Source organism: Planococcus sp. RAB007_Raresut (genome assembly GCF_057369535.1).
Genome location: NZ_JBXYIF010000001.1, coordinates 633,268 through 690,938 on the forward strand (window position 1 = coordinate 633,268; position 57,671 = coordinate 690,938).

Consider the following 57,671-nt stretch of genomic DNA (forward strand, 5'->3'; position numbering starts at 1 on the left):
GGAGTCACAAATTTAATTGGCACTAACTAGCGCATCCCGTCACAAGCCTACATAAAAACGCCTTTTTCAATTTTCAATTGAGAAAGGCGTTTTGCTGTTTCCTCTTCTTAATCTCTCACATAAATACTAAATTCGTTACATGGCCTTTTAATTGCAAGCCCTGTCGCTTCAAAATATAATAAGTTAATGAAAGAGGCGATATCCCTATGAAAAAATTAAGCGTTCTGCTGTTTCTCCTGATATTAACGGGTTGCGGTCTTTCCGATTCCATCGATACCGGCGGAAGCAGCAGCCAAATACCGGTAGAAGTCCTTTCCATCATTGACGGTGACACGATCCGAATACTTTACGATGGTAAAGAAACTACAGTGCGATATTTACTTATCGATACCCCTGAAACCAATCATCCCCGCCTCGGTGAACAGCCTCTCGGAAAAGAAGCGACTGAAGAAAACCGAAGGCTAATTGAGTCGGGGGATGTCAGTCTTGAATTTGATGTCGGTGACCGCTTTGATGATTATGGCCGGTTGCTTGCGTATTTGTATGTCGATGGTGAAAGTGTGCAGCAACAGCTCCTTGAAACAGGTCATGCCCGGGTAGCATATGCATTCCCTCCGAACACGCGTTATCTCGAAGATTTTGAAGAAGCGGAACAATCGGCTAAAGAGAAGGAAATCGGGATCTGGGAGTACGATAATTATGCAACAGAGCGCGGCTTCGACAGCGACTCAATATCAGAAAATGAAACCCCCGATTTGAAACCCAACTCTGGTGATTGCGATATCAAAGGAAACATAAACAGGAAAGGCGCTAAGATTTATCATATGCCCGGCAGTTCTTCTTATGAACAGACAAATCCAGAAGAATGGTTCTGTTCAGAACAAGAAGCCCGCGAAAATGGTTTTCGAAGCAGCGGCCAGTAGAAAGGAAGAATTTCCATGCAAACAATTGTACTTCGCATTGACTATCAATCCTCCAATAGAATCGAAGAACTGCAGAAACAAGCCAATGCTGGCAGTGTGAAGAAGAATGTCTCTTTACCCCCTCACATCACCTTGCAATCTTTTACACAAACCACTTCCGCCGATTTGATAAAGGCCATTCAGCCAGTTGCAGAAAACACTGCCCAACTGAAAATCAACTTTGCTTCAATCGGTTTTTTCAAACAAAAAGGCACATTCTTCCTTGCACCGGTTCACACAGCGGCCTTAAATAATATTCACCAATCCATTCAGCTGGCAACGGTTGAGTTCACCGATACAGATGCTTTATATCAACCGGATCGCTGGGTTCCCCATACAACTGTCGCAAACGGTATAGCTCCTCAATTTTGGGGACCCCTTTTTTCCCGCCTGTCAATGGAGTTCCAGCCTTTAACTGCCACTGTAACTGCAATCGAATGCTGGAGTATCCATGACGGACAAACTGAAAATGAATGGAGCCTTTTCTTCGAATAAGATTAATGTTCCTGGATATTTTTTCAAAAGTTATTTAAACAGTTTTTTCACTCGACATATTGACTTTTTCTTTAGGCAAGCTATAATTATAAATGTCCTTGAAATTGCGATTCCTTAGCTCAGCTGGGAGAGCGCTACCTTGACAGGGTAGAGGTCGCTGGTTCGAGCCCAGTAGGAATCATTGGGTGCCAAACCCGCAGCAGATTTTAGGAACAGAATCTGCTTGAAAAAAACCGTTCACCTTCGGGTGGCGGTTTTTTTATTGCGATTTTTCCAGAGAAAAACCCCCGAAACACTCCATGAGAGAGCGTTTCGGGGGTTCTTTTATGCTTCAGTTGTTTTTGGTTCTTTTTTATCACGTGCCAGCCATTGAATCGCAAATAATACGACAAAGACAGCAGCACCGATTGTATCGGATAAACCTTCAGGGTAAATCAACGCGATACCGGTTACAAATGTGATAATCCTTTCAAACCAGTAAAGCTTGCGGTACCAATAGCCAATTAATCCGGCACCGATTGCAATCATTCCGGAAATGGCTGTTATCAGTACCCATATCAATTCCGGCCAAGTCGTATCGATCATCAGCAAGGATGGCGACAAAACGAACATATAAGGAATGATAAACGCGGCAATGGCCAATTTGGCGGCATTGAAACCGGTTTTAATCGGTTCTCCACCTGATATGCCTGCAGCAGCAAAGGCGGCCAGGGCAACCGGTGGGGTGATATCCGCGATTATACCGAAATAGAACACGAATAAATGGGCGGATAAAGCGACGACTAATGGTGTCGCTGCACCTTCGGGATATTCAAGCATCAGCAATGTGATAATTGCCGGAGCTGCGATTGTAGATGTGATAACATAGTTTGCCGTTGTCGGCGAACCCATACCCAGTACAATTGCAGCAAGCATCGTGAAGAATAATGTCAGCAGGACGTTACCGCCTGATGCGGAGACCAGACCATTGGCAAGACTCAGTCCAAGGCCGGTCTTAACTACAACTCCGACAATAATACCGGCTGCTGCGGTTGCCGCTGCTACAGCAAGCGCAGTTCGCGCGCCATCAACCAAGGCATGTATCATATCTTTAAAATTCAAGCGAGTTTCTTTATCAAATGAACTAACAACGATTGTCAGAACAATCCCCCACAATGCAGCCTGCATTGTCGGAATACCGATCAACAGGAAAATGATGATGGCAAAGATCGGCGTCAGCAAATAGATTTTCTTCAAAACTTCTTTGCGGTCCGGCATCTCTTCTTTTGATAAACCTTTCAAACCGATCCGCTTCGCTTCGAAATGCGTCATGATCCAAACACCGGTGAAATAAAGAAGTGCTGGTATAGCTGCTGCTTTGGCAATTTCCCAGTACGTGACGCCTCCGATAAATTCAACCATCAGGAACGCTGCCGCACCCATGATCGGCGGCATCAATTGCCCGCCTGTCGAAGCTGCTGCTTCAACTCCGCCGGCAAATTCCTTTTTATACCCCAATTTTTTCATCATCGGGATTGTATAAGAACCGGAAGTAACAACGTTGGCTACCGAGCTTCCTGAAATCGTTCCCTGTAATGCACTGGAGAAGATGGCCACTTTTGCGGGTCCACCTGTTAAATTACCCGCGAGGGATACAGCCAGGTCATTAAAGTATTGCCCTACTCCTGTTTTAACAAGGAAGGAACCGAAGAGCAGGAATGTAAAGATAAAGGTAGCGGAAACCCCAATCGGTGTTCCCAGAATTCCGTCAGTCGTATAAAACATCAACTGGATCAGCGAATCCATATCCTGCCCTCTGTGCCGAAGGAATCCAGGGAAATAAGGACCAAAAAACGCATATGTCAGGAATAACGCGGAAATGACAGTAATGGGCATTCCAACTGCTCTTCGTGTGGCCTCAAGAACCAGCAGGACAGCCAGGACACCAACGATGAAATCGAGTTCCGTAACCCGTCCGATGCGGTATACTAAATCTTCGTACATAATCGGCCAATAAGCGCCGACTCCTATGGATAATAACGCAAGAATGTAATCATACCAGGCGACTTTATGGCGGATCCCTTTGCGTTTACGGGCTGGAAACAAGATGAAGATCAGGGATAGCGCGAATCCCAAGTGAATGGAACGCTGGATATAAGCTGTGTATTGGCCGAAAATTGCTGTATACAATTGGAACAGCGCAAAAGCCAATAAGCCATAGAATACAACATGCTTCATCATGCCTGATAAGTCACGTGTATTTGATTCCGGATCGTACTTCTGCAGAATCTCTTTCTGCTTTTCTTCTGAAATATATGTATCATCTTCCGGCGGCAATTTTTGCTCTTCTCTTTCTTCCGGCGGTAATTTATTGGTCATCAATATTCACTCCTTTTAATTGCTGGAAAAATGACAGCCGCTGAATACGGAACGTATACGTCTTTCCTCTGACGAGTGTCTTTTTCATATCGTATTCTTTTCCGTCTTTGATCAAAGACAAACCGGCATCGACGTCTCCGATCAGTATGCTGAATTCGGGAATTCGCCTATCCATATTTTTAATAAAATACTTACCGTCTTTTTCGACAAATACTTCCCCTTCTCCTGCATTAGAAGGCATTCCAATATTAAAATCCTCATATTCCAGTTCAGTCATTTTCAAGGTGTTATCAGGAAGAACCTCGAAACTTTCATAAACCTCGGATAAATGGATGGAATGTGTATATTTTATCTGAAAACGGGGCTGAGTCAATAGCGAATAAGCGACGAGGCTATCTGTCTCGTTATTGATGAATGTAATGCTTCTTTTTAGTGGGATGAATATGGATGCGGAGCTGATTAAGATGAGGACTATCAGAATCAGAAGAAAACGCTGCTTTGAATCTATTCGCATAGTTCATTCTCCTCCGTTGTTAAAAACAAATAACGACGATAAAGCTTGCGCTTTATCGTCAATTATTTTGCATTAGCTTATTAATTTACTTCATCAAAGTACTTTTGTGCGCCTGGGTGGATATCGATTCCGATACCGTCAAGAGCAGTTTCAGATTTGATGAAATCAGCTTTAGCGTGCTGGATTTGATCTGTATTTTCATAGATCGCTTTTGTAATGTTATAAACAGTATCTTCAGACAGGTCATTTTGAACGACAAGCATAGCCAATACCGAAACTGTTGGCACTTCTTCCGTCAGGCCATAAACACCTGATGGTACAGTGTCATGCGCATAGTACGGATATTTTTCGATCAATTCGTTCGCTTTGTCTTCAGCAACCGGTACGATTACTACATCAGATGTTGCGCTCAAGCTTTCAACAGCTCCAGTAGGTGTACCTGCTGTGATGAAAGCAGCGTCGATCTGCCCTGATTGAAGGCTTTCCTGTGATTCACCGAAGTCAAGGTTCTGAGCATCGATGTCATCCATTGTCATGCCATGGATTTCGAGCAATTGCTCAGCGTTGATGTAAGTACCCGATCCAGGTGCCCCGACAGAAATTGATTTCCCTGCAAGATCCTCGAAAGAAGAAATTCCTGAATTCGCAGTTGTTACCAACTGGATAGTCTCAGGATACAAAGCGCCGATTGCAGAAACTGAATCGATCACTTCGCCGTCGAACATATTCGTACCTTCAGAAGCATAGAAAGCTGTATCCGTTTGAACGAATGCAATTTCTCCCGTGCCATCTTTCAGTGAAGTCATGTTCGCTGCAGATGCCTGTGAAACTTCAGCAGTTGTATCAATGCCTGTTTCGTCTTCAATAATCTGAGCCATTGCTCCGCCAAGCGGGTAGTAAGTTCCCGTTGTTCCGCCAGTTAGGATACTGATGAATTCAGGATCCGATGAACCGCCGCTTTCTCCGCCGTTTTCTGTATTTGTGTCTGCAGAATCATCTCCGCATCCAGCAAGAAATACAGATCCAGCCAAAGCAATTCCCGCGAATAAACCAAACTTCTTGTTTACCATAATTTGACCTCCCCTTAATATGTTTTTACATGTTTCTATCATCATAATACCATGACTTTATATCCAAATGTCAATGAAATTGAGAATTCGCAACCGCTTTCATATGAATGCTGGTAAAGCCTTTAGGTCTCTGCGCCATCCACATGCATCTCAGGAGCAGTTTCCTCCGGCGAAATATCTTTGAAACCTTTTCCTTTTTCTTCGAGATCACGTTGCCGGTGAGCAATTCTGGCACTGGCACATGCCGCGATGCTTGAAACCAGATCATCCAGGAAAGTATGGACTTGTCCGCCCACTTTTGTATCCAGCTCACGTATGACGCCGATTTTATTGCGGTCGAGATGTCCGAATGTAGTAACCGCAATGCTGCCGTATGTCAAAACGGCTCCAAGCCCGATCATTTCATCGACGCCAAACAGCCCTTCATCCGTATCGACAATCTGCTGCAGAGGACGGGATAGTTTTCCTTGCTCCGCCAGCTCATCCAATTCCACGCCAACAAGAAGTGCATGCTGCATTTCTCTTTTCAGCAAAACGCTTTCCACCGATTCAATACAATGTGATAACTGAAGGCCTTCATTGTAAGGTTCCTGCATTTCAAATACGATTTTAGCAATTTCTTCAATTGAGACCCCGCGTCTTTCCAACGCTTCGTGTGCCGCTTTCGTCACTTCGTCCGAATGTACACGGAATTTACCGCCATCCATTCCTTCCATATCAAAAACCCCACTCTCTGTATTTGTCGCTTGCCCCCTCATTATACCTTGCAGTCCGAATATGATACAATTTTTATACAAATCCCACCAAGGAGGCTTCTTCATGAATACAGGAAAAGTTGAAGATATCACCATTTACAGCGAAGAATTAAAGGAAGATATGCAATTATTGGTTTATCTCCCTTATAATTATTCACCTTTATACAAATACAGCCTTGTAATCGCGTCAGATGGCAAGGATTATTTCCAGTTGGGCAGAGTGCCGCGTATAGTGGATGAACTGCTGGAAAAACGTGAAATCGAAAATATAATTTTTGTAGGCATTCCATATAAGAGCGTCGATGACCGCAATAAAAAATACGAGCCTTCCGGCGAACAGCATGCTGCCTATTTACGTTTCCTGGCGCATGAACTTGTGCCTTTCCTGGATGAAAAGTACCCGACTTACCAAGTTGGCATGGGCCGGACATTAATCGGAGATTCCCTGGCCGCCACTGTCAGTATGATGGCCGCATTGAAGTACCCGAATATTTTCGGACGTGTTATTCTTCAGTCTCCTAAAGTTGGCCCAGAATTGCTCGATGCCGTTTTCAACTTTAATTCTGCTCATGCCTTTACCGTTTATCACGTAATCGGCAAGGGAGAAACCGATGTTAAATTGACTAACGGGGAGACAGCCGATTTCCTTAAACCCAACCAGGAACTTCACCAATTATTGAAAGAAAAATCTTTCCCTCTATTCTATGAAGAATTTGATGGAGAACATACATGGAAATATTGGCAGCCGGACCTTAAACGCGCCTTAGTTCAAAATTTCGGTGTATAAGATGGATTCGCAATTTTTGAGATTCTTTTGTTATACTGTAATAAGATAAGATCTTTAATATACGAGGAGGGCTATTTATGAAATATGGTGTTGCAGCATTTCCATCAAAACAGTTACAGGACATCGCCAATTCTTACCGCAAACGTTATGATCCTCATTATGAGTTGATCACCCCTCATATCACTTTGAAGGAACCGTTTGAAGCGGACGGCGCAGAAATTAAAAAAATTGCAGAAGAAATGGCAAAAATCGCTAAACGCCAAAAGCCTTTCAAATTGCACGCAACTCGCGTAAGTTCTTTTTCGCCTGTTACAAATACTCTTTATTTCAAAGTTGACCCAAATGAAGAATTGCTGGCACTGCATGGGGATCTGCATTCCGATTTCTTTGGCGGGATGCCGCATTATTCTTTCGTGCCGCACATTACGATTGCCCAAAAATTGTCTGACTCTGAACACTCGGATATTTTCGGACAACTGAAAATGGCAGGAATCGATCATGAAGAAACAATCGACCGCTTCCATCTCCTATATAAACTGGAAGATGGATCGTGGACAGTGTATGATACGTTCCGTTTGACTGGAGATGAAGAGTAATTGCAGAAAGTCAAAATAGCTGAAAGTGAACTCGAAAAAGAGCAGGCTTTTGAAATCCGGCGTAAAGTTTTTGTAGATGAGCAGCAGGTGCCGCTACATATTGAAATGGACGAGTATGACGATGAGGCAACCCACTTTGTCGGTTACAACCTCCAGCAGCCGATTGCTGCGGGGCGCATCCGTGAAATTGAAAGCGGTATTGGAAAAGTCGAGAGGGTATCAGTGCTGCAGGAATTCCGGGGACAGCATGTCGGTGTCCTTATGATGGAAGCAATGGAAAAATACGCCCGCTCCGCGGGGATGTCGAGCCTGAAACTCAACTCACAATCCTATGCCATCCCCTTTTATGAAAAATTGAATTACACCGTGACTTCTCCGGAATTCCTCGATGCAGGAATCCCGCACAGAACGATGGAAAAGAATTTGCATGCATAAAAAATCCAGCCCTGCTAAAGGGCTGGATTTTTTCATACTGTCGAGATACATCAACTTCTACAATCATTTCGCTGCAAAACTTTCAATGTCTCGAAGCTAGCGATGCGACTAGCGATGCGATGCAGATACAGGGGAACTCATTCTGCATTGAAGACATTGGCCGAAGCTTCTTTGCGACGAAGAAGCGCAGCGATACAGGAGCACATCTTGGCACTTCGCCGCCTGCTGCTACATTTTATATCTGTAAAAACGTGTGAATATCTTTCTCAGAAAACAAAAAGAGTTAGACTGCTTCTTTGTAGAAAGCGATTCTGAGATATGGAGCAAACCAGCGAGACTCCCAAGGGAGCAGAAACGGAGTTGGTTTTCCAACTCCGTTTCGAGCGAAGTGCTGAGATCCACTCGGGCGAAGTGGACCGAGACCGAGTTAGCTCAGTGCGAGCCAAGCGTGGCCGAAGTCCTTCCGGCCGGCGCTTTGCGACGAAGCTAGCGCAGCGATGCAGGAGCACGGGTTTCAGGAAAGCGAAGCTGTTTTGCGCAATATCGATTGTTTACATTTATCTTTCTGTACTGAAAAAAATCATTTTATTAAAGCACATGATACCCACTATCGACGTGGATGGTTTCACCGGTAATGCCGCGAGACATCTCGCTGAAAAGGAAAACGGCTGTATCGCCTACTTCTTCCGGCGTTGTATTGCGGTGAAGCGGCGCTTTTTCTTCGATTTCATGAAGAATCGAATTGAAATCGCTGACTCCTTTGGATGACAATGTACGGATCGGGCCCGATGAAATAGCATTTACACGGATTCCCTGTTTGCCAAGGTCTGCAGCCAGGTAGCGGACCGACATTTCAAGCGCAGCTTTGGCAACGCCCATGACATTGTAGTTCGGCAATACCCGCTCCCCGCCAATATAAGTCAAAGCAACAATGCTGCCGCCATCGGTCATCAATGGTTTAGCGTATTTGGAGATGATCGTAAGTGAATAAGAACTGATATTTTGGGCAAGTAAATAGCCTTCCCTGGATGTATCTGAAAAATCTCCCGACAGTTCTTCTGTTTTAGCGAAAGCGATGCAATGAGCTAGCCCATCAATTTTGCCGGCTTGCTCTTTAATAGTACCGAAACATTTCTCAACATCTTCATCACTTGTTACATCGCATGGCAGAATGATTTCATGCTGGCCGTCGAGTGTTGCAACCAAATCGCGGACTGATTTTTCAAAACGCTCCCCTGCATATGTAAAAATCAAATTAGCACCCGATTGATCAAGCGAGCGGGCAATTCCCCAAGCGATACTGCGTTTATTTGCCACTCCCATAATGACGAAAGTTTTGCCTTTTAACGAAATTGACATTGTCATACCTCCTGATTTCTGTTTATTACCTGGTACTAATATTACATCATAAAAAAGAAAAGTGCAATTTACACTTTTCTAAAGGTTGCTCAGGAATGTGGTCGCCAGTCCCAAATAAATTAAAATGGAGATAATATCATTCAAAGTAGTTATAAAAGGCCCTGATGCGACAGCGGGGTCAATATTCAACCGGTGGATTAATAAGGGAATAAACGAGCCTGCGAGTGTAGCGACAAAAATGGAGCCTGCCACTGCTGTTCCGACCAGCAGTCCGATTAACAGCTCGCCTTTCCAGAAATAGACTAACCCTACAACCACTACCCCACAGACAAGTCCTGTGATTAAACCCGTCCCCGCTTCACGAAACAGCAGTTTCATTTTGCTTTCTTCTTCTATATCGCCTGTCGCGATGCCTCGAACGGCTACAGCAAGCGCTTGCGTGCCGCTGTTCCCCGCCATTCCGGCGATCAGTGGAATAAATACTGCCAGAAGCGCCACTTGATCCAGAGTTGACTCGAACATGCCCATCAAATTTGCGGTCAGCATTCCCAGGAATGTTAAAAGAATCAGCCAAGGCAACCGCTTTTTCGCTGCGCTGAAAGGTCCTTTATCGAAATTATCCATATCCGAGACAGCAGCCAGTTTGGAGTAATCGTCTGATGCTTCTTCATCGAGAACATCGATAATGTCATCGACAGTGATAATGCCGAGCAGGTGGTCCTGAAAATCGACTACCGGCATCGCCAGAAAATCATAGTCTTTGATCATACGGGCAACTTCTTCCTGGTCTTCTCCTACAGAAACACTTACCACGCGGTCGTTCATAATCAATTCAATCAGTGTATCTTCTTCGGCAATGATCAAGTCCCGCAATGTAACAATTCCCGCAAGCCGTTTTCCTTCATCTATAACAAAAACATAATAGATTGTTTCAGCATCCGGTGCGGCGTTGCGCAAAATATTCATCGCGGAACGCACAGTGGAGTTTTTTGGAATGGCAACAAATTCGGTTGTCATGATGGAGCCGGCTGTATACTCTTCATAATGAAGAAGATCTTTTATTTCCCTGGCCGATTCCTTAGGCATGATGGTCAGGTAGCTTGCCACCTGGTTCTTATTGAGATTATTCAATACGTCTACCGCATCATCCCGGTACATAAAGGACAACAGATCCGCGGCATACATGGAATTCATTTCTTTGAAGAGGTTTTCGTATTCATCATCATCCAGTTCAATCGCTTCGAATATGTCCGCCATTTCCTTAGGAGAGAGATACTCGTATAGCTTTTGACGGGTTTCGAGCTCCGCCTTTTCGTAAAATCCTGCCTGGTCGTATGGATGGTGAGACAAAAATTCTTCCCTGAACCTCTCCAAATCTCCCTCTTCTAGCAGCTGCATCAGCATTTCTTCATTTAAGTCTTCGTCACGCACTGTTTTTTCTTCCAGCATCATGGCTCCCTCCTTTCGAATTTGCGGCTCTCCGCTTTAGTAGTCTATACGTTACACTATAAGTATGTATAGTGAAATTTTAAGCAATGAGGTGTTTTTTATGAAGTTTGACATTATTGGTGATATTCACGGCTGTTTTGATGAGCTGATGGATTTACTCGAAAAACTGGGTTACCGGTTTGAAGACGGTATCCATATCCATCCAGACGGCAGAATGCCGGCTTTTGTCGGTGACGCGATGGACAGAGGACCCGAATCACTTCGGGTAATGCAATTACTGTTCGCGAGACAGGACCGCGGCATTCTCCACTATTCCCCTGGCAACCACTGCAATAAACTCTATCGCTTTATGAAAGGCAATCAAGTTCAGCTGGCACATGGCCTGGAAATTACAATTGCCGAATGGCAGTCCCTGCCCAAAGAAGAACAACAGAAATTTCGCAAAAGATATATAAGTTTTTACGAAGAGCTTCCTCAATACCTGGTGTTGCGTGATGATTTGATTGTCGCGCATGCAGGATTGAAACAGGAAATGATCGGTGTGCCCGTAAACAAAAAAGTTGCCGTATTTACTCTTTATGGAGATATAACCGGCAAATTCCATTCCGATGGCCGGCCGGTGCGGCGGGATTGGGCGAAAAACTATAAAGGTGAGCCATGGGTCGTCTATGGCCACACGCCTACAGAAGAGCCTTACCTTATCAACAGAACCGCCAATATCGACACAGGCTGTGTTTTTGGAGGATCATTGACAGCCTTCCGTTTTCCGGAAAGAGAGTTGGTGGCCGTCCCGTCCAAACAGCCTTACCAACCCGACCGCTTTCACCGCTTCATCTAATAAGCGACACCATGTCCTCCCGCTTAGGCGATTTAAACTTGAGCGCCTCACCTGTTACAGGATGTATCATTTCCAACTCGCGGCAATGAAGCGCCTGGCGGCTGATCAGCTCTCTGCTGCCCCCATATAAATCGTCACCTACAAGCGGATGGTCGATATGGGCCAGATGCACTCGTATCTGATGTGTGCGTCCTGTATTTAATTTCAATTGGATGTGGCTAAATTCCGGAAATACTTTCAGCAATTGAACTTCAGTTTCTGCAAATTGCCCGTCTTCCCGCACTTCCCTTTCAATAATACTGGAATTTTTCCGGCCAATTGGTGCTGTAATTGTAAATCGTTCCTGTTCCAATCGTCCGTGAACCAGTGCTTCGTACCGTCTGGACATCTTTTTTTCCTGTTGCTGAATCGACAGCATATGATGGATATGGCGGTTTTTCGCAATGCAGACAAGTCCGCTGGTATCACGGTCCAATCTCGTTGCGATATGCAAAGTCGCCGGAATTTCATTATCTTCAAAATGTTTGGCTACTATATTGGCCAGGCTGCCTGATGGGTGTTCACGGGAAGGAATGGTATTTTGCAAAGGAGGTTTGTCGACTATGAGGAGAGAGTCATCTTCAAAAACGATCTTCAACTCCCCTTCCTCCGCCTGCAAACCTTTTCCAAGCTCCTCTAACGGAAAAACAACGGTCACAGCATCTCCTGGTTCCAGGGGATGCCTGACCGTCACTTCATTGCCATTGACTGTTATTTGTCCGCCGCCATACTTTACCGAAGCAAGAGTCCTCTTCGATATACCCCAATTATGCAAGGCTTCGCGAAGCAGCCCTTTTTCGCCGGCAATATATTTCAATTCGAACGGTTTCATCGAGCTTCCTCACTGTCGATAAAGGAATCATGCACCCTTCTCCAAAACGGGAATGGACGGAACCGGGCGAATCTCACCTTTTGATCGGCTACTTTATATTCAATCGAACGCACATCTTTATGAAGCAATTGCAGGTGGTCGACTGTCACCATGAAATCCGGCGCCTTTACCGGACGGAGTGCGCATCGGTGATGTGCAGGCAGCACGAGTGGTGACCCGACTGTCCGGAAAACACGATTATTGATCGAGGCCATTTCAGTCAATTGCATCGCCTCGAGTGAAGGATGGATGATCGCGCCGCCAAGCGCTTTGTTATAAGCTGTGCTTCCTGATGGCGTTGACATGCAGAGGCCGTCTCCGCGGAACCGCTCAAAATGGCTCTCATTTAAAAGCACATCCATAACCAGCGTTACGTCCGGTGACTTTACAGTCGATTCGTTCATCGCCAGGTATACAGCAGGCTCTTCTTTATTGCGGTAGTGAATACTTGTTTCAAGCAATGGGTATTCGATGACCTCGTATTCTTTTTTCGCAATGGACAGCACCAATTTCTCTATTTCAATTGGTTTCCAGTCAGCATAGAAGCCCAAATGTCCTGTATGTATTCCGACAAAAGCCACTGAGGACAACTGGCTTGAGTATTTATGGAAAGCATGCAGCATAGTGCCGTCTCCGCCAATTGAAAGAACGATGTCTGGCTGTTCTTCATTCCACTCCATACCGAAGTCAGTCAAATAAGCACGTGCTTTGTCCATTAATTCATTTGATAAATCATCACTTCTCGACATTATGAAATACTTCATCTCTTCGTTCTGCCTCCTTCTTGATCATCTGGAAAGTGGGTTCTGGGTGAATCTTTGAATTCGGTGAAATACGCCTGCGCTTCCTGGATTTCGTCCCTAATCTGCGACATTTCTTCATCAAGCTGGAAAGCAGCTTCCGCCGCCCGCTGCAAGCGCAGCTTTATCTCATCCGGAAAGACACCTTTATATTTGTAGTTCAACGAATGCTCGATGGATGCCCAAAAATTCATCGCCAGTGTACGGATTTGAATTTCAGCCAGAATCAGCTGTTCCCCGCTGATTGTCTGTACCGGATATTCGACGATTACATGATACGACCGGTAACCGCTTTGTTTTTCCCGTGAAATATAGTCTTTCTCTTCTACGATTCGAAGATCGTTGCGGCTGCGAAGCAAATCCACGACAGTTTCAATATCGCCGACAAATTGGCACATCATCCGGATGCCCGCAATATCCTGTAATTCCGTCGCGAGTTCTTCTGAAGGCTCAAAAGGTATCCCTTTTTCAAGCGATTTATCATATATGCTCGCTATCGGTTTTACCCGCCCGGTTACAAACTCTATCGGCGAGTTGATATTATCGGTTTCATATTGTCTGCGCATGCCTTTGAACTTTATCTTCAGTTCGTCGACTGCCTGTTTATAAGGCGCTAAAAATCGATCCCATTGTCCCATAACCGGTCCCCCACTTCTGTCTCCATGCACCTTTTGCTAAATCTTTCAGCTTTAAAGCAATTTTCATTATCTAGTGATATTTTAACACAGCACTGTCATTCGTTGCAGTTTGACTGGAATTATCCCATAATAAAATCAAGTGAGGTGCTGAAGATGACGAAAGAACTCGAGATTGAATTCAAGAATTTATTGACTCGGGAAGAGTACATAAAGTTGTTGGAGCTCTTCGGACGTGAATCAGAAGACGCCCGTACACAAATCAATCATTATTTTGATACAGCAGATTATACATTGCGGAGTCAAAAATCCGCTCTTCGAATACGGGAAAAAGACCGGGAGATTGAGTGTACGTTAAAGACGCCTGCAGAAAACGGTTATTATGAAATTACAGATAAAATCGATTCACAGCAAGCTGAAAATATAATTGAAAACCGCAGCTTTCCTGCACTGGAAGTTAACGAGGCATTGTCAGAGATCGGTGTATCACCTGAAAACCTTGTTAAATTGGGAAGCCTGACGACACATCGAATTGAATTCCCTTATCAAAATGGACTTTTAGTGCTGGATCATTCCGAATATTATGGTACTGAAGACTACGAACTTGAATACGAGGTCGAAGATTATCAGGAAGGTAAGAAGCTATTTGAAGCTTTACTCGCTGACACAGGCATCCCTTTCCGTAATACAGATAAGAAAATTGCACGATTTATGGCAGCCGCAAAAAAGCAGTAAAAACACATAAAATTATTTAATTAAAATATTATCCAGACATAATTTGGAAATCGAATAAGCGATTTATTTGAGATATTCCTTAACCGTTGTTAGAATGAATTTACAGCTACAGCAAAGGAGACATAATGATGACTGGAAAACCTATACTTCCGTACGATGAAATCGGCGCGGAACGACTGTCTCAATTAGTGGACGCATTTTATGCACGCGTTGCTAAGCATCCAAAGCTAAAGCCTATTTTTCCTGATGACTTAACAGAAACCGCCAGGAAACAAAAACAGTTTATGACACAATACCTCGGCGGACCCAATATATATTCGGAAGAGCATGGACATCCCAGATTAAAAGCAAGACACAATCCTTTTCCAATAACACCCGAGCGGGCTCAGGCCTGGCTTGAATGCATGAACGAAGCAATGGACGAAATAGGATTGACCGGGAAATTCCGTGAAACCTTCTATAACCGACTGGTCTTGACTGCTCACCACATGGTCAACGAACCCGACAGTGAGGAGGAAATGGTTTGAACAACCTGGACTTGGCAAAAGAGATCTATGACAACCCGAACCCTGTAAAGCCCTTGGAATTATATGTTTTCTTAGATCCCCTTAATGCGGAATGCTGGGAACTTCAATCCGTGATGAGGAAGCTCCAGATCGAATACGGCCATTACTTTTCAATGCGAGTCGTACTCAGTACAAAATTATTCAGCTTGAACAGCCAACAGAAAACGTCTTCGATTGCCACCGATAGCCTTACGCATCCAGTTTTGGCATCAGTAGCAGTCAAAGCGGCCGAATTGCAGGGCAAACGCGCAGGCAATCAATTCCTGCATAAGTTGCAGGAACAGCTCTTTCTGAAGACAAAAGACGTCTCTTCCTATCAGGTGCTGCTGGAAATTGCCGAAGATGCGAATCTCGATCAGGAAGAATTCAAAAAAGATTTTCATTCTGTCCATACTGCAAAAGCTTTCCAATGTGATTTGCAGATTACAAGAGAGATGGAAATCACCGAGGTCCCAAGCATCGTCTTTTTCAATGAATGTATTGAAGATGAAGGCGTCAAAATTTCCGGATTGCATTCATATAATACTTATCTCACTATCCTTCAGGAAATGCTGGGCACTGATACATTGAACAGACAGGCGCCACCGCCGCTTGAACAGTTATTCACCAAATACACAACGATAGCGACAAGAGAAATCGCTTCTATCTATAATATTTCTAATGAGACTGCCGAACGGGAAATGAAAAAACAGATGCTCCAGCAAAAAGTTGAACGCATCTGCCTGCCGGAAGAAACTCTCTGGAAAGTAAAATAAGCACGGCGCCATATTGGCGCCGTGCTTATTTTTTTGAGCAAAAGAAAAACGCCTGCCACGTCCGGCAGGCGTTCTTCAATACACAAAGGGGATGGGAGAAATGTTCACGCTCAAACAAAGGGGTGTATGTTTGTATGTGATTTATTTCACAACCTAACTTTATCACGGAATAATTGTTTATGCAATAATTCACAAGCGAATTCACAAATTTGTCATATAAGTAAGCTTATCGTTAAATATTTAACTATATCAAGATAACTTAAAAACAAGAAGCTCATTGATAATGAGCTTCTTGTTTACAAATTTATTTATTCAATAATAACTTTTCAAGTTCATTCAGTTTTTCCTCAAATACTTTGCAAGCCTCTTCTACCGGAGAAGAAGACGTCATATCGACACCTGCTTTTTTGAGTACTTCGATCGGGTAATCCGAACTTCCAGCTTTAAGGAATTCATTGATGAAACGGTCGACAGCTGGCTGTCCTTCTTCCAGTATGCCTTTGCTTAATGCTGTAGCGGCACTAAAGCCTGTAGCATATTGGAAAACATAATAATTATAGTAGAAATGAGGAATTCTTGCCCATTCCATACCAATCTCTTCATCCACTGCCACATCTTCACCAAAGTATTTTTTATTCAGCTCATAATAGACTTCCGTCAGACGATCAGCTGTCAATGCTTCGCCTTCCTGATCCATTTTGTGGATGGCATGTTCAAATTCCGCAAACATGGTCTGGCGGAATACAGTGCCACGGAAACCGTCAAGCCAGTGGTTAAGCAGATAAATGCGTTCCTGGTCGTCATCAGTAGCTTTCACCATATATTCATTCAGCAAAGCTTCGTTTGTTGTAGAAGCAACTTCAGCGACGAAAATAGAATAATCACCATAGACATAAGGCTGTGACGCGCGTGTATAGTGACTGTGTACGCTGTGGCCGAATTCATGAGCCAAAGTGAAGAGGTTATCGACGTTGTCCTGCCAGTTCATCAGGATATATGGATTTGTTCCATACGCTCCAGAAGAATAAGCTCCGCTCCGCTTCCCTTTGTTCTCCAGAACGTCCACCCATCTGTTCTGTATGCCTTCAGCTACAATGCCTGTATATTCCTCACCAAGTGCAGACAAACCTTTCAGCATGATGTCTGTCGCTTTTTCATAAGGGATCTCCATCTTCACTTCTTTTACCAGCGGTGTATGCATATCCCACATATGAACTTTATCAATGCCAAGTACTTCTTTGCGGAGAGCCGCATAGCGATGCAATAAGTGCAGATTATTATTCACTGTTTCGACCAGATTATCATAGACGCTTTCAGGAATATGGTCGTCCGATAAAGCAGCATGGCGCGCTGAGTCATATTTACGTACCCGTGCGTTGACATTATCACGTTTCACAGTGCCGGCTAATGTCGACGCAAAAGTATTGAGGAATTTGCCGTACGTTGCATATACCGCTTTAAAAGCATCTTCACGGACGCGGCGGTCTTTGCTTTCAAGGAATCGGATATAGTTGCCGTGAGTAATCTGGACCGTTTCTCCGTCTTCATCTTTAATTTCCGGAAATTCCAAATCTGCGTTATTCAACATACCGAATGTTTCGGAAGAAGCGCTGGCGACTTCAGATAATTGGGCAAGCAGGGATTCCTGTTCAGCCGGCAATACATGGGGACGCATGGCATTCAATTCTTCGAGGGCATGTTTGTAAAGTTTGAGCCCCTCGTGTTTTTCCACATAGCCATTTAGAATATCTTCATCAAGCTCCAAAATTTCCGGTGTCAAAAATGACAAGCCTGCAGATATTTTTGCGTATAAAGCCTTGATCCGGCTATCCATAGCCTGATACTTAGAATTGGTGGTGTCCTGATCGTAACGCATATGTGAATATGTATACAACCGTCTTAAACGTTCCGACAATTCATCTTTATAAGTCAGAACTTCAAATAGGGATTCTGCTCCCTCTTTCAATTTCCCTTCGTATGAACTTGCTTTTTCAGCCAGGGCAGCCACTTCTTTAAATTCACTTTCCCACGCTTCATCTGTCGGAAATATATCTTCCAGTTTCCAGGTTAGTTCAACCGGTACTTCTTCACGTTTCAATATTTTATTAGCCATTTCATTTCCTCCTTTGTCCTTCTCTTTCGGGAGTCGAACTACATCTTATTTTCTCAATTTTCGTACGCTTTTGCAATAGATATCATATAATACTTCCCTTTGGTTAACTGATGTCTCTTCAACAGCTTCCATTTGTTTCAGGAACTCCGCATAATCATCTAAAACCTTTAATGCCTGGGCAGTACGATGCTGATTTCGGATTTTTATGATATCGGATGAAAGTATTCCTGCATTTGAGATACCTAGCCTCTGTGCCCTTATCAGCGCCAATTGCCAAATAACAGCATGCTCCATTAAACAGTCAGCACCCATAATCGGTACTCCGACTTTTTTCGGCAGACCACGCATATCCAATCCAAGTTCGTAACAGAGGATCCAGAAATCGTTCTGATAGCGTTTTCTCGCATAAAACTGTGCATTGATGTAATCATTCCGAGATTTTGCAAATACCGTACAAACACTTTCAAATTCTTTTCTCGAAAGCTGTTTGGGAACAGCAAAAGGATAGCTCTGCATTTTCACAGGTAATGAGGCGACTTTTCCCACCCACCTGCTTCCGTTTATATGAAATAAATTAGAAAAATATTGGAATTGTTTAGTTGCAGGATTCAGCAGAAGTAAGTACCTCGAATGATCCTTCTCTAGCAGCATCTCCTTTTGGTATTCTTTAATATTCAGTACCTGTATTTTATTTTCGTGAGATTCTTTGATACCGCCTATCCACGTGAAATGAAGGCCTTGATGTGCATAAGCTGCGGAACGCCTAGAAACCTCTGATGATGCGATGGGGCTGCATTGGAATTCGATTACCGACTTTCGATCAACAAACACATCAGCCCTTTGCCGAATTTCCGGTATATATGTCTCCATGTCAGCCGGTATGTTTTTATCGATGAAGAATTGATGAAGCAAAATTTTACCCTCTAAATGCAACGATGATTCCGGTTCTCCGCTGCCACACGATGATAGCGATTTATGGGCAAAATGGGGAATTTTGATATCGCCAATTTTGAGGAGTACAGTACTTCCACAATCAGGACAATAGAAACGATGCCTTCTCCTCAAATTCATTAACTCAATGCGGCTATGAGGATTAATCAAATAAATTAATTTTCCTTTCTCAGTCCTCGCGGTCAATATCTCTTCCACTCCCCTTTTTCTTAATTATAAAAGCAGCCATTGAATTAAACAATTTAAATTTTCAGTTATTACAGCAAATTTAAATACAATAAATATATCAACACAAAAAACCCCGGAAGATTAAGCTGAGCTTAATCTTCCGGGGCTTATTCACTAGTGCTTAACATTAACCAAAGTAGTGAAGAATATTTGATAATGCGTCTTTTTTAAATATTTCCTTGCCGTATTCTTCGAGACGATGGATCGTAACAGGAGAACTTTGAAGATATTCTGTAAAGACACTCACATGATCTTTGATGTCGTCATCTGAATGCAGGATTTCGTCAAAACTGACATGAAGGAAATATTTCCCTTCAAAATGATAGAGTGCCGTTTCGATTGGAACATACTGCAAACGGCGGGACAATGGAAGCAATTCTTCCACTTCAGATACAACAAAGCTGTATTCCAGGTTTTTAGTATCTGGTTCATTGAAAACAGGCTCAAACTCATCAAATTCAGTAGCAGCTGCTGCTGCTTCATCACTTGAGAACATTTTACGGCGTTCTTCTATATCATCCGGCATATCAAGTTTTTGGCCGTCTTTAGTAAGTTGGGCACGTGTAACCGTTACTTCCAGCCCTTTATCCATTGCCTGGACTTGAATCCAAAGAGGACCTTCCATAACAAAATCAGCTTCTTCATTGACCTCATCCATCATTTCCCAGAAAAGCTCTTCACTTTTATCTCTGTTGAACCATATTTCGTCACGGCTGAACCCACGTTCTTCAACGTCGAGATAGGAAATGTAAAATTTGACTGTGTTATCATTAATGCGTTCTATTTCCATTTTACACCTCTCCTTTCGAATTGGACCAAGAGGATCTTCCTCATAAGCCGTGCGGTGTTGCTTTCCTTATTATAACGCGTTTTAAACTATATGAGAAAGTTATTGCCTATATTCATAAGTCAGGCGACGGATAATTAGTTAAGAGTTTATGCCAAATGCTAATGAATTGCAAGATATAAAACTGAATTAAATATAGAAAAGCTGTCCAAAGATCCATTATGAATTGACATAAAGGCCGGACAGCTTTTAGCTTATTTTCAGTTCACCATTCGTTGAGCTTCAAGCAATTGGTAAGCTCTTACTTTACGAGGTAGGAACCGGCGAATTTCATCTTCGTTATAACCGACTTGCAGTCTTTTTTCGTCCATGATGATCGGCCGGCGCAGTAGCCCAGGATGTTCCTGGATTAACTCGTATAATCTCTGAAGCGGAAGACTTTCCACGTCTACGTTCAGTTTTTGGAATATTTTCGAACGTGTTGAGATAATTTCGTCAGTGCCATCTTCAGTCATGCGTAAAATTTCTTTTATTTCACTGATTGTAAGAGGTTCAGAAAAAATATTGCGTTCTGTATATGGAATATCATGCTCTTCCAACCATGCTTTTGCTTTACGGCAAGATGTGCAACTTGGGGAAGTAAATAGCGTAACCATCATAATTGAACACTTCCTTTCGGATTCGGGGGATTCATTTCTATTATTACTAAATTAGAATGAATATAATTTAAAAGCTTTACATTCATTATACAATATCGGGCTTAAATTGAATATAGAAATCGCATATTAATATAGGAAATGCATAATACTTGTCACAGATTCGCTATATTTAAAGTTTATCTATATCTATACAATATAATTTTACCCGTTTGTTTTAACAGTTAAACCCATAATAAAAATATTTTTATTCTCAATTAGGTTTTTCTTCTTGAAAATAATCCTTACACATAATAGTACGATTTCAACGCTAAAAAGTTTCAAAAAAAAGAAACTGATTTTTAAAATCAGCCCCTTTTTCTTCATTAATTATTTGGTGTGTAATCTACGCCTGGCGAATAAGTGTTGCCGGCATTCCATAATAGAAATTCATCGATGCCGTTGTCGTTTAGTGCCTTGATTTGAGCTTCCACTTCCGCTTTACCATAATTCAGGTAGTTGCCTGCCCCCAAGTATGAAGCTGTAAAATCCTGAAGCCATGGCCGTGAAACAGGCGGGTTCTCAAGTTCGCCAAGTTTCGCATTTTCCACTTTTGAGTATTCCGCCACCAATTTGTAAGGTTCCAAATCGGGTTTCGCAATCCCGAAATATGAAGTCCAATGGCTTGGATAGATCATTGAAGAAATTACATCCACGTTCTCAGAAATCTTCGAGAAGTTTTGGCCGATTCCTGGTGCTTCCGGCAATGTTGCGGAATAGCCGAATATATCAACAGAAACTTCTACATCATAAGGTTCCAATTGTTCGTGGGCATATGCTACAAAATCTGTAACCGCAGCTACACGGCTTTGCACGCCATCGTACTCTTCACTATCGTATTCACCTTTCGAATACTGCAAAGTGTCTGCACGGTTTTCAAATCCTTCAGGAAAACGGACATAATCGAATTGGACTTCCTTGAAGCCTAATTTTGCAGCTTCAATGGCGATGTCAACATTGTAATCCCATACTTCTTTCATATAAGGATTGACGAAAGCTTCCCCTCTCCTATTTTTCCAAACCTGACCGCCCTCTTGGAACGACCACTCCGGCTTACTTTCAGCCAGCGCTGAATCCTTAAATACGACCACACGCGCTATCGGATATATTTCTTCCTGTTCCAAGCGCTCGAGCATAGCACGTGGATCTTTGATATAAGGTTGGCCAATTTCATATTCAGCTAACTTGGAATCTTCTTCAGGTACATAAGTCAGATAACCGAAATCTTCTTTAACATCGATGACCATTGCATTCAAGTCAGTTGAGCCGATCAAGTCAATCAGACTGTCAAAACGGGCTCCCCCAGCAGAATGTCCTGTCACAAATATCCCGCGGACCGCGTCTGGATATTCAAATGTAAGACCGGAATTGTATTTGAACAATTGTGAACTGGATAGAACCTCCGAATTTATTTCAACTGCATTATATGTACGTGTGGTGAAATCCTGTGCATTCTCATCTGCCGCCATTACAGGTACTGTAGCCAGTCCACTAAATAACAAAGCGGTTGCTGCTGCTAACTTCAATTTTTTCATATTCGCCTTAACATCCTCTCAGTTGTCTTTCTTATTTCATTTTATCATCATTTTGACAAATTGAAACAAAAAAATAGCAATACCACGCTGTGGTATTGCTAAATTTTTTATACTTTTAAAGAACCTGCTTTTAAAGCTTCAAACTCACGTTCAGAACAGTCTACGAAATGTCCCGGTGTGATTTCTCTCATGCGGACATCTTCGCCTTCCGCATAATTATGGGAAGCTGGATCATATGATTTACGGACGCGATTGCGCTCGTAATTCGGATCTGGCAGAGGAATTGCCGAGAGCAATGATTGTGTATACGGATGCATCGGATTGTTATAGAGATCTTCAGCTGGTGCAAGTTCCACCATGCGGCCGAAATACATAACAGCGATGCGGTCAGAAATATACTTGACCATTGAAAGGTCATGGGCGATGAATAGGTACGTAAGCCCTTTTTCTTTCTGCAAATCTTTCAACAGGTTAACGACCTGCGCCTGGATCGAAACGTCCAATGCGGAAATCGGCTCATCTGCAATGATGAAATCAGGATCTACTGCCAGTGCGCGGGCAATACCCAAACGCTGTCTTTGTCCACCTGAGAATTCGTGCGGATAACGGTTTGCGTGCTCTTTATTCAATCCAACAGTTTCCAGCAGATCAAAGACCATTCGCTCGCGTTCTTTCGAGTTTTTAGCCAGTCCGTGGATATCGATGCCTTCTGCAATAATATCCATGACTTTCATTCGTTGGTTCAATGAAGCATACGGATCCTGGAAAATCATCTGCATCTTGCGGTTGAATTTCTTCAGGTCTTTTTTGGATTTCTTGCCGTGAACATTTTCACCTTCATACAATACTTCTCCATCAGTTGCATCGTATAAACGGATAATGGAACGTCCGGTTGTGGATTTCCCACAGCCTGATTCTCCAACAAGACCCAAAGTTTCTCCTTTGTAGATGTCAAATGAGATGCCATCGACTGCTTTCACTTCATTGGCTTTACCAACATTGAAATGCTGTTTTAAATTTTTGATTTCTAATAACTTATCAGCCATCAATTTGCGCTCCCTTCATAATAGCGGCTACCAGGGAACTTTTTCATTCTTTCAATAACACTCAACGGCGGCTCAACTTGCGGCGCGTCCGGATGCAATAGCCAAGTCGCAGCCATATGAGTATCAGATATCTTAAAGAATGGAGGATCCATTTCCATATCAATCTTCATCGCATATTCACTGCGCAGAGCAAATGCGTCCCCTTTTGGAGGATCCAAAAGGTCAGGCGGTGTTCCTGGAATAGCATATAGTTTTGCATCTTCAGTATCCAAAGATGGCATTGAACTTAATAGGCCCCATGTGTAAGGATGCTGTGGATTGTAGAATATTTCATCCACTGTTCCAATTTCAACAATTTTGCCTCCATACATTACCGCTACACGATCCGCAACATTCGCTACAACCCCAAGGTCGTGCGTAATGAAGATGATCGAAGTATCGATTTTTTTCTGAAGGTCTTTCATCAGTTCAAGAATTTGAGCCTGAATTGTTACATCTAGAGCTGTTGTAGGCTCATCTGCTATAAGAATCTGCGGATTGCACGCAAGTGAAATCGCGATGACAATACGCTGGCGCTGTCCACCGGAGAATTGGTGCGGATATTGTTTCATCCGCAATTCCGGTTTTGGCATGCCAACAAGACGCAAAAGGTCGATAGCTACTTTACGTGCTTCTGATTTGCTGATTTTTTGGTGCTTCAACAATGGTTCTGTAATTTGGCGGCCGATTGGCATCGTTGGATTCAACGATGTCATCGGATCCTGGAAAATCATCGAAATTTCTTTCCCACGGATTTTCTGCATTTCTTTATCGGACAGTTTTGTCAGGTCTCTTCCTCCGAACAAAATCTCTCCATTTTTAAACTCAGCTGAACTCTCAGGCAATAAACGCATGATGGATTTCGTGGTAACAGATTTACCTGAACCCGACTCACCTACGATTGCCAAAGTCTCACCTTTATATAAATCAAAATTTACACCCCGTATAGCTTTTACTTCCCCGCCAAAAGTGTTAAAGGAAAGTTCGAGGTCTTTAACTTGTAGAATTTTCTCCATCTTCGGCTTTCCTCCTTAATCTTTCATCTTAGGATCGAGGGCATCGCGCAATCCATCACCGATCAAGTTGAATGCGATCATGATTAAACTAAGTACGAATGCCGGGATCGCCAAGATATGCGGCTGATACTGGATTAATTTATAACCGTCGTTAATGAGTGTTCCAAGTGAAGCGTCCGGTGCCTGCAGCCCCAGTCCGATGAAGCTAAGGAATGCTTCAAAGAAAATAGCTCCAGGAATCGTGAACATCGTATTGATGATAATAACACCCAATACGTTAGGCATTAAATGCTTCCAGATAATGCGTCCGTCAGTGGCACCCAATGTGCGGGCAGCCAAAACGAATTCCTGTGTTTTGTATTTAAGCACTTGTCCACGGACAACCCGCGACATACCGGTCCAACCGGTTATGGTCAGTGCTATGATAATGGCCAGAATCCCTGGGTCCATGATCATGATGAATAGGATTACGACAACAAGGTTTGGAATACCTGTCAAAATCTCAACGATACGCTGCATGATATCATCGACTCGTCCGCCGAAGTACCCTGAGATACCGCCGTAAATGACACCGATCAACATATCAATTGCCGCTGCGGCAAATGCGATGAATAACGATACTTGTGTACCTTTCCAAACACGCGAGAACATGTCACGGCCAAGACCATCAGTACCGAACCAATAGTTTTGGTCAACGTTTTTCATTTCATATAAATCCACTTCTTTACCGCCAAGTGTACCAACGCCGTCAAAAATGCCCAGATTTTCAATTACCGGAATTTTAGGCGGAAGGTTTGCGTGTGTAATCGTTTGTGAATTTGGTGAATAAGGGCTGATAACCGGCCCGAGCAATGCCATGATAACAATCAATCCAAACAGGATTAAACTGAAGATAGCACCTTTGTTCTTTTTAAGTCTGCGCCATGCGTCCTGCCAAAAGCTGACACTGGGTTTTGAGATACGTTCTGCCTGCTTAGTGTCTCTTGGTATTCTGTCAAAAGACCCTTGAGGCAATTTATCATAGTTTTGGGTCATTAACTCTTACCTCCTGAAAGACGGATACGAGGATCAATAATACCGTACATAATATCGACAATTAGAATTACTAGGATCAGGAATACTGAGAAGAAGATTGTAGTACCCATGATGATCGAGAAGTCACTAACCATGATTGATTTAACGAACTGTTCGCCGATTCCAGGAATTGCGAAAATTTGCTCTACAACAAGTGACCCCGTCAAAATACCGACAGCCATCGGCCCAAGGACCGTGATCAAAGGAATCAAAGCGTTACGGAATGCGTGCTTGAATGCAATCTCAGAACCGCTCGCACCTTTGGCTTTGGCAAGAGTAATATAATCCGAACCTAATACTTCAATCATTTCAGTTCTGATGAACCTCGCTGCTGTTGCAAGCGGGAACATCGCTAAAGCGATCGATGGAAGGACACTGGACATAAATCCGTCTTTCCACAAAGCAACCGGGAACCAGCCTAATTTCAGGCCCAGGAAGTATTGTAGCATTGACGCAAATACAAAGGATGGAATCGAAATACCGATTATCGCAACAACTGTGCTGGAATAATCAACCCATGTATTTTGCCTCAATGCGGCAATCATTCCTAGTAAAATCCCCAACACCGTACCCAAAAGCATTCCTTGGAAACCAATTTGTGCGGATGGGCCCATACGGCTCAAAATTACATCAGTTACATCTGCGCCTTTAAACTGGTTGATCGAAATACCAAGATCACCTTGTACAAGGCCGAACATATAATTGAAATATTGTACCGGAAGGGGGTCGTCCAGACCGTACCTTGCTTCTACGACTGCCCTTTGTTCTGGAGATAATTTATCTGCGGAAGCGATAGGGGAACCTGGTAGTATCTTCATCAAGAAAAAAGTGAATGTGGCAATCAACGCCAATGTAATCACCATATATATTATCCGTTTGCCAATATATCTTGCCATGTTGCACCTCCGAAATAGAATACTTCTATTATATAAGCTCTGTTTATGTATGAAAACAAAAACTTATTTTTTTCAAATTTAGCAGAAAAGGTGTAATTTTCGGTGAACTTTCCTACATTAGAAAAGAGAGTATATCGAGCTAAAGTAGCGATATACTCTCCATCTATTTGGTTTTAGAACCGTGGCTTCAGATTAAATTATTCTTTACCTGAAATGAATGCCCATTTGTAGCTGTAATCTCCACCGAATGGGTGAGAAATAATGTTTTGTACATATGGTTTTTGAAGAGCCATTGTAGCGCGTTGGTAAATCGGCGCGATAGCAGCGTCTTCTTCAATCAGGATTCTTTCAGCTTCAGCCATAGCTTCCCAGCGAGCTGCAGGATCTTGAGCTAGTTCGCCTTTAGCCTGTTCAACCAAGCTGTCGAATTCTTCGTTAGAATAAGACATCAAGTTGTGTGAAGCTCCAGTTACGAACAAGTCAATGAAAGTCATTGGATCCTGATAGTCAGGGCCCCAACCAGAGTTTTGCATATCATAGTCCTGTGCTTCGTCAAGTTCAAGACGAACGCCAAATGGTACAGCTTTCAAGTTTACAGTCAAACCTTCAAGGTTAGTTTCCATTTGTTCTTTCAAGTAAGCGTCCATTTTACCAGCCAATTCGCTGTCGCCGCCTAATAGTTCAAGAGTTACTTCAGTTTCGCCAATTTCTTCAAGGCCAGTAGCCCAGAATTCTTGTGCTTGTTCTACATCAAAGCCAGTCAAGTCGCCGTTGATTTCACGGAAATCTGCTCCGTCTTCGCCGAATGTGAATTCAGTAGGAACAAGGTAGTTAGCTGGTAGTGAACCGTTAGCCAATACTACTTCAACTAGATCTTGTTTGTTGAAAGCCATAGAAATTGCTTTACGGATGTTTTCGTTTGCAAGTGGTGTTTCTTCACCATTGCGTTCTTGGTTAAATTTCAGGTAGAACAAAGTTGGTTCAAGTTCTTTTACAACTTCTGGATCGTCAGCATATTGCATTGCGAATTCACCAGATAGTCCAGCGCGGTCTTTCTCGCCAGATTGGTAAAGGTTTAGAGCTGTAGATGTTTCTTTAACAACGTCAACGTTGATAGTTTCAAGTTGAACTGCTTCAGCATCCCAGTACTCAGGGTTTTTCTCCATTGACCAAGTCAAGCCAGTGCCATCCCAGTTTGTAAGCATGAATGGACCGTTGTAAAGCAAGTTATCAGAGTTAGAAGCGTAATCGTCGCCAGCTTCAGTAACGAATGCTTCGTTCTGTGGATAGAAAGTTCCGAAAGCCATCAAAGACATGAAGTATGGAGTTGGACGCTCAAGTGTAACCACTAGAGTTTTTTCGTCTTCTGCAACAACACCAAGTTCTGATGGGTCAGCGCCTTCTGATACTTCAGTAGCGCCTGCGATTGTGCCAGCCATCATGTATGGACCATAAGGAGATCCTACTTCAGGGTCTAGCGCGCGTTTCCATGCAAATTCAAAGTCCTGTGCTGTAATCGGTGTACCATCCGACCAATTAGCATCACGCAATTTGAATGTGTAAGTCAAGCCGTCTTCAGATACTTCAGGCTCAGCTTCTGCTAATGCAGGAATTGCAACGTTTTCTTCATTTAAGCGGAATAAACCTTCGTTTACGTTGTTCAAGATGTTGAATGCTACAGAATCTTCAGCGATAGCTGAGTCCATTGATGGAATTTCTGCACCTTCAACTAGGTTAAGTACTTGTTCTGCATCAGGCTCGCCTGCTGGTGCTTCTTCTCCACCTTCATCTGCTGGAGTTTCTTCTGATGGTTCTTCTGGTTCAGTACTTGTATCAGTATCTTCTCCGCCGCCACATGCAGCTAGGAAAATACTAAGAACAAGAACTAGGCCTAGTAGCCAAAATAACTTGCTGTTCTTCACTTAGTTGACCCCCTTAAATTTTCTGAAAAATTGGTACACTGTTAATTATACATATTCTTTTAACCTTGTACAGGCTTTTTTTTATATTTTATCGGTCATTATAATAATAGTGTGACATTTATTACAGAATGAATCGCGTGAATATTACGTTTGTAAGCGTTTTCTTATTAACAAAATTCGTTAATTTTTTTTGATTTTTTTTCCGTTTCCAACTACAATCATCTAGAGGAGAGTGCGAAATTGAAAAAAATACTCATATGGATTTTACTGGTTCAAGCAGTTATTTTCCTGACCATCTTTATACGTCCAGAAGACTTATCTCTTTTGTCCTACATCAATACATCATTTGTCTATGGTGGAATACTAGTTTTCTTCGGTGCTTGGATCTTCGTCGTACAGACAGGCGCTTTCGATATTTTTACGATGAGCATGCGAAAGTTTTATCGCCGTAAAAGTACGCTGGAAGATGATGAAATGCGTCTTCCTTCCGAAGTCATTCCCTTCTCAGCTGCTCCGCTGCTTATAATCGGCATTGTAACGATCCTGATGATGAGCATTTCCTTGCTTGTATACGAATTATAATATTGCAATCCGTTTCTTGCTTATACTATAATAAGAACAATATATCAGGCGTTGAGAAAGAAGAGTAAATGCGTTTCCTTCTATAATAGAGAGTCTGTGGCTGGTGAAAACAGATGTAGGGATGCATTGAATGGGCTTTCGAGCTGAGCGGGTGAAATTGACAGTAGCCCGTTCCGTCATCTTCACGTTATGAAGAAGAGTGGCCGGAAACGGCAACTAGGGTGGTACCACGGAAACACAGCTTCGTCCCTTTGCAGGGATGCTTGCTGTGTTTTTTATTTTGAGGAGGAATTTGGAATGAACAGAATTTTTTCAGGCGTCCAGCCTACCGGAACAGTAACACTCGGAAATTATATCGGAGCGTTTAAACAGTTTACAGAGCTCCAGGAAGAATACGATTGCATTTTTTGCATCGTTGATCAGCACGCAATAACAATGCCGCAGGACCGGCTTGAGCTGCGGAAGAATATCAAAGCTCTTGCTGCGCTATATCTTGCTGTAGGCATTGATCCAGAAAAGGTTACTTTATTTATACAGTCGGAAGTGCCTGCTCACGCTCAGGCCGGTTGGATGCTCCAGTGCATCGCTACGATCGGTGAACTCGAGCGGATGACACAGTATAAAGATAAATCATTGAAGAATGTTTCGGTGTCTGCAGGACTGCTTACCTATCCCCCATTGATGGCTGCGGATATTCTGCTGTATCAAACCAATATCGTCCCAGTCGGCGATGATCAGAAACAGCATATCGAATTGACGCGGGATCTGGCAGAACGTTTCAATAAGAAATACAACGATGTTCTCACCATCCCAGAAATCCGTATTCCGAAGCATGGCGCACGGATCATGTCCTTGCAGGATCCGACTAAGAAAATGAGTAAATCGGATACCAATAAAAAATCCATCATCACATTGCTGGATGATTTGAAAACAATCGAGAAAAAAATCAAAAGTGCCGTAACGGATTCCGAGGGCGTCGTACGTTTCGATCCGGTCAACAAACCTGGTGTTTCAAATCTTCTTACGATAGAAGCAGCGCTGACCGGCTCATCTATAGAAGAATTAACTGCCAAGTACGATGGAGCCGGTTATGGTGACTTTAAAGCTTCTGTAGCCAAAGCCGTCACTGATCACCTGGCGCCTATCCAGGAACGCTACGCACAACTGGTGGAGTCGGATGAACTTGACCGTATTCTGGACGAAGGTGCAGAGAAAGCGGCGCGCCTTGCGAATAAAACGCTTAAGAAAATGGAAAATGCAATGGGTCTTGGCAGAAAATCACGAAAAGCGACTGCGCCCGTTAAGCTCTGAAAGGCATAAGACGATTTGGCGAAGCGGCGTCTTTCAGCCGCATAGCCTCGAAAAGCGGAAGTGCCTTTTCAGCTCTGACAGGTATAAGACGAAGCAGTGAAGTGGCGTCCTTTGCCACGCAGCTGGCTTGTCTTATATCCCGAAGAGCTAGGCACTGGAGACTAGACACAAAGTGGCTTATGACCCGAAGAGCTGGGCTGCTGGAGTCTGGACAAGAAGGCTCCCCTTCCTAAGCACTTTCCATTTTATCAAAGCACAAAAAAAGTTCCGCACATTAAATTGTGCGGAACTTTTAGCTTGTTAAGGAAAAAATGTAAGCAATCGATATTGCACAAAACAGCTTCGCTTTCCTTGGGGCTCGCACTGAGCTAACTCGGTCTCGGTCCCCTTCGCCCGAGTGGATCTCAGCACTTCGCTCGAAACAGAGTTGGACAGCCAACTCTGTTTCTGATCCCTTGGGAGTCTCGCTGTTTTGCTCCATATCTCAGAATCGCTTTCTATAAAGAAGTAGTCTAACTATTTTTGTTTTCCGAGAAATATATTCACATGCTTTTACAGACATAAAATGTAGCAGCAGGCGGCGAAAGACAAAGTTGTGCTCCTGCATCGCTGCGGAATGCGTCCGCCTGTCTCTGCATCGCTTCGCTAGCTTCGAGACATTAAAAGATAAGCAGCGAAATGATTAAAGAAGTTGATGTTTCTCGACAGTGTAAAAGTTCCGCACATTAAATTGTGCGGAACTTTTTTTATCTCAAAGATTTAGGATTCAATGCATCCTTCAATCCTTCACCGATAAAGTTAATGGAAAGAATCGTCAATGTCAGAATTAATGCTGGCGGCATCCAGATCCACGGCTTGCCTTGCAGCACATCCGGTTCATTAGCGGAAGACAGCATGATTCCCCAACTCGGAGTTGCTTGCGGCACTCCGAAGCCGAGATAGCTTAATGCTGATTCAACCACGATCATGCTTGCAAAAATCAATGTTGCCTGAACAATAATCGTCGAAGCTACGTTGGGCAGTAAATGTTTCACAATTACTTTAAACGGTGAACAGCCAATGGACAGAGCGGCCATAATGTATTCATTTTCCTTTTCAGCAAGTACTTTACTGCGTACCAGGCGGGCTACCCCTCCCCAGCTCAACACTCCGATGACTATGATCAACACCCATAAACCATCAACTCTGCCGTAAAGTATCGTGTTCAAGACAATAACAAATACTAAAAAAGGGAACGTCAATACTAAATCAGTGAATCGCATGAGAATATTGTCAACCAGTCCTCCAAAGAATCCTGCGATGGAGCCCACAATAGTTCCCAAAACAATTACCATCAAAGTTGCACTGAACCCGACCAACAGAGAGATTCTGCCACCGTAAAACAGACGAGTCAGGACATCTCTGCCGCTTTTATCCGTCCCAAGGATATGTTCGCCATTGGGCGGTATGTTCATCGATCCGATATTCACTTTTGCAATATCCGGCAGCGGTGATAAATACTGTGCCAGTAAAGGTGCTGCAATGGACAGCAAAGTTACTATAATGATAAACACTGAACTGATCATTGCCAATTTGTTCTTAAAAAACTTTTTTCTAGCAATCTGCCAGGGAGACAAGCTTCGTTCCGGCTTCTTTTGCTGAGTTAAAGTTGTTGATGATGCCATTCTGCTTCCTCCTCAATCCAGGCGGATTCGTGGATCCACGACGCCGTATAATAAATCTGCTATTAAATTTCCGGCTAATGTCAGGAATGACAAAAGCATAGTGAGTGCCATCAATGTCGGATAATCCCGGCTGGTCACCGAATCAAGAAACAGCATACCGATTCCCGGATATGTAAAAATCGATTCAGTAATAATCGCTCCGCCAATCAATGCCGCAAAATCAAATCCTAAAAATGTCACTAAAGGGATGATGGAATTTCTTAAAATATGTACATTATAGATTCTTCTTATTGGCGTTCCCTTGGCGCGAGCTGTACGAACGAAATCTTTCCGTGAATTCTCAATAATATCGTTGCGCAGAAACTGCGTATAAGAAGCTGTCCCCATCGCACCAAGAACAAGTGCTGGTAAGAGAACATGATGTAATTTGCTTATATAATATTCAAAACTGCCTTTTTCAATTAATATATCCACCGATCCGCCAAATGGGAACCAGTTCAAATGGAAAGAAAAGAAATAAATGGCGACTACAGCAGCTACGAATGATGGAATCGCGAGCATGATATAGTTTATCCCCGCAATGGCATTATCCCCTATGGTATAGGGCCTTCTGCCTGAATACATCCCCATTGCAAAAGCCAGGATATACGTGATGACAAGTGACATGACACCCAGTAACAAAGTATTCGGAACTTTTTCCATAATAATATCAAAGACATCTGTTTTATACTTTGTCGATTTACCGAAATCCCCCTGCACAAAGCCAGTAATCCAATTAAAATACTGCACTGGCAGCGGTTCGTTGTAACCCAGTTTTTCTCTCATTTCCTCAATATATTCCGGATTTGTATTCAGTGGATCAATTTCTCCGCTCAGGGAATCCCCCGGCATTAATTTTGCCAATGAAAATACTACGATGGAAATAAGGATGAGCATAGGGATCGTTCCGAGCAATCTTTTAATCGTATATTTAAGCATTTATACTCTCCTTGTCTGTTAAGTTCTCTGTTGCCGCTCTCCGGCACGGTAAGAGTTATTTGCTTTCAAACGTCCCTTACCGTGCATAAGAGCTTCATATAATTTTTCAACGATGGGCAGCTAATGCCAGCCCATCGTTGAAGGTTTCTTACCTGTATTATTCTGTTACAAACCATTCAGCAGGATTGTTTTGACCAGATACGTCATATTCAACTCCGCCTACACGATTGTTCAAAGCAACGATTTCTTCAAGTTCAGCAATATAAAGCATTGGCAAGTCTTCGTTTACAATCTTCTGCCATTCAATGTACAATTCAGCACGTTTTGCTTGGTCTGTTCCAACGACTTCAATGTCAAGAGCGTCGTCAAGCAATTTATCGGCTTCAGGATTGTTGTAACGTGGGTAGTTCCAAAGCTGATCGGCTTTCCATAAACCTGAAGGATCCGGATCTGCTCCAGTTCCCCAGCCGCCAAAGAATGTTTCGATTGCTGGATCATCTTTTTCAATCATGTCATAGTACAAGTTAACTTCTACCATTTCAAGTTCTGACTGAAGTCCTACTTCCTCGAAATATTGAGTGATTGCTTGTGCGCGTGATTCGAATGTAGGGTTTCCAGTAGCATAATGTGAGAATTTAACGATAAACTCATCACCATTTGGATCTTCACGGAAACCATCTCCGTTTTGGTCTACATAACCTGCTTCATCAAGCAAAGTTTTTGCTTTTTCAGGATCGTATTCGTAAGTGTTCAATTCGCTGTTATCAGCAGCATTCCAGTGAGAGCTTGGTACTGGAGCGTTTACTACGTTTGCGTAGCCGAAGAAGAATGCATCAACCCACTCTTGGCGGTTCAGTGCATACATCATCGCCTGACGAAGCTGCTTGTCCTGATATTTAGGGTTTTCTTCTACAATTGTTTGTGAATCGTTGTCAAATTTACCTAGTTTGAATCCTACATAATAGTAAGACAGTCCAGGGTAAGTGATGATTTCAACATTTTCCAAAGGTTCTACTTCTGGACCAGAAACCGGCTGAAGGGAAAGCATGTCAACATCGCCATTTTGCAATGCGCCAACAACAGAAGAGTTGTCGATAACACGGACTACGATTTTGTCTAAGTTGACGTCGCCATTCCAGTAATCTTCATTTTTAGAAAGTTCTACAGATTCTCCGGCTACAATGTTTTCAATTTTGAATGGCCCAATTCCAATTGGAGTAGAACGAACCCATTCAGATCCTGACATTTCAGCAACTGGCACATCGCCCATTACTGATTCAGGAAGTGCATATACCCAAAGGTTTGTTAAGTTGTTTACACGCGCCTCATCGAAAGTGATTTTGATTTCATAATCACTTACAACTTCAATCCCTGAAATAGTGTCAGCTTCACCGTTACGGAAAGCTTCTGCTCCTTCAATAGTTTGAACATTCGTGTAACGTGGACCATCATAATCTTTGTTTGCAATTGTTTCTAGTGCGAATACCCAGTCATTAACTGTCAGTTCTTCGCCGTTATGCCATTTAACACCTTCTTGGAATGTGAAAGTAAAGGCTTTATTGTCTTCAGTTTCCCACGAAGCTACGTTAGGAATTGGTTCCAGGTTTTCGTTATAAGTAATTAATGGCTCATCGTAAAGATCAATTACTTCGGCATCCGTTGCGATACCGTAAAAAGCAGATGAGAATAATCCTTCTGGTGGAGCGTCAATACCGTACACCAAAGTTCCGCCTGCTTGAGGCTCTCCTTCAGCAGTGCCTTCTGATTCTGTTTCTGTTTCTGTTTCTTCTTTTTTGTCTGCATCATCCGAGGACGACCCGCTATCATCTCCGCCGCATGCTGCAAGGAACGCAGACAGGACAAGAATCAAAGCGAAAAGCCATAATAACGATTTGTTCTTTTTCATGATTTTCCCCCTACTGTTTTTTTTTGATCAATACAAGACGCAAGCAACGTGATGGCCAGGCCGCACTTCTTTCAATGGAGGCTTCTCTTTCGAACAGACTTCCATTGCCATCGGACAGCGCGTATGGAACGGGCAGCCGGTTGGCGGATTTTGCGGACTTGGAACATCTCCTTCAAGCACAATCCGTTCTTTCTTGATCGCCGTATTTGGTTCAGGGATCGCAGAAATCAGGGCTTGTGTATAAGGATGCAGCGGCTCCTTGTATAAATCTCTATTTGAAGCAACCTCGACAAGATTGCCCAAATACATAACACCAATTCGATCGCTCATATGTTTTACGACGCTGAGATCATGCGCGATAAACAAGTAAGTGAGATCGAATTCAATCTGCAATTCCTTAAGCAGATTCAAAACTTGTGACTGAACAGAAACATCCAGTGCCGAAACCGGCTCATCTGCCACAATCAATTTTGGATTCAACGCGAGTGCACGGGCTATCCCAATGCGTTGACGCTGGCCGCCTGAGAATTCATGGGCGTATTTATAATATGCCGCTTCCGGCAGTCCAACCTTGGATAATAAAGATTTAATTTCCTGCTCCAACTCTTTCTTATTGCGCTTCTCATAATTGAGAATCGGTTCAGCGATTATGTCGCCGACCATCTGCGTCGGATTGAGAGAAGCATATGGATCCTGGAAAACCATCTGGAAATCACGGCGGGCCTTTTGAAGCTTCGACCCCGAAATTTTCGTGATTTCTTTTCCTTCAAAAAGGATTTGGCCGTCTGTCGGTTTCAACAATCGGAGAATGGTTCTTCCCGTTGTCGACTTGCCGCATCCGGATTCACCAACAAGACCGAGTGTCTCGCCTTTACGAATGGTGAATGAAACATCATCTACGGCTTTAACATGTCCAATGGTCCTTTTGAAAAAACCGCCTCTTACTGGATAATAGGTTTTAAGATTCTGGACTTCGAGAAGCACGTCCCGATTCTCGAGGCTGTCGATTCTATCTTGTATAAAGTCTCTAGTTGTCATGCCATGGACGCTCCTTCTCTATGAGGTTTTGTGCCTTCTGGCCAGCTCTCGTCATAGAGCAGACATGCCGCTTCATGATGTGAAGCTACTTCTCCGAGTTTAGGAGTCACTGTCAAGCATTCGGGCATTGCCGATGGGCAGCGGTTCGCGAAACGGCAGCCAACTTCAGGCATGTTCATTACTGAAGGCACCAGGCCGTCAATTGTTGCCAGAACTTCAACATCTTCATCCATTCTCGGTATTGCCTTCATCAGCAGGTCAGTATAAGGGTGTTTCGGGTTATTAAACAGCTCATCCACTGTAGCTTTTTCCACGATTTTCCCTGCATACATGACCAGAACCTCATCACAAATTTCGGCTACAACACCCAAATCGTGAGTGATTAAAATTATCGCCATATCGTTCGCTTCCTGTATGCCTTTCAGCAAATCAAGAATCTGAGCCTGTACCGTTACATCAAGTGCGGTAGTCGGTTCATCCGCAATCAGAAGTTTGGGCTGGCAGGCAATGGCCATTGCGATCATAACGCGCTGTCTCATTCCGCCGGATAATTGGTGGGGATATTCATCCACAATTTTATCCGCACGGGGTATGCCTACACTTTTCAGCAATGACACTGAACGGAGACGGGCTTCTTTTTTCGATATTTTTTCATGATTCAAAATGACTTCTTCTATTTGATAGCCGATAGTGAAAACTGGGTTCAAGGAAGTCATCGGTTCCTGAAAGATCATCGATATATCTTTTCCTCGTATATTGTTCATTTTTTTATCAGATAGTTTGGAAATGTTCTCTCCTTCAAATTTCACTTCGCCACCGCGGATTTTTCCGATTCCAGTAGGCAATAGCTGCATAATTGACAGTGACATTACACTCTTTCCGCAACCCGACTCTCCCACAACTCCGACTATTTGCTTGCGTTTAACTTCAAACGACACTCCTTCAACAGCGTTAAAGAAGTCGCCGTCAATTTTAAAGCCGGTTTGAAGGTTCTCAACCTGCAAAAGCGGTGTCTGTGTAAATGATGTATTTTTAGCTGACATGCGAACACCTCAAAATTCTTTTTTTTCTGTTAATTCAACTTTTATAAAGTTTATTACAAAAACATTACATAATCAATCTCTTTTTTGTAATTTAAAAAATTTTTTGTCAATTCCGAATCAGAAAAGGGAATATTTCCTTATTACTACGGGGTTTTCCAGTTTAAATAAAATTATTTTTTATTCCATGAAAAGTTTTAAAGAATAAAAAAAACACCCTGCCATAAACTGCAGGGGGTCATTTCATTATTCATATTTTTTGAATACCAGTGAAGCGTTATGTCCCCCGAAACCTAATGAGTTGCTCATGGCATACGTGAAATCCGCTTTTCTGGCTTCATTCGGAACGTAATCCAAATCACATTCTTCGTCAGGTGTACTGTAATTGATCGTCGGCGGCATGACGCCTTCTTTCAGCGCCAACGCTGTGAAGATGGCTTCAATGCCTCCCGCTGCTCCAAGTAAATGGCCGGTCATCGATTTTGTCGAACTCATGCCCAGCTTATAGGCATGCTCGCCAAATACTGTTTTTACCGCCATTGTCTCAAACAAATCATTATAAGGTGTGCTTGTCCCGTGTGCATTGATATAACCGATTGCCGTTTTCTCAACGCCTCCGTCAGCTATTGCCTGGTCCATCGCACGTGCCGCGCCTTCTCCGCCTGGCGCTGGTGCAGTAATATGGTGGGCGTCGCCAGTCGAACCGTAACCGACGATTTCAGCATAGATTTTCGCTCCGCGTGCTTTTGCCTGTTCATATTCTTCCAGAATTACGATGCCCGCTCCTTCACCGACGACGAAACCATCACGGTTTTTATCAAACGGCCGTGAAGCGGTATTGATATCCGTATTTGTCGTCAATGCGGTATTGGCTGTGAAACCGGCAACTGATAATTGTGTGATCGGCGCTTCTGCTCCGCCTGAAATCATTGCATCCGCATCACCGCGCTGAATTACACGGAATGCGTCTCCAATCGAGTTGGTTCCGGAAGCACAGGCTGTCACCGAACAGGAATTGATGCCTTTTGCACCAAAATAAATCGATACTTGCCCGGAAGCCATGTCCGGAATAATCATCGGGATTAAAAATGGGCTGATCCGGCGGACGCCTCTTGTATTCAAAACATTCATCTGATTTTCAATAGTTTCCATGCCGCCGATGCCTGAACCAATCCAGACACCCGTGCGCAATGCCGATTTTTCATCAAGTTCCAAGCCGGAATCCTTCATTGCCATAATAGATGCTGCAAGCGCATAATGCGTAAAGCGATCCATTTTCCGGGCTTCTTTTTTCTCGATGTAATCTTCAATAGAAAAATCTTTTATTTCAGCTGCAATTTTGGCACTGTAATCGTCAGGATTAAGCCGCGTCAACGGACCGACACCTGATTTGCCCTCTTTTATAGCTTCCCATGTTGTTTCAATATTATTTCCAAGCGGTGTAACCGCTCCAATTCCAGTTATAACTACACGACGATTCGCCATTCTGATCTGTCCTTTCGCATTCCTGATTATTTGCCCCATCGCATTGCAATGGCGCCCCAAGTCAATCCCCCGCCAAATCCGACCATCACTACCACATCATCCTCTTTGATTCTTCCCTCTTCGACATCTTCAACCAATGAAATCGGGATGGAAGCAGCTGAGGTATTGCCGTATTTGTGAATCGTTTTGGACATTTTTTCAACAGGCAATTCCAAACGCTGCCTGGAGGCTTCCATTATACGAATATTAGCCTGATGTGGTATTAAAAAGTCGACATCTTCTTTTACAAGTCCCGCTTTTTCAATTACGTTTTCCGCTGATTCGCCCATTTGGCGCACAGCGAATTTAAAAACTTCCCGTCCGTTCATGACGAGATAATCGTCCTGATACAGATGTTTGCCGCCGCTTCCATCGGCGCCAAGCTCAAATGACAAGATGCCTCTGCCTTCCGAAACTTTGCCCATGACAGCCGCGCCAGCTCCATCTCCGAAAAGAACCGCTGTATTTCGGTCTTCCCAATTCGTGATTTTCGAGAGCTTTTCAACTCCCACCACCAACACATATTTATAAACATCCGAATCGATGAATTGTTTAGCTGTAATCATGCCATACATAAATCCTGCACAAGCCGCCGAAATATCCATTGCCGCTGCATTTACCGCACCGATTTCCTGTTGGATTACACAGGACATGGAAGGGAACGGCTGATCTCCTGTGACAGTCGCCACCAATATCAATCCGATTTCTTTTGGATCGATACCAGCCTCTTCTATAGCTTTCTGCGCAGCTTCACGCGCCATATGTGATGTATCCTGTTCGTCTCCTGCAATACGGCGTTCTTCAATTCCCGTCATGGTCCGGATCCATTCATCAGAGGTATCCATCCGCTGTTCCAGTTCGAAATTCGTCAATATGGTTTCCGGTAGGCAACGGCCAATTCCCAATATGCCAGCATTCATATATTTCCCCTCATTTCAACTTGCTTTAAATGTTTAGTACCTGGTGTTAATAATACGTCATTGAAAAGATTTATTCAAGTTGCTGACATATTTCCGACAAAATCTTTCAAGAATGATGAAACTTTCTTTCTGCAAAGCGGAAGCTATGCTATTATTAAGCTAGACATTTTATGCAGAGGTGAAACAGATGCAATTTATCGGAACTTTATTCTGGTCAGCTTTATTGATCACAACACTAAACTACGTTGTAAGTGCTGTTCAGAACGTAGACTTTAACTTTATGTCGGGAATCTACATGTCACTTGTTGTTTCCGTTCTAATTTTCATCATTGGTTCAATCATTCCTGAATCACCGGCACCAGAGAAACACTGATACAGAAAAGCGACAGCGAGAGTTGGCCCATCTACCGGGCCCAACTCTTACGACGAAGCAGCGCAGCGATGCAGGAGCATCGGGTATAAAACAGTATACTCATCAGAGTGGCCTATGACCCGAAGAGCTGGGCCGCTGGAGTCTGGACAAAGAAAAGCGACAACAAAAAGAAGCGCAGGCCGCCACGGCCTACGCTTCTTTTTTTGTTATCTTCAATTGATTGTCTTCATCCATTTCCAAATACATTGTCGTATGCGGCATAACATCACCTTTGATCAATTCGCGGGCTATTTTTGTTTCGATTTCACGCTGGATAAAGCGTTTCAGCGGTCTTGCCCCGAAAAGAGGATCCGTTCCCGCTTCCAGCACATAATTGATGACTGAGTCATCCGCTTCCAATGTAATTTCCTGTTGCTGCAAACGATCAGCCAATTCATTGATCATTTTCTTGGCGATGTGGTAGAAGTGGCGGTTGTCCAGTGCATGGAAAATGACGATATCGTCGATTCTGTTTAATAGCTCCGGTTTAAAATGCTTGCGCAATTCCGCCATGACAATGTCTTCTATATCATGTTCAGTATCTTTTGCCTGGATGTGGGCAGAACCGATATTGGATGTCATGATGACAACCGTATTAGAAAAGTTTACAAGACGGCCATGGCTGTCTGTAATGCGCCCGTCATCCAAAATCTGCAGCAGGATATTTGCTACGTCAGGATGCGCTTTTTCGATTTCGTCCAGCAAAACAACCGAATACGGATTTCTTCTGACCGCTTCCGTCAATTGCCCGCCTTCCTCATATCCGATATATCCGGGAGGAGCTCCGACCAAACGGGATACGCTGTGCTTCTCCATATACTCCGACATATCAATCCGGATAAAATGGTCTTCCGAATCAAACAGGTTTGCAGCCAGTGATTTGGCGAGTTCAGTCTTACCGACTCCTGTGGGGCCAAGGAAAATAAATGAACCAATCGGTTTTCTTTCATCTTTTATTCCTGCGCGGGCACGCCAGACCGCCTCGGTCACAAGCGCAACTGCCTTATCTTGCCCGATGACTCTTTCTTTAAGCGTTTCATCAAGCCGCAGCAGTTTCTCCCGCTCCCCTTCCACAAGTTTCGTTACCGGGATGCCAGTCCATCGTGCAACGATGCCTGCAATTTCTTCTTCCGTCACTTCTTCACGAAGAAGACGTTCTGCTCCGCCTCTTTTCAGTTCATCCTCTAAAGTAGCCAGTGCCTTTTCAAGTTCCGGAATTCGCCCATGTTGCAATTCGGCGGCTTTGCTGTAATCACCTTTGTTCTCTGCTTCTTCAAGCTGCCGGCGGTTTACATCAAGCTGCTCCCGTTTCTCCTGAATTTTTTTCAGCGATTCTTTTTCTTCGTTCCATTGATTTTTCATGCCTGATGAAGAATCCTTCAATTCCTTGATTTCTTCACGCAGAGTTTCCAGACGAGTTTTGCTCGCTGCATCTTTTTCTTTCATCAAAGCCTGCTCTTCGATTTCCAATTGCATCAGCCGGCGTGTAACTTGATCCAGTTCCTGCGGCATTGAATCGATTTCCGTACGGATCATGGCACATGCTTCATCGATTAAATCGATCGCTTTATCCGGCAGGAAACGTTCTGTGATATATCTGTCGGACATGGCAGCCGCGGCAACAATCGCACGGTCATGGATTCGCACGGCGTGATGCAATTCAAATCGTTCTTTTAATCCGCGCAAAATTGAGACGGTGTCTTCGACAGACGGTTCACGCACAAGAACCTGCTGGAAACGTCTTTCAAGAGCCGGATCTTTTTCAATATGCATGCGGTATTCATCAAGCGTAGTTGCGCCGATACAGTATAGTTCCCCGCGGGCAAGCATCGGCTTCAGCATATTGCCTGCATCCATTGCGCCTTCCGTTTTGCCGGCTCCGACGATTGTATGGATTTCATCAATAAATAAAATGATCTGCCCTTCACTGTCTTTGACTTGTTTCAGCACCGCTTTCAAGCGCTCCTCAAACTCCCCGCGATATTTGGCCCCCGCGATCAACGCGCTCATATCGAGTTCATAAATTACGCGGTCTTTAAGGCCTTCAGGGACGTCATTGCGGACAATCCGCTGTGCCAGCCCTTCGACGATTGCCGTTTTACCTACTCCTGGTTCACCGATCAGTACTGGATTGTTTTTTGTTTTACGAGACAGTATTCGGATAACATTGCGAATTTCTTCGTCACGGCCGATGACCGGATCCGCTTTCCCGGACTGTGCTTGTTCCACCATATTTCGTCCATATTGCTCCAAAGGCGATTTCTGCTCTTCATTGTTAGGTACGAATTGAACCATAATAATCCTCCTCTATAAACTTTGACCTTCTTTGACTAATTTAATTATAGAAAAGATTTTCTGATCGCGCAACTTTCAGCTCTTCAAAAAAAAACCTTTTCGGAATCAAAATTCCGAAAAGGTTTCTTTACTGCTTATCTTACGCCAAGCGCCATTTTAGCGTATCTTGACATATGCTCTTTGCCCCATACCGGCTGCCAGACGATTTTTACATCGACTTCTTCCACTTCCGGCAATTCATACAAAGCTTGTTTGACCATTTGAACAATTTGAGGTCCCATTGGACAACCCATTGAAGTTAAAGTCATTGTAACCACTGCAAATCCGTCTTCAGATAACTCAACGTCATATACAAGGCCCAAGTTTACGATATCAACTCCCAATTCGGGGTCAATAACTGTCTCGAGTGCTCCCATCATGCTGTCTTTCATCTCTTGATCCATGACAATCCCTCCTTTTTCTATTAAACCCATCTTAACAAATATCAGGATAGAATGAAATCGACAAGCTTATACATTTATATGTTCGGCCAGCCATTCAGTTGCAGCAAGCATCCCCGGACGGCTGACGGCGTGCCCGGTTTCCTTTTCGCGAAGAAACTGCAGCCTCTCCTCAGCTTCTCCATAACTCAGTTTCAATTTTTTATAGAAATCATAAGTCGGTCCGAACGGTACGATGATGTCCTGCTCACCGTGCCAGAAGAATAATGGCCGCTTATTATAAGTCTCTATTTTTTTCGTGCCATCGAATTGCCCCAGCGTCTTGAGCATATTGGCGCGTTCATCTTCGGTAATCGGCAAAGTGAAACCACGCGATTCAAACTGCGTCATTTGTGCATTTGCCAGCTCGACATAGTTTGCTGCGCCCATCATGACAGCGGCCGCAGGTATCCAAGGGTATACTGTCAATGCCCCGAGAGTGGTGATTCCACCCATTGAAGTGCCCCCTATAGCAGGTTCGCCTTTCACTAGATGCTTTTCTTTCGCCATTTTATGTATTTTCCCTACCTCTTCGATGGATGTCAGGACGATTTCCCAGAATCTCAGACTCAATTGGATTGCATCCTGGCCTTCTTCTCTTTCCCCATGAAGATGTGCATCAGGCAATAAAACACGGATGCCTTTGTCCGCCAGCTGGTAAGCATAATGGAGATTATGTTCTTTTGCGCTCATATGGCCATGCAAAAAAATGACCGTAGGAAGTTCATTCCCTGCAGCGTCATCCGGTGAGACGTGCAGCAATGGGATGCCTTCCCAAACTTCTTTGATAATTTTCACTTGCTGCTTACCCCCTTTTCTTCTAATCCTACCAATATTCGCCTCTTTTTTCATATGATATGTACCGACAAGATAATTAATTGAATGCATTGAACTCAAGATTTTTTGACTAACCCTTCTTATTATCGCTAAACTGTATATATATAGAAAGGAGCCGTTTTACATGAAACAGCATTTGATCGTTCTCGACCTGGACGGAACTTTACTGACAGATCAAAAAGTCATATCCGAAAAAACGAAAAAAACATTGGCAAAAGCGATGGAGCAGGGCCATCAGGTGATGATTGCTACCGGCCGCCCTTATCGTTCGAGTGAGCCTTATTATAAAGAATTGGGCTTGAAAACCCCAATTGTCAATTTTAATGGTGCATTTGTTCATCACCCGGTTGATAACAGCTGGGGAAGATTCCACACACCAATTGGTTTGGAAACAGTACACGAAGTTGTGGAATCGATGCATAATTATAATTTCCATAATATCGTCGCCGAAGTTTTGGATGATGTGTATGTCCATCATCACGACGAAAAGCTGATGGATATCTTCAAGTTCGGAGACCCATCCATCACCACAGGAGATTTGCGCAATTACTTGAAAGTCGATCCCACATCGATGCTGATCCATGCGCCTTATGAAAAAGTCGGTGAGATTCATGACCATTTGAATCAGGTGCATGCTGAAGTTATTGACCATAGGAGATGGGGTGCTCCGTGGCATGTTATCGAAATCGTGAAAAGCGGCCTCAGCAAAGCGGTCGGCCTTGACCAAGTCTCCAAATCGCTTGGCATTGCAAAAGAGAACATCATTGCTTTCGGCGATGAAGACAATGATTTGGAGATGATTGACTTTGCTGGAGTCGGAGTAGCCATGGGTAATGCCATTTCGCCATTAAAAAATATAGCCAATGAAATCACTTTAAGCAATAATGAAGATGGAATAGCAGAATTATTGATTGACCGCTTAAATTTGAAATAAGAAATGGGGGATTGGAATGAGATTATTCGCAGACAGCGCATCAGATTTACCTAAAGAGTTTTTTGAAAAAGAAAACGTGGAATTGTTTCCGTTACGCGTGCATATCGGCAATGAAGAGTTCGAAGATATCCGGACCATCCATTCGCTGAAAGTTTTTGACGCAATCCGTAATGATATACGCCCGAAAACATCACAGGTTTCACCGGATGAAATGCTTAATGCCTTTGAACAATTGGCGAAAGACGGCGAAGAAGGATTTTATATCGCCTTTTCTTCCGAACTGTCAGGGACTTACGGAACGGCGATGATGGCTTCCGAGCAAGTTCGTGAAGAATATCCGGATTTGAAACTCACAGTACTGGATTCAAAACTGGCTTCACTTGGATACGGAATGCTCGTTAAAGAAGCCGTTAAACTTCGTTCACAAGGGCATCCTTTGAAAGAAATCATTGAACGCGTCCGTTTTATGGCTGAACATACAGAGTCACTGTTCACGGTCGAAGACTTGGACTACATGGCAAAAGGCGGCAGGATTTCAAAAGGCAGCGCTTTTGTCGGCGGTCTATTGAACATCAAACCACTGCTTCACGTGGAAAATGGCAAACTGGTGCCGATCGAAAAATTGCGCGGCCGGAAAAAAGTCATTAAACGGATCGTGGAATTAATGGAAGAACGCGGTGAGCAGCTCGAAAAACAAATCATCTCGATTAGCCACGGAGACGATGAAGAATTCGCCAACTTGATGAAAGAAGCGATTGAAGAGCAATTTCATCCTAAAAACGTTGAAATATATATGATTGGTTCAGTTATCGCAGCCCATACAGGACCAGGAACTCTTGCGGTATTCTTTCAAAACAAATTAAATTCCTAAGAGGTGTCCTAAAATGGAAAAAATCCTTATCGTCGGGGCTGTTGGCGGCGGCGCTACAGCTGCAGGCCAATTGCGCTTTTATAACAAAGATTCGGTGATTAAGATTTATGATCGTGATTCGACCATGTCATATGCTGCTTGCGGAACACCTTATGCAATTGGGGAAGTCATAGAAGATGAAGAATCACTCTTAATGGCCGATCCGCAGCAATTCAAGGAAAAGCGAAATATCGAAGTCCATTTGAAACATGAAGTGACAGCAATCGACCGTGACAATAAAAGCATAAGTGTAAAAGATCTGGAAACCGGAGATGAGTTCCAGGAAAGCTACGATAAACTGATACTCTCACCCGGAGGAACTGCAATTCTGCCGGACATCAAAGGCAGTGGAACAACAGATATCTTCACTCTGCGCAGTTATAACGATATGCTCGACATCAAACAGTATATTGAATCGCATAAACCGCAGAGCTGCACTATTTCAGGCGGCGGCTTTATCGGCCTTGAGATGGCTGAAAATCTTAAGGAGCTTGGTATTGATGTTCATCTGGTCCATAAGTCAGACTATATCATGTCCATTCTGGATGAAGACATTTCCAGGGAAATTGAAAAGGAATTATTGTTGAATGAAATTCACTTGCAGACCAATGCTTATATCACGCAAATAGATGATCGTTCACAAACCCTGTCAAATGGGAATGTCCTCGATACGGATTTTATTATCATGAGCGTAGGGCTTGCGCCTAATGTCAGCCTGGCTAAAGCTGCTGGACTGGAAATCGGGACTACGGGCGGCATTGTCACCAATGAATATATGCAGACCAATGACCCGGCTATCTATGCAATCGGAGACGCGTCAGAGAATTTTGATATGGTTACCGGAGAACCAAAACGCGTGCCGCTTGCCTGGCCTGCGCATCGGCAAGCCTATATCACCGCAAAACATATCAACGGCGAACCAATTGCTAAAAAAGGTCTTCTTGGGACTTCGATTGTTAAAGTTTTCAGCTTAACAGCCGCAATGACGGGGTTGAACGAAAATAAATTACGGGAATTGGAAATTCCTTCAGTCTCACTGATCCATAACGGCAATTCAAACGCCGGCTATTATCCTGACCATGGTAAATTGAAACTGAAAATCCATTACGATCCAAACACCAGAGAAATCTTTGGCGCCCAGTGCCTGGGAACGAAAGGCGTGGATAAACGCATCGATGTCATTGCGACAGCGATGTATGCAGGGCTTACCATTGATGACCTCCAAGCACTTGAACTCTGCTATGCCCCTCCCTACTCATCACCGAAAGATCCGGTGAATATGGCTGGTTATAAAGCAGACAAATAAAATATGAAAAAACGGCACAGAAAATTACTTTCTGTGCCGTTTTTCTATATCTTTTTTAATTATTGCCCTGTTTTTCATTCGCTGTTTTGGCCGCTTCATCTGCTTTCCGCTGGCGTCCTTTTTTCCAGACTACCCAAAGGAAAATCATAAAGACTACGTAAAGAACGATCAAAGCTGCTATATAGGCTTTATTGAATCCGCGTTCGTCGATGACATGGAAAGTCTCGGCGATTTCACGATCCAATGTTATTTTATAATCGCCATTCGCTTCCTGGCGAACTATATCATTCTCGAATAGGCCTTGGAGCTGTTTATCACTGCCTATTTCCTCTACAGACAGCGAGAAGTTCCTTGTGCTTGAGGAGTTATTGATGGCAATAATCCAAGTTTCCTCATCATTTGATCTTTTGTAGATCAACCAGCCATCTTCTTCATGAAGAACTTCAAATTCCCCAGTCCGCAATGCTTCTGAAGAATTGCGCAAGGAATTCAAGTTATTGATATGATCAATCAGTTCCTGTTCGACCCCCATATTCAACAATTGGTGGGATTCTGGCAATGCTTCACCGTTCATCGCTATCTCCGAACCATATTGGACTACTGGAATTCCGGGCATTGTCATTAATTGTGTAAATAATAACCTCATGCGCGTCGGCGGGAACCCTTGAGCCTCCACGATGTCAGATGTAACACGCGAGCTGCGGAGTGAATCAGCCTGAATCAATTTGCCTTCGGCATTTTCCATCAACTCAGGCAAAGCAGCTGTATCCTGGTCAAAGTTCTTATAGGTATTACGCAGGGTTTCTTCGACCCCAGGCAATACAACCGCATCGAGTCCTTCAAGCGGCTGCATTTCAGCATCGCCGATCAGATAAATATTTCGGATTTCTTTGATTTCTTCTGAAAAACGCTTAATGAAACCCGGATCCAAGTTTTCTGTTTCCTGTAGCCTTAAGCCGTCTATTTCATATTGCTGAATAAAACCGCTGGCAAATTCTATTAAAGCATCTTGTGCTTCGGTGTTAGCAGTATCCAACGCAAAAGTGCCATCTTCATTTTCTGTAAACCATTCTGGATTTTCATTTAGCCAGAAGTGCTCGCTGCTGACCCGTTGAGTCGGAATATCGATCATCAATTTCATATCGTTTTCATGGACCGTTTCCAGTAGATCCATAAAATCCTCTTCCGTTCCAAAATGCCTTTCAAACTGGCTGTAGTCAATCACTTCTTTGCCATCATATGTAGCAGAAGCAAATACCGACCCTATCGACAGGACAGTAAAGCCCATCTCTTTAATGTGCAGAATTTCACTTGCCAGCCCCGCAAAATCTCCACCGTTAAATGCGGAAGGGTCTGTCGCAATTACATCAAAATCGTTTGCAAGCTGCTTATTGAAATACCGGTCAACCAGTACATCGTAAATACTTTCATCTTCTAATTCTCTTGTTTCATCAGCTGATGCGGGAGCCGCTATGCTCAGTAACAGCATCATGCTCAAGATACCGGAAATCCATTTTGCTTTCAATCCTATGTCCTCCTTCAATGAGGGTTTATTGCATGCCACTCGGTCTATTTTAACAAACTCACGTCCCCCCTGCTATTTAAAGATGAATGAAACCGTCGTACCGGTTGGAAGTTTCGTCTAAACTGTGAATGCGGAAGAAAAATTCATACAAAAAAAACGGATGCCTAGAGGACATCCGTTTTTTGTATTAAGCTAAGAATCTGAAACCCATTGGTAATTTGAAGCCGTAGAACATCGTTACCAGTAGGAATACAGCGAACAGGATCCAGAACAACGTCACGGACTTCCCTTTCTTGCCGCGTACCAATACCATTTCCATCATACCGATGGTCAATAGGCCGAACAAGAACTTCAGTCCGTATTGCATAGCATCGAAAGATGAATGGGCAATGAACAATGCCAGCCCTGTAATGATGATCAGAATGTAGAACAAGCGCAGAACCATGTGGACAATCTTGCGTCCTTTGCTTTCAGGGGCCATGAACGCCGCTATTACGAACAGCAGAATTGCGATAACCCAAGTCGTGATGTGCAAATGAGTAGTGTCAGTTAAAAAATCCAATTCGTCACCTCTTTTGATATAGTTCTCCTATAGTCTACCATAATTTACCCTGTTGGCAGCAAGGAGGTGCTATGACAAATGTGTGACGAGTGTTCCGATCGATTCGATTGAAATCTTTACTGTATCTCCGGCTTTCAGGAATTTCGGTGGATTGAAGCCTTTACCGACACCAGCTGGCGTACCAGTCAAGATGACATCCCCTGGCTCAAGCGGTGTGTATTTAGAGATTTCCGAAATCAGATCATCGACTCTGCGGATCATATCTTTCGTATTGCCATTTTGGCGAATTTCTTCATTGACTTTTGTGACAATCGACAGATTCTGCGATTGTGGTATTTCATCTTTTGTTACGATATAAGGTCCCATTGGACAGGATTTAACCAGACTTTTGCCCAGGAAATACTGCTGATGCTTCGATTGAAGATCTCGGGCTGTCAGGTCGTTGGCAATCGTATAACCGAAGACGTGGTCATAAGCCATCTGTTTCGGAATGGAACTGCCTCCTTTTCCGATTATTACAGCAAGCTCCCCTTCATAATCATAGGAATCCGTTAAGTTGCTATGGACAGGAACTGTGTCATGATCACCGGTAATGGCTGCAGGGGATTTGGTAAAGACGACCAGATCCACCGGCGCCTCTCCACCCATCTCTTTAGCATGTTCCGAATAATTTCTGCCTACGCATAATACATTTTTCGGTGTACGCGGTACAGGCGCCAGCCATTCGATATCTGAAAAAGAGTGTTTGAAATCAGCAGGATTTTCCGAATGGGCTGCAGCGTCCGCCAACTTGCGAATTTGCTCAACAAATTCTACTCCCTGTGATAATCCTTCAATCAGCTGTGCCGGAAAAGACGGAAGAACCCCTAGTTCATTCTGGATTTTTAAAACGTCCCAAACGGCTTCTTCTTTTTTCACTTTTGGTCCAAATGCTTCTTTTCCTTCATAGCGAAATGATAACAGCTTCATTTAGTAAACACTCCTTTTCTTTGGTTCCATTAATTATACACATTAATTATTCGATTTGTTGCTTTTTTCAAAATTTAATCCATACGTAACCTTTCGCCAGAGCATTTCCAGCGGTCCCTGGCTGAATTTAGTCAGCCAAATTTCGGAGAAGATCAATTGCACCGCGAAAATTCCGAGCGCCATCAGTGTCCCAGTCAAAAGGCTGACCTGTCCGTAAAGGCCCAATCCATACGAATAAAAGATAGTCGTCGCGATAATTGATTGTGTGATATAAGTCGTCAGCGACATCCTGCCCACCTTAGAAAATGGGCGGAGCATCTTCCGGATGCTGCCGCTTTGTGCAAGGAGCGCTATAATCGCCGCATACCCCACAGCGAGCAAAGGCCCTCCGAAAATCTCCTGTAAATATGTCAATGCAATATTCGGTTCGAAAATATAAGGTGTCAGTTTCAGCAGCAATCCTATCAATATCCCCCCTGCTGCAAGGGCAATCCACGTTTTCTTTAATTCTTTAGTGCGTTCGATCAGCCGCCATTTGGCTGCAGCCGCGCCGACCATCGTAAACGGCAGAATCGTAACAATCAAAATGATGTAGTTCAACGGATTATTGCCATACATCCAGTCATCAAAACGCTGACGGAAAATTTCCGCAAACGTTCCTCCACCATATGCAGCCATTGAGTTCTGCACTTCCTGGATACCAACATAAAAACTCGAATCCAGTGCTACGGCAGCAAACATCATGACGAGCAATAAAGTCTGAGGAATCACATAAATGATAACACCCAGAGACAGCAGCCATTTCGACTCCAGCCGGATCATGCCAATCAGCAAAAAGCCCATAATCGCGTATGTAATCAGGATATCCCCATACCAAATCAGAAAGGCGTGCAGAATCCCAAAAACCAGCAATACCGCAAGTCTTTTAGCCGCCATCGGTGCAAATGCTTTATTCCTTGCTTCCGCCCTCAAAAATTGCATGCCCAATCCATATCCAAAAAGCATAGCGAATAATGGATAGAAACTAGCCTGGATAAATACATCAAGAAAGGAAAACGTCGCTGTATCTCCAGGAGCGTCAAACCATGTATACGGGTCTATATAATAAAGCGGTGAATGAAACGCCAGCATATTGATAAGAAGAATGCCAAGCAAGGCAAATCCTCTCATCAAATCAATCGCTTCCACCCGTTCATCCAACGCCACCGGTTGTAATCTCACAAAAATCCCCCTAAATTTTTAACTCTTTTTCAGCTGAAAACAGATACAGCAATTTTTCTTTTATCGGTACTTTCAAAATCGCTTCCACAGCTTCGGTATAAACCGTCAATTGTACTTCGTAGCGGGCAGACATTTCCGACTGAATGTCTTCAATTTGATATAGCCGGTCCGTTTTATAATCCAGCAGCACCCAGCCATCTTCTTCTTCAAAAAGGCAGTCGACAATCCCCTGGATAATCTGGTAATCCCCTTCTGCGTCTTCCTTTGCATAGGTAAAGGGGACTTCCCGTTTAACTTGCTTCGCTTCCATTAAGCGGCGGGCAGTTTCACTTGAGTAAAACGCTGCTATTTCACGCACTCTTATAGCTTTGCCTTCTTCAGGAGACAGAATTTCCATCCCGACCAGCGTTTCAACCTGTTCCGTGATTTCAGCTGCGGACAATTTTTTATCCAACGGAATGTGCTGCATCAGTGAATGGACTGCTGTCCCGATATCGGATGCAGCCAGGCGTTTTTCCTGCAGAAAATCAGGACGGTCATGAAGTGTCCGCTTGGAAGGTCCAATACTTTGGATAAAAGATTCCGGTTCATCGAGCCGCTGCAGCATTTGCAGGCGCTTCATTTCGGAGACAGATTGTTTGGAACGCTTCTCGACAGATTGCTGATGCGGATAGTGAAAATCAAACCTGTTTTTAATTTCACCTTCAAGATCCTTCATCTCGCCTTCCATAGGCGCCAATTCCTCAAAAATCAACGGTGCTGGCAGCAATGACTGGCTCTCAACCAGTTCAACCCGGAACTTCGAATGATGCGGAAGGAGGATGCCTGAGCGATTCATCAATTCTTCGGCATCCGGATGGCGCGCAATCGCTGGGCCTATCCAATCCAGATAGCCCTTGGCCCGCGAACGGACGAAATCAGGCAATCTGACATCAGGTGCCGCCGTTTTCCAGCGTTCGAAAAGAGATTCGGGATCTTTCACGGAAGCTGTCAAGAACAGCCTCTCTTTAGCCCGTGTCATCGCCACATATAATACTCTCATTTCTTCCGCTTTCATCTGCAATTGTTTTCTTTCTTTAACGGCAAGAAACGGCAATGATGTATATTCGACACGCGTCTTCGGATTCACCGCTTTGACGGCTAATCCATAATCCTGGTCGAACATATAAGATTTCCGGAAATCCATTTCATTGAAGGATCTTCCTGTTCCCGCGAAAAAGACGACCGGGAATTCAAGACCCTTCGATTTATGGACCGTCATCAGCCGGACCACGTTTTCTTTTTCACTGAGTGATCTGGCAGTTCCGAGATCATCGCCGCGTTCACGCATCCGGTCGATGAAACGCAGGAAACGGAACAGGCCGCGGAACGATGTTTTCTCATATTCCAAAGCCCTGTCATGAAGTGCCCGTAGATTGGCCTGACGCTGCTTGCCGTTCGACATGGAACCGACCATCTCGTAATAATTGGTATCCAGATAAACTTGCCAGATCAATTCCGCAAGAGAGCCGCGGCGTGCGAGATTCCGCCAGTCTTCCAATTGCAGCATAAAGCGCTGCAATTTTTCCGCTGCTTCCCTGTCGATGCCGGTGCCATTTCGGATGAACGTTTTTACCGCCTCATAGAAAGTCGCCTGAGGAGCAGCCAGCCGGATTTCAGCAAGCTCGTTTTCGCGCAGGCCGATAAATGGCGCACGCAAAACGGAAACAAGCGGCACATCCTGATACGGATTGTCGATGACCCGAAGTGTATTCATCATGATCATCACTTCCAAAGCATCGAAATAGCCACCCGCCAGTTCCGTATATAAAGGAATCCCTGCCTTTTTAAACTCATCATCAAAATCACCTGACCAGGTCATTGAACGCATAAGCACTACAATATCACGATATTCAAGCAGACGTTTTTCATTGGTCCATGGGTCATGCACAAACGTATCCTGCTCCATCAATTCACGTATTTTCGCGGCAATGAATCTTGCTTCCCATTGGGATTTCGCCAGATCTTCCGATTCCTCAGCTTCTTCTTCCATCTCCGGTTCATGGATCAACGCCAGTTCAATCGGTGTTTCATTGTCAGGATAAGGTGCTTTATGTTTTAATGCGGCGGCTTCATCATATTCGATTTCACCGACACGTTCTCCCATTATCTGAGAGAAAATATAATTGGTGCCGTCAAGAATCTCTTTTCGGCTGCGGAAATTGGCATTAAGATCGATGCTCATGCCTGTCCCATCCGCATCTTTAGTGAATCGGCCATATTTCCCCAGAAACAGCATCGGTTCAGCCAGGCGGAATCTGTAAATCGACTGTTTTACATCCCCCACCATAAATAGATTGCCGTCTTGTTCACCGCCTGATTTCACCAGACCCAATATCGTTTCCTGCAGCATGTTCGTATCCTGATATTCATCCACCAGAATTTCTTTGAAGCGGCTTCGGTAATCTTTGGCAATAGCGGAAGGTTCCCCTTCTTCACTTAAGATTTCAAGTGCATAATGCTCCAGATCCGAAAAATCCACGATTGCACGGTCCACTTTAAGCGCCTTATATTGTTCAGCGAAACGGTTCGTCAAATCCACAAGTGTCTGCATCAAGGGAGCCATCTCGCGCATTTCATCCAATAATCTGGAGGGCTTACGAGTGAAATAAGCATCGGTTATGCCTTTAACGATTTTCTTTGCTTCATTGCGCAGCGCTTTTGCTTCATCCGCCAGTACAGGATCGCATGAATCCTTCTTGATGCTTCCTGCTTTTTGCCAGATGACGCGCTGTGAAAATTCATAAATATCGTTCCAGGAGCGGTCCAATGCGGCAATTGCCGACTTGATCAATTCTGAATCCATTTCAAAAGTATCGGCCAAAATTGCCGGTCCATCCGGCTGCTGAGCGACATCAATTCCATCTCTTGTCAGTTGCAGCGCTTCTTCAAAGGCATGGCGGATGGTCATTTTCAAATCACCGATAAACGGCAGCTCGTCGATTACCGCTTCATCCGGCACATCATAAAGCGCCGGAACTTGCTGCAGCCAATATTCAGGATTGGGATGAACACGCGAATAGTCATAGAGCTTACTGACCAGTACTTCCATCGCCTGATCGCTGCGGTCTGAGGTGAAACTGTCGGCTAGACGGTAAACTGCTTCCGCATTTTCACCCTCGTAAGCTGCTTCAAGAACAGCTTCGAGCACATCGTCACGCAGCAGCGCCGCCTCTGTATCCCCTGCAATCCGGAATCCCGGATCTATTTCAAGAAGATAAGCGTATTGTTTTACTACTGAGAGACAAAAAGAATGAAGTGTGGAAATCTGCGCTTTATTGATGAGACGCAATTGCTGCCTTAAGTGTTTGGATTCCGGATTATCAGTTACCGCTTTTTCCAGCGCCTTCGACATGCGGTGGCGCATTTCAGCTGCTGAGGCATTGGTGAACGTGACAACCAGCAGTTCATCGACTGAAATCGGCTCATTCTCATCCAGCACCTTTTCGATCATGCGGTTGATCAGAACCGCCGTTTTGCCAGAACCGGCAGCTGCCGAGACCAGCATATCCTGTCCTTTTGCCCATATGGCCTGCCATTGTTCATCGGTCCATGTGGCATCATTCGGTTTTGTCGGAATCATGTTCGCCAGTCTCCTTTCGAATCAATTCAACAGCCTTATCGGATGATAAAGAAGGCAATTTGCGGTAAGTTTGTTCCGGGTCTGATGGGTCGAATTGGCAAATCGACCGGTATGAACAAAATTGGCAAGGTGTATCATCTTTCACCTTATATGGTGTAATGGAAGTGACGCCGTCCAATATTCCGTTGCCTGCATCCTGATGTTTGCTTCGCACAAATCGGCGGATGACTTCCATATCATCTTTACTTACTGTACGCGACTGGGATTTTGAAATGCTGCCGTTCTTATTCATCCGCACCGGTATGATATTCGAATAGCCATCGATTTCATTGTCCATCGCTTTGATCACTTCTTCATCTTCAACGACCAGTCCGTTCATTTTGAACGACCGCGCCATTTCTTCTTCCACTTCTTCAGCTGTCATCAGCTTCGTCGATTTCAGCATCGGATTGTGCATATGGAAGTACAGCACTCCTGCCGGTTCAGCCTGTTCGCCAAGCCAGCGGTCGGAATGCGTCAAAGCGACATCCAGATACGTAAATGTCTGCAGCGCGATGCCGTGATAAACTTCACCAAGATCAAGTCCATGTTTGGAAGATTTATAATCGACCACCCGGATATAAGGCTTGCCATTGATATCAGTCGAATCAATGCGGTCAATTCGGCCCCGGATATTCATCTTGCGTCCTCTTCTCAGAGGAATGTCAAGTGGCGGAATCGTTTCTTTTGTACCAAATCCGACTTCCAATGCCACTGGCGTAAAACCGGTAACTTTCGCATGTTTGCTCAACATGAAAGCTGTCTGGCGGATGATCGCCTCCAGCTTATGCTGAATATAACGATAGCGGTGTGAACTGATCAGAATATGATTGACGAAGTAAGGCGATAATTGATCCATCGCCTGTTTTGCTAATTCCCGACAATCTTTATTGGTCAATGAAGACCAGGAAACATCCAGCCTGTTGACTTCATCTGAAATCCATTTTATCGCTGCATGGAACAGGTCTCCCATCGCAGGTGCCGCCAATTTATATTGGCTCCTCTCTTCGAGGCGCAGCCCATAGGCGGCAAAATGCGCATACGGGCATCCATAAAAAGTTTCAACTCGCGAGACACTTGAAGAAATGGGCGATCCGTATAAAGGTTCAGCAATTTCTTCCCGGAGCTGATCAGCTACATTCGGTTTCGCCGGTTCCATAATCCGTTCAACCACCGATGACCAAAACGGATCTTCCTGGTAATAAGAAAGGACCGCCTGCCATTCAGGCGTCAGGGAGCCACTGCGAATCTGTGAAGACAAATACGCCAGTGTGGCACGTGGATGCGAAATATAACTCAAATGGTCAGCTTGTTTAAGTTCCTCAGGATCTGCTACTGCCGGTGTCAGTTCCACGCCAAGCATATCCATGAACTTCTGGATATACATGGATGGCAGAAGCGCTTTTCCTTCTTCATCAGCTATCGGGTATGAAACCGTCAAAAAGTCGGAAGCCGATGTGAAGGCACGGTACGCCATGAATGTTTCATCCAAAAGCCTCGTTTTTGTACTTGGTGCGAGTTCAAAGCCGATTTTGGCAAACCATTCGCGGTCCGCGTCTGTCAGCAAACCTTCCTGTTCAATTCGCTTCGGCAAAACACCGTCGTTCACGCCAATGACAAAAACTGATTTGATATCCATCAGCCTTGCCAGATCGATTGTTGATACTGTAATTTCATCGAGTGAAGGCGGAATCCGTGAAAACTCCAAGGTTTCAAATCCTTCATCCAGAATTCTTACCGCGGAAGTTAGATCGAGTTCCTTGTCGCCGAACATCAGCACAAACTGATCCAGCACCCCGATCCATTGTTTCCATGCCTGCTCATGTTCCGCTGCTGCCAGCAATTTGTGCTCTGACTCTTCCCGCTCTTTTAAATCAAGTATTTTATCATAGACACCCATGTCTTCTACAAATACAAATAAAGCTTCTGCAATTTCCCTGCCAGTCGAACAGCTTTCCAATTGTTCTTTTAGCACCGAAAGCGGCTCACGGACCAAATCCCTTACCGCGTGAAGTTCCATCTGAAGCGCCAACTCATCATCGGTTTGGACTCCTGTATGAAATTCCAGTCCCCGGTATTTTTTATAGAACCAGCGTTTTTCATCAAACCACCGTTCTCCATAGATCCCATTGGCAATAACGAAATTCTCAAGAACGTCGCTTCGTTCCCGCCATTTCCCTACACTTCCCTGCGGAAAGAACAGATCGGTTTTAATAGCGCGGAAAACCGGCTCATAGGAATAATTCGATTGAACCGCTTCAAGTACCGAACGGCAGAATTCAATCAAGGGGTGGTGAAGCATCGATTTTTTCTGGCTGATGAAATAGGGTAATTCATATTGCGGGAAAATTGTATTGATCAGTTCATCATAAACTTCAGGCTGCCGGTATAGGACGGCAATATCTTTATAGCGCATGCCGCTTCGGATCTGTTCACGGATGGAACGGGCCATTGCATGAACTTCAGCTCGCCGATTGGCTGCTTCAATAAGATTGACATGCCCTTCTGTCTCCAATTTTTGAAGCGGGTAATCATCAAAATGCTGTTCAACATGTGTCAATTCCGCATTAGAGAAACGTTTTGGAGAAGGCAGATGCACCGCATTTTCTACTTGAAGGCCCTCTTTTTTTGCCTGATCGACCAATCGCCGTGCTGTACTGGCGGATTGGAAAAATAATGCCTGTTCATCATTCGCGTTTGCCGCTCCGTCCATAGGCAATGCAATCGTGACCGATTTTGCGTGTCTCATCAATTCAAAGATGATTTCATATTCACGAGCAGTAAATGTGACGAAGCCATCAATATAAATATCGGATTTCTTAACTTGATCAGAAAAACGGATTTTTTCGGACAATAAAGCCAGATGCCCTTCAGAGTCCACAAATACCGTGCCTAATCGGTTCTCAATCTCAGCTAAAATCAGTTCAAGATCAGAAGCTTTGTCCAATAGTGTCCGGGGCGCACCCGCTTCAGCCAGAGATGAGCAGATTTCCGTCAACTCGCCGCAATCGACACAGTACCTTGAAAACTCTTTGATCAGCTGCTCGATTTGGTCGGTAAATCCCCGTTTTCCTGCAGCGCGCCGGAACAACTGGAATTCATCACGATGTTCTTCGAGCAGGCTGCGGATCAGCATACGGTAGCCGAAGCTGTCCACTTCTTTCCGGCTGATTCCGCCTGCTTCCTGCAACACCCGCCAGGCAAGGCGTTTGAATGTCACAGCCTGTGCGCGGATCATCCCATTCATGCCATCAGCGGATGACAGGCGATACTCGG

At 43.9% G+C, this 57,671-nt stretch carries 51 protein-coding genes, 1 tRNA gene and 1 other annotated feature (2 of these 53 only partly in view); of the genes, 17 read left to right on the forward strand and 35 right to left on the reverse strand.

Annotated elements, in window-relative coordinates; translation table 11 throughout:
• From AC2Q9J_RS03100 to AC2Q9J_RS03115, 4 genes are all read left to right on the forward strand, one after another.
• Positions 1-16, forward strand: partial view of a hypothetical protein gene (locus AC2Q9J_RS03100; protein ID WP_499037084.1) — the 3' portion only. The gene continues 128 nt to the left of window position 1, outside the view; 16 of the gene's 144 nt are visible here — the last part of the coding sequence; the start codon falls outside the window, past its left edge; it ends in the stop codon at positions 14-16.
• A gap of 190 nt (positions 17-206) precedes the next feature.
• Positions 207-923: a thermonuclease family protein gene (locus AC2Q9J_RS03105; protein WP_499037085.1), complete on the forward strand. Its 717-nt coding sequence runs from the start codon at positions 207-209 to the stop codon at positions 921-923.
• Positions 924-938: 15 nt separating this feature from the next.
• Positions 939-1,457: a 2'-5' RNA ligase family protein gene (locus tag AC2Q9J_RS03110; protein ID WP_499037087.1), complete on the forward strand. Its 519-nt coding sequence runs from the start codon at positions 939-941 to the stop codon at positions 1,455-1,457.
• A 108-nt stretch (positions 1,458-1,565) separates the two neighbouring features.
• Positions 1,566-1,638, forward strand: a tRNA-Val gene (locus AC2Q9J_RS03115).
• A 143-nt stretch (positions 1,639-1,781) separates the two neighbouring features.
• Here AC2Q9J_RS03115 and AC2Q9J_RS03120 read toward each other — a convergent pair.
• From AC2Q9J_RS03120 to AC2Q9J_RS03135, 4 genes are all read right to left on the reverse strand, one after another.
• Positions 1,782-3,815, reverse strand: coding sequence for a TRAP transporter permease (locus AC2Q9J_RS03120; RefSeq protein WP_499037089.1), 2,034 nt, complete (start codon positions 3,813-3,815; stop codon positions 1,782-1,784).
• Positions 3,805-4,329: a DUF1850 domain-containing protein gene (locus AC2Q9J_RS03125; RefSeq protein WP_499037090.1), complete on the reverse strand. Its 525-nt coding sequence runs from the start codon at positions 4,327-4,329 to the stop codon at positions 3,805-3,807. Before AC2Q9J_RS03125 ends, AC2Q9J_RS03120 begins: the two co-directional genes overlap by 11 nt.
• 80 nt (positions 4,330-4,409) lie before the next feature.
• Positions 4,410-5,399 carry a TAXI family TRAP transporter solute-binding subunit gene (locus AC2Q9J_RS03130; RefSeq protein WP_499037092.1) on the reverse strand — a complete coding sequence of 330 codons (990 nt, stop codon included), beginning with the start codon at positions 5,397-5,399 and terminating at the stop codon, positions 4,410-4,412.
• Between the two features lie 122 nt (positions 5,400-5,521).
• The gene (locus AC2Q9J_RS03135) at positions 5,522-6,106 is read right to left on the reverse strand and encodes a phosphatidylglycerophosphatase A family protein (protein ID WP_499037341.1); all 585 of its coding nucleotides are present in this window, start codon (positions 6,104-6,106) and stop codon (positions 5,522-5,524) included.
• Positions 6,107-6,218: 112 nt separating this feature from the next.
• Between AC2Q9J_RS03135 and AC2Q9J_RS03140 the strand changes: the two genes are divergently transcribed.
• The 3 genes from AC2Q9J_RS03140 to AC2Q9J_RS03150 all read left to right on the forward strand — a co-directional run bounded on the left by AC2Q9J_RS03140 (position 6,219) and on the right by AC2Q9J_RS03150 (position 7,972).
• A complete protein-coding gene (locus AC2Q9J_RS03140; protein ID WP_499037093.1) occupies positions 6,219-6,941 on the forward strand; it encodes an alpha/beta hydrolase in 723 nt (240 codons plus the stop codon).
• A 77-nt stretch (positions 6,942-7,018) separates the two neighbouring features.
• Positions 7,019-7,537: a YjcG family protein gene (locus AC2Q9J_RS03145; RefSeq protein ID WP_499037095.1), complete on the forward strand. Its 519-nt coding sequence runs from the start codon at positions 7,019-7,021 to the stop codon at positions 7,535-7,537.
• On the forward strand, positions 7,538-7,972 hold the full coding sequence (locus AC2Q9J_RS03150; protein WP_499037097.1) for a GNAT family N-acetyltransferase: 435 nt from the start codon (positions 7,538-7,540) through the stop codon (positions 7,970-7,972).
• A gap of 588 nt (positions 7,973-8,560) precedes the next feature.
• On the opposite strand, the gene fabI is transcribed toward AC2Q9J_RS03150, so the two are convergent.
• On the reverse strand, positions 8,561-9,331 hold the full coding sequence (gene fabI / locus AC2Q9J_RS03155; protein WP_499037099.1) for an enoyl-ACP reductase FabI: 771 nt from the start codon (positions 9,329-9,331) through the stop codon (positions 8,561-8,563).
• 78 nt (positions 9,332-9,409) lie between these two features.
• The gene (mgtE, locus tag AC2Q9J_RS03160) at positions 9,410-10,780 is read right to left on the reverse strand and encodes a magnesium transporter (RefSeq protein ID WP_499037101.1); all 1,371 of its coding nucleotides are present in this window, start codon (positions 10,778-10,780) and stop codon (positions 9,410-9,412) included.
• Positions 10,781-10,880: 100 nt separating this feature from the next.
• Between mgtE and prpE the strand changes: the two genes are divergently transcribed.
• Entirely contained in the window at positions 10,881-11,618 is a 738-nt protein-coding gene (prpE, locus tag AC2Q9J_RS03165; RefSeq protein WP_499037102.1) for a bis(5'-nucleosyl)-tetraphosphatase PrpE, read from the forward strand.
• Here prpE and AC2Q9J_RS03170 read toward each other — a convergent pair.
• Genes AC2Q9J_RS03170 through yjbM form a run of 3 tightly spaced genes read right to left on the reverse strand, consistent with a single transcriptional unit; the run spans position 11,611 to position 13,966 of the window.
• Positions 11,611-12,489, reverse strand: coding sequence for an RluA family pseudouridine synthase (locus AC2Q9J_RS03170; protein ID WP_499037104.1), 879 nt, complete (start codon positions 12,487-12,489; stop codon positions 11,611-11,613). The two genes, prpE and AC2Q9J_RS03170, sit on opposite strands and share 8 nt — an antisense overlap.
• The gene (locus AC2Q9J_RS03175; protein ID WP_499037105.1) at positions 12,486-13,292 is read right to left on the reverse strand and encodes an NAD kinase; all 807 of its coding nucleotides are present in this window, start codon (positions 13,290-13,292) and stop codon (positions 12,486-12,488) included. Before AC2Q9J_RS03175 ends, AC2Q9J_RS03170 begins: the two co-directional genes overlap by 4 nt.
• The gene (gene yjbM / locus AC2Q9J_RS03180) at positions 13,289-13,966 is read right to left on the reverse strand and encodes a GTP diphosphokinase (RefSeq protein WP_499037107.1); all 678 of its coding nucleotides are present in this window, start codon (positions 13,964-13,966) and stop codon (positions 13,289-13,291) included. The genes AC2Q9J_RS03175 and yjbM overlap by 4 nt, the downstream gene beginning before the upstream one ends.
• A 153-nt stretch (positions 13,967-14,119) precedes the next feature.
• On the opposite strand from yjbM, the gene AC2Q9J_RS03185 reads away from it, so the two are divergent.
• The 3 genes from AC2Q9J_RS03185 (at position 14,120) to AC2Q9J_RS03195 (ending at position 16,019) form a co-directional block, all read left to right on the forward strand.
• Positions 14,120-14,698 (forward strand): CYTH domain-containing protein, encoded by a 579-nt coding sequence (locus AC2Q9J_RS03185; RefSeq protein ID WP_499037109.1) that lies wholly within the window; start codon positions 14,120-14,122, stop codon positions 14,696-14,698.
• Positions 14,699-14,826: 128 nt separating this feature from the next.
• A complete protein-coding gene (locus tag AC2Q9J_RS03190; RefSeq protein ID WP_499037110.1) occupies positions 14,827-15,225 on the forward strand; it encodes a globin family protein in 399 nt (132 codons plus the stop codon).
• On the forward strand, positions 15,222-16,019 hold the full coding sequence (locus tag AC2Q9J_RS03195; protein ID WP_499037111.1) for a ClpXP adapter SpxH family protein: 798 nt from the start codon (positions 15,222-15,224) through the stop codon (positions 16,017-16,019). The genes AC2Q9J_RS03190 and AC2Q9J_RS03195 overlap by 4 nt, the downstream gene beginning before the upstream one ends.
• A 304-nt stretch (positions 16,020-16,323) precedes the next feature.
• On the opposite strand, the gene pepF is transcribed toward AC2Q9J_RS03195, so the two are convergent.
• The 10 genes from pepF to AC2Q9J_RS03245 all read right to left on the reverse strand — a co-directional run bounded on the left by pepF (position 16,324) and on the right by AC2Q9J_RS03245 (position 28,321).
• Positions 16,324-18,132, reverse strand: coding sequence for an oligoendopeptidase F (gene pepF, locus AC2Q9J_RS03200; RefSeq protein ID WP_499037113.1), 1,809 nt, complete (start codon positions 18,130-18,132; stop codon positions 16,324-16,326).
• Positions 18,133-18,177: 45 nt separating this feature from the next.
• Entirely contained in the window at positions 18,178-19,281 is a 1,104-nt protein-coding gene (locus AC2Q9J_RS03205; RefSeq protein ID WP_499037114.1) for a competence protein CoiA, read from the reverse strand.
• Positions 19,282-19,438: 157 nt separating this feature from the next.
• Positions 19,439-20,101, reverse strand: a complete 663-nt coding sequence (gene mecA / locus AC2Q9J_RS03210) for an adaptor protein MecA (RefSeq protein WP_499037116.1) — start codon at positions 20,099-20,101, stop codon at positions 19,439-19,441.
• Positions 20,102-20,358: 257 nt separating this feature from the next.
• Positions 20,359-20,754 (reverse strand): transcriptional regulator SpxA, encoded by a 396-nt coding sequence (spxA, locus tag AC2Q9J_RS03215; RefSeq protein WP_008429739.1) that lies wholly within the window; start codon positions 20,752-20,754, stop codon positions 20,359-20,361.
• A 365-nt stretch (positions 20,755-21,119) separates the two neighbouring features.
• Positions 21,120-22,328: a putative glycoside hydrolase gene (locus tag AC2Q9J_RS03220; protein WP_499037118.1), complete on the reverse strand. Its 1,209-nt coding sequence runs from the start codon at positions 22,326-22,328 to the stop codon at positions 21,120-21,122.
• Between the two features lie 107 nt (positions 22,329-22,435).
• The gene (locus tag AC2Q9J_RS03225) at positions 22,436-23,374 is read right to left on the reverse strand and encodes an ABC transporter ATP-binding protein (RefSeq protein WP_499037119.1); all 939 of its coding nucleotides are present in this window, start codon (positions 23,372-23,374) and stop codon (positions 22,436-22,438) included.
• Positions 23,374-24,429 carry an ABC transporter ATP-binding protein gene (locus AC2Q9J_RS03230; RefSeq protein ID WP_499037121.1) on the reverse strand — a complete coding sequence of 352 codons (1,056 nt, stop codon included), beginning with the start codon at positions 24,427-24,429 and terminating at the stop codon, positions 23,374-23,376. The genes AC2Q9J_RS03225 and AC2Q9J_RS03230 overlap by 1 nt, the downstream gene beginning before the upstream one ends.
• A gap of 15 nt (positions 24,430-24,444) precedes the next feature.
• Entirely contained in the window at positions 24,445-25,464 is a 1,020-nt protein-coding gene (gene opp3C / locus AC2Q9J_RS03235) for an oligopeptide ABC transporter permease (protein ID WP_499037123.1), read from the reverse strand.
• Positions 25,464-26,399 (reverse strand): oligopeptide ABC transporter permease, encoded by a 936-nt coding sequence (gene opp3b, locus AC2Q9J_RS03240; RefSeq protein ID WP_499037125.1) that lies wholly within the window; start codon positions 26,397-26,399, stop codon positions 25,464-25,466. The genes opp3C and opp3b overlap by 1 nt, the downstream gene beginning before the upstream one ends.
• A 197-nt stretch (positions 26,400-26,596) precedes the next feature.
• Positions 26,597-28,321 (reverse strand): peptide ABC transporter substrate-binding protein, encoded by a 1,725-nt coding sequence (locus AC2Q9J_RS03245; protein ID WP_499037127.1) that lies wholly within the window; start codon positions 28,319-28,321, stop codon positions 26,597-26,599.
• Between the two features lie 240 nt (positions 28,322-28,561).
• Here AC2Q9J_RS03245 and AC2Q9J_RS03250 point away from each other — a divergent pair, with 240 nt between their 5' ends.
• Together AC2Q9J_RS03250 and trpS are read left to right on the forward strand one after the other, a co-directional pair.
• Complete coding sequence (locus AC2Q9J_RS03250) at positions 28,562-28,903, forward strand: DUF3899 domain-containing protein (RefSeq protein WP_499037128.1); 342 nt, start codon at positions 28,562-28,564, stop codon at positions 28,901-28,903.
• Between the two features lie 42 nt (positions 28,904-28,945).
• Positions 28,946-29,157 (forward strand) — a binding site (T-box leader).
• Positions 29,158-29,200: 43 nt separating this feature from the next.
• Positions 29,201-30,214, forward strand: coding sequence for a tryptophan--tRNA ligase (gene trpS, locus AC2Q9J_RS03255; RefSeq protein WP_499037130.1), 1,014 nt, complete (start codon positions 29,201-29,203; stop codon positions 30,212-30,214).
• A gap of 746 nt (positions 30,215-30,960) precedes the next feature.
• Here the strand turns inward: trpS and opp4C are convergent.
• The 7 genes from opp4C to AC2Q9J_RS03290 form a co-directional block, all read right to left on the reverse strand.
• Positions 30,961-31,878 (reverse strand): oligopeptide ABC transporter permease, encoded by a 918-nt coding sequence (gene opp4C / locus AC2Q9J_RS03260; RefSeq protein WP_499037131.1) that lies wholly within the window; start codon positions 31,876-31,878, stop codon positions 30,961-30,963.
• A 12-nt stretch (positions 31,879-31,890) separates the two neighbouring features.
• Complete coding sequence (opp4B, locus tag AC2Q9J_RS03265) at positions 31,891-32,856, reverse strand: oligopeptide ABC transporter permease (RefSeq protein ID WP_499037133.1); 966 nt, start codon at positions 32,854-32,856, stop codon at positions 31,891-31,893.
• A 157-nt stretch (positions 32,857-33,013) separates the two neighbouring features.
• The gene (opp4A, locus tag AC2Q9J_RS03270; protein WP_499037135.1) at positions 33,014-34,762 is read right to left on the reverse strand and encodes an oligopeptide ABC transporter substrate-binding protein; all 1,749 of its coding nucleotides are present in this window, start codon (positions 34,760-34,762) and stop codon (positions 33,014-33,016) included.
• 27 nt (positions 34,763-34,789) lie between these two features.
• Positions 34,790-35,800 carry an ABC transporter ATP-binding protein gene (locus AC2Q9J_RS03275; protein WP_499037137.1) on the reverse strand — a complete coding sequence of 337 codons (1,011 nt, stop codon included), beginning with the start codon at positions 35,798-35,800 and terminating at the stop codon, positions 34,790-34,792.
• The gene (locus tag AC2Q9J_RS03280) at positions 35,797-36,843 is read right to left on the reverse strand and encodes an ABC transporter ATP-binding protein (protein WP_499037139.1); all 1,047 of its coding nucleotides are present in this window, start codon (positions 36,841-36,843) and stop codon (positions 35,797-35,799) included. The genes AC2Q9J_RS03275 and AC2Q9J_RS03280 overlap by 4 nt, the downstream gene beginning before the upstream one ends.
• A gap of 243 nt (positions 36,844-37,086) precedes the next feature.
• Positions 37,087-38,325, reverse strand: a complete 1,239-nt coding sequence (gene fabF, locus AC2Q9J_RS03285) for a beta-ketoacyl-ACP synthase II (protein ID WP_499037141.1) — start codon at positions 38,323-38,325, stop codon at positions 37,087-37,089.
• 26 nt (positions 38,326-38,351) lie between these two features.
• Complete coding sequence (locus AC2Q9J_RS03290; RefSeq protein ID WP_499037143.1) at positions 38,352-39,284, reverse strand: beta-ketoacyl-ACP synthase III; 933 nt, start codon at positions 39,282-39,284, stop codon at positions 38,352-38,354.
• Positions 39,285-39,471: 187 nt separating this feature from the next.
• On the opposite strand from AC2Q9J_RS03290, the gene AC2Q9J_RS03295 reads away from it, so the two are divergent.
• Positions 39,472-39,657, forward strand: coding sequence for a YjzD family protein (locus AC2Q9J_RS03295; protein ID WP_084244704.1), 186 nt, complete (start codon positions 39,472-39,474; stop codon positions 39,655-39,657).
• Positions 39,658-39,846: 189 nt separating this feature from the next.
• Here the strand turns inward: AC2Q9J_RS03295 and AC2Q9J_RS03300 are convergent, their stop codons facing one another.
• The 3 genes from AC2Q9J_RS03300 to AC2Q9J_RS03310 form a co-directional block, all read right to left on the reverse strand.
• A complete protein-coding gene (locus AC2Q9J_RS03300; RefSeq protein ID WP_499037145.1) occupies positions 39,847-41,991 on the reverse strand; it encodes an ATP-dependent Clp protease ATP-binding subunit in 2,145 nt (714 codons plus the stop codon).
• A gap of 134 nt (positions 41,992-42,125) precedes the next feature.
• Positions 42,126-42,434, reverse strand: coding sequence for a metal-sulfur cluster assembly factor (locus AC2Q9J_RS03305; RefSeq protein ID WP_033540921.1), 309 nt, complete (start codon positions 42,432-42,434; stop codon positions 42,126-42,128).
• A 66-nt stretch (positions 42,435-42,500) separates the two neighbouring features.
• Complete coding sequence (locus AC2Q9J_RS03310; protein ID WP_499037146.1) at positions 42,501-43,268, reverse strand: serine aminopeptidase domain-containing protein; 768 nt, start codon at positions 43,266-43,268, stop codon at positions 42,501-42,503.
• A 163-nt stretch (positions 43,269-43,431) separates the two neighbouring features.
• Between AC2Q9J_RS03310 and AC2Q9J_RS03315 the strand changes: the two genes are divergently transcribed.
• From AC2Q9J_RS03315 to AC2Q9J_RS03325, 3 genes are read left to right on the forward strand one after another with little or no spacing between them, the layout of a single operon-like run.
• A complete protein-coding gene (locus AC2Q9J_RS03315; RefSeq protein ID WP_499037148.1) occupies positions 43,432-44,241 on the forward strand; it encodes a Cof-type HAD-IIB family hydrolase in 810 nt (269 codons plus the stop codon).
• 16 nt (positions 44,242-44,257) lie between these two features.
• Positions 44,258-45,112 carry a DegV family protein gene (locus AC2Q9J_RS03320; RefSeq protein WP_499037149.1) on the forward strand — a complete coding sequence of 285 codons (855 nt, stop codon included), beginning with the start codon at positions 44,258-44,260 and terminating at the stop codon, positions 45,110-45,112.
• Positions 45,113-45,125: 13 nt separating this feature from the next.
• Entirely contained in the window at positions 45,126-46,457 is a 1,332-nt protein-coding gene (locus AC2Q9J_RS03325; RefSeq protein ID WP_499037150.1) for a CoA-disulfide reductase, read from the forward strand.
• A gap of 55 nt (positions 46,458-46,512) precedes the next feature.
• Here the strand turns inward: AC2Q9J_RS03325 and AC2Q9J_RS03330 are convergent, their stop codons facing one another.
• The 6 genes from AC2Q9J_RS03330 to addB all read right to left on the reverse strand — a co-directional run.
• Positions 46,513-47,982 carry an alpha-amylase family glycosyl hydrolase gene (locus tag AC2Q9J_RS03330; protein WP_499037152.1) on the reverse strand — a complete coding sequence of 490 codons (1,470 nt, stop codon included), beginning with the start codon at positions 47,980-47,982 and terminating at the stop codon, positions 46,513-46,515.
• A 187-nt stretch (positions 47,983-48,169) separates the two neighbouring features.
• On the reverse strand, positions 48,170-48,544 hold the full coding sequence (locus tag AC2Q9J_RS03335) for a YisL family protein (protein ID WP_499037154.1): 375 nt from the start codon (positions 48,542-48,544) through the stop codon (positions 48,170-48,172).
• 69 nt (positions 48,545-48,613) lie between these two features.
• On the reverse strand, positions 48,614-49,513 hold the full coding sequence (locus tag AC2Q9J_RS03340; protein ID WP_499037156.1) for a fumarylacetoacetate hydrolase family protein: 900 nt from the start codon (positions 49,511-49,513) through the stop codon (positions 48,614-48,616).
• Between the two features lie 42 nt (positions 49,514-49,555).
• Positions 49,556-50,734, reverse strand: a complete 1,179-nt coding sequence (locus AC2Q9J_RS03345; RefSeq protein ID WP_499037158.1) for a DUF418 domain-containing protein — start codon at positions 50,732-50,734, stop codon at positions 49,556-49,558.
• A gap of 10 nt (positions 50,735-50,744) precedes the next feature.
• Positions 50,745-54,356, reverse strand: coding sequence for a helicase-exonuclease AddAB subunit AddA (gene addA / locus AC2Q9J_RS03350; RefSeq protein ID WP_499037160.1), 3,612 nt, complete (start codon positions 54,354-54,356; stop codon positions 50,745-50,747).
• Positions 54,334-57,671, reverse strand: the 3' portion of a protein-coding gene (addB, locus tag AC2Q9J_RS03355) for a helicase-exonuclease AddAB subunit AddB (protein ID WP_499037162.1). 139 nt of this gene lie beyond the right edge of the window; the window shows 3,338 of its 3,477 coding nt (coding positions 140-3,477); its start codon lies off the right edge, out of view — the gene reads right to left on this strand; it ends in the stop codon at positions 54,334-54,336. Before addB ends, addA begins: the two co-directional genes overlap by 23 nt.

Bases quoted from the DNA above. Each gene is read 5' to 3' on its own strand.
- AC2Q9J_RS03105 (WP_499037085.1), top strand. From the start codon at position 207: ATGAAAAAATTAAGCGTTCTGCTGTTTCTCCTGATATTAACGGGTTGC.
- AC2Q9J_RS03110 (WP_499037087.1), top strand. From the start codon at position 939: ATGCAAACAATTGTACTTCGCATTGACTATCAATCCTCCAATAGAATC.
- AC2Q9J_RS03120 (WP_499037089.1), bottom strand. From the start codon at position 3,815: ATGACCAATAAATTACCGCCGGAAGAAAGAGAAGAGCAAAAATTGCCG.
- AC2Q9J_RS03125 (WP_499037090.1), bottom strand. From the start codon at position 4,329: ATGCGAATAGATTCAAAGCAGCGTTTTCTTCTGATTCTGATAGTCCTC.
- AC2Q9J_RS03130 (WP_499037092.1), bottom strand. From the start codon at position 5,399: ATGGTAAACAAGAAGTTTGGTTTATTCGCGGGAATTGCTTTGGCTGGA.
- AC2Q9J_RS03135 (WP_499037341.1), bottom strand. From the start codon at position 6,106: ATGGATGGCGGTAAATTCCGTGTACATTCGGACGAAGTGACGAAAGCG.
- AC2Q9J_RS03140 (WP_499037093.1), top strand. From the start codon at position 6,219: ATGAATACAGGAAAAGTTGAAGATATCACCATTTACAGCGAAGAATTA.
- AC2Q9J_RS03145 (WP_499037095.1), top strand. From the start codon at position 7,019: ATGAAATATGGTGTTGCAGCATTTCCATCAAAACAGTTACAGGACATC.
- fabI (WP_499037099.1), bottom strand. From the start codon at position 9,331: ATGTCAATTTCGTTAAAAGGCAAAACTTTCGTCATTATGGGAGTGGCA.
- mgtE (WP_499037101.1), bottom strand. From the start codon at position 10,780: ATGCTGGAAGAAAAAACAGTGCGTGACGAAGACTTAAATGAAGAAATG.
- prpE (WP_499037102.1), top strand. From the start codon at position 10,881: ATGAAGTTTGACATTATTGGTGATATTCACGGCTGTTTTGATGAGCTG.
- AC2Q9J_RS03170 (WP_499037104.1), bottom strand. From the start codon at position 12,489: ATGAAACCGTTCGAATTGAAATATATTGCCGGCGAAAAAGGGCTGCTT.
- AC2Q9J_RS03175 (WP_499037105.1), bottom strand. From the start codon at position 13,292: ATGAAGTATTTCATAATGTCGAGAAGTGATGATTTATCAAATGAATTA.
- yjbM (WP_499037107.1), bottom strand. From the start codon at position 13,966: ATGGGACAATGGGATCGATTTTTAGCGCCTTATAAACAGGCAGTCGAC.
- AC2Q9J_RS03185 (WP_499037109.1), top strand. From the start codon at position 14,120: ATGACGAAAGAACTCGAGATTGAATTCAAGAATTTATTGACTCGGGAA.
- AC2Q9J_RS03190 (WP_499037110.1), top strand. From the start codon at position 14,827: ATGACTGGAAAACCTATACTTCCGTACGATGAAATCGGCGCGGAACGA.
- pepF (WP_499037113.1), bottom strand. From the start codon at position 18,132: ATGGCTAATAAAATATTGAAACGTGAAGAAGTACCGGTTGAACTAACC.
- mecA (WP_499037116.1), bottom strand. From the start codon at position 20,101: ATGGAAATAGAACGCATTAATGATAACACAGTCAAATTTTACATTTCC.
- spxA (WP_008429739.1), bottom strand. From the start codon at position 20,754: ATGGTTACGCTATTTACTTCCCCAAGTTGCACATCTTGCCGTAAAGCA.
- AC2Q9J_RS03220 (WP_499037118.1), bottom strand. From the start codon at position 22,328: ATGAAAAAATTGAAGTTAGCAGCAGCAACCGCTTTGTTATTTAGTGGA.
- AC2Q9J_RS03225 (WP_499037119.1), bottom strand. From the start codon at position 23,374: ATGGCTGATAAGTTATTAGAAATCAAAAATTTAAAACAGCATTTCAAT.
- AC2Q9J_RS03230 (WP_499037121.1), bottom strand. From the start codon at position 24,429: ATGGAGAAAATTCTACAAGTTAAAGACCTCGAACTTTCCTTTAACACT.
- opp3C (WP_499037123.1), bottom strand. From the start codon at position 25,464: ATGACCCAAAACTATGATAAATTGCCTCAAGGGTCTTTTGACAGAATA.
- opp3b (WP_499037125.1), bottom strand. From the start codon at position 26,399: ATGGCAAGATATATTGGCAAACGGATAATATATATGGTGATTACATTG.
- trpS (WP_499037130.1), top strand. From the start codon at position 29,201: ATGAACAGAATTTTTTCAGGCGTCCAGCCTACCGGAACAGTAACACTC.
- opp4C (WP_499037131.1), bottom strand. From the start codon at position 31,878: ATGGCATCATCAACAACTTTAACTCAGCAAAAGAAGCCGGAACGAAGC.
- opp4B (WP_499037133.1), bottom strand. From the start codon at position 32,856: ATGCTTAAATATACGATTAAAAGATTGCTCGGAACGATCCCTATGCTC.
- opp4A (WP_499037135.1), bottom strand. From the start codon at position 34,762: ATGAAAAAGAACAAATCGTTATTATGGCTTTTCGCTTTGATTCTTGTC.
- AC2Q9J_RS03275 (WP_499037137.1), bottom strand. From the start codon at position 35,800: ATGACAACTAGAGACTTTATACAAGATAGAATCGACAGCCTCGAGAAT.
- AC2Q9J_RS03280 (WP_499037139.1), bottom strand. From the start codon at position 36,843: ATGTCAGCTAAAAATACATCATTTACACAGACACCGCTTTTGCAGGTT.
- fabF (WP_499037141.1), bottom strand. From the start codon at position 38,325: ATGGCGAATCGTCGTGTAGTTATAACTGGAATTGGAGCGGTTACACCG.
- AC2Q9J_RS03290 (WP_499037143.1), bottom strand. From the start codon at position 39,284: ATGAATGCTGGCATATTGGGAATTGGCCGTTGCCTACCGGAAACCATA.
- AC2Q9J_RS03295 (WP_084244704.1), top strand. From the start codon at position 39,472: ATGCAATTTATCGGAACTTTATTCTGGTCAGCTTTATTGATCACAACA.
- AC2Q9J_RS03300 (WP_499037145.1), bottom strand. From the start codon at position 41,991: ATGGTTCAATTCGTACCTAACAATGAAGAGCAGAAATCGCCTTTGGAG.
- AC2Q9J_RS03305 (WP_033540921.1), bottom strand. From the start codon at position 42,434: ATGGATCAAGAGATGAAAGACAGCATGATGGGAGCACTCGAGACAGTT.
- AC2Q9J_RS03315 (WP_499037148.1), top strand. From the start codon at position 43,432: ATGAAACAGCATTTGATCGTTCTCGACCTGGACGGAACTTTACTGACA.
- AC2Q9J_RS03320 (WP_499037149.1), top strand. From the start codon at position 44,258: ATGAGATTATTCGCAGACAGCGCATCAGATTTACCTAAAGAGTTTTTT.
- AC2Q9J_RS03325 (WP_499037150.1), top strand. From the start codon at position 45,126: ATGGAAAAAATCCTTATCGTCGGGGCTGTTGGCGGCGGCGCTACAGCT.
- AC2Q9J_RS03340 (WP_499037156.1), bottom strand. From the start codon at position 49,513: ATGAAGCTGTTATCATTTCGCTATGAAGGAAAAGAAGCATTTGGACCA.
- addA (WP_499037160.1), bottom strand. From the start codon at position 54,356: ATGATTCCGACAAAACCGAATGATGCCACATGGACCGATGAACAATGG.